This is a genomic window from Vibrio litoralis DSM 17657, assembly GCF_000426765.1.
Classification (GTDB): Bacteria; Pseudomonadota; Gammaproteobacteria; order Enterobacterales; family Vibrionaceae; genus Vibrio; species Vibrio litoralis.
In genome coordinates this window covers 1-57,671 of record NZ_AUFZ01000003.1, presented here as the reverse complement: position 1 = coordinate 57,671, position 57,671 = coordinate 1, and the positions used below count along the sequence as shown (strand labels likewise).

Annotated in this window: 42 protein-coding genes and 4 pseudogenes; 25 read left to right on the top strand and 21 right to left on the bottom strand. The window is 41.8% G+C overall.

Annotated elements, in window-relative coordinates; all coding sequences use genetic code 11:
* Window positions 1-16 precede the first annotated feature (16 nt).
* The gene (gnd, locus tag K358_RS0101425; protein ID WP_027695157.1) at window positions 17-1,465 is read left to right on the top strand and encodes a decarboxylating NADP(+)-dependent phosphogluconate dehydrogenase; all 1,449 of its coding nucleotides are present in this window, start codon (window positions 17-19) and stop codon (window positions 1,463-1,465) included.
* A gap of 183 nt (window positions 1,466-1,648) precedes the next feature.
* Here the strand turns inward: gnd and K358_RS17850 are convergent.
* Together K358_RS17850 and tnpC (K358_RS0101415) are read right to left on the bottom strand one after the other, a co-directional pair.
* Window positions 1,649-2,110: pseudogene (locus tag K358_RS17850) on the bottom strand (IS5 family transposase); the annotation flags it as partial.
* Window positions 2,111-2,143: 33 nt separating this feature from the next.
* Window positions 2,144-3,550: an IS66 family transposase gene (tnpC, locus tag K358_RS0101415; RefSeq protein WP_027695156.1), complete on the bottom strand. Its 1,407-nt coding sequence runs from the start codon at window positions 3,548-3,550 to the stop codon at window positions 2,144-2,146.
* A gap of 214 nt (window positions 3,551-3,764) precedes the next feature.
* Here tnpC (K358_RS0101415) and dhaR point away from each other — a divergent pair, with 214 nt between their 5' ends.
* Window positions 3,765-5,690 (top strand): dihydroxyacetone kinase operon transcriptional regulator DhaR, encoded by a 1,926-nt coding sequence (gene dhaR / locus K358_RS0101410; protein ID WP_027695155.1) that lies wholly within the window; start codon window positions 3,765-3,767, stop codon window positions 5,688-5,690.
* Between the two features lie 78 nt (window positions 5,691-5,768).
* Here dhaR and ptsP read toward each other — a convergent pair whose 3' ends face one another.
* From ptsP to dhaK, 3 genes are read right to left on the bottom strand one after another with little or no spacing between them, the layout of a single operon-like run.
* The gene (gene ptsP, locus K358_RS0101405; RefSeq protein WP_027695154.1) at window positions 5,769-8,168 is read right to left on the bottom strand and encodes a phosphoenolpyruvate--protein phosphotransferase; all 2,400 of its coding nucleotides are present in this window, start codon (window positions 8,166-8,168) and stop codon (window positions 5,769-5,771) included.
* A 1-nt stretch (window position 8,169) separates the two neighbouring features.
* Window positions 8,170-8,805, bottom strand: a complete 636-nt coding sequence (gene dhaL, locus K358_RS0101400) for a dihydroxyacetone kinase subunit DhaL (protein WP_005379705.1) — start codon at window positions 8,803-8,805, stop codon at window positions 8,170-8,172.
* 15 nt (window positions 8,806-8,820) lie between these two features.
* Entirely contained in the window at window positions 8,821-9,879 is a 1,059-nt protein-coding gene (gene dhaK / locus K358_RS0101395; RefSeq protein ID WP_027695153.1) for a dihydroxyacetone kinase subunit DhaK, read from the bottom strand.
* A gap of 353 nt (window positions 9,880-10,232) precedes the next feature.
* Between dhaK and K358_RS0101390 the strand changes: the two genes are divergently transcribed.
* Complete coding sequence (locus K358_RS0101390; protein WP_006742744.1) at window positions 10,233-11,315, top strand: glycerol dehydrogenase; 1,083 nt, start codon at window positions 10,233-10,235, stop codon at window positions 11,313-11,315.
* Window positions 11,316-11,365: 50 nt separating this feature from the next.
* Here the strand turns inward: K358_RS0101390 and K358_RS17845 are convergent.
* From K358_RS17845 to K358_RS17840, 3 genes and pseudogenes are all read right to left on the bottom strand, one after another.
* Window positions 11,366-12,538, bottom strand: a pseudogene (locus K358_RS17845) (heavy metal sensor histidine kinase); the annotation flags it as partial.
* Window positions 12,539-12,566: 28 nt separating this feature from the next.
* Entirely contained in the window at window positions 12,567-13,511 is a 945-nt protein-coding gene (locus K358_RS0101380) for a hypothetical protein (RefSeq protein WP_027695152.1), read from the bottom strand.
* A gap of 119 nt (window positions 13,512-13,630) precedes the next feature.
* On the bottom strand, window positions 13,631-14,245 hold the full coding sequence (locus K358_RS17840; protein WP_244875213.1) for a Tn7-like element transposition protein TnsE: 615 nt from the start codon (window positions 14,243-14,245) through the stop codon (window positions 13,631-13,633).
* A 345-nt stretch (window positions 14,246-14,590) separates the two neighbouring features.
* Between K358_RS17840 and K358_RS0101370 the strand changes: the two genes are divergently transcribed.
* The gene (locus tag K358_RS0101370; RefSeq protein ID WP_027695151.1) at window positions 14,591-15,790 is read left to right on the top strand and encodes a ParA family protein; all 1,200 of its coding nucleotides are present in this window, start codon (window positions 14,591-14,593) and stop codon (window positions 15,788-15,790) included.
* Window positions 15,790-16,869, top strand: a complete 1,080-nt coding sequence (locus tag K358_RS0101365) for a ParB family protein (RefSeq protein WP_027695150.1) — start codon at window positions 15,790-15,792, stop codon at window positions 16,867-16,869. Before K358_RS0101370 ends, K358_RS0101365 begins: the two co-directional genes overlap by 1 nt.
* A gap of 83 nt (window positions 16,870-16,952) precedes the next feature.
* Here the strand turns inward: K358_RS0101365 and K358_RS0101360 are convergent, their stop codons facing one another.
* The 3 genes and pseudogenes from K358_RS0101360 to K358_RS0101350 form a co-directional block, all read right to left on the bottom strand.
* On the bottom strand, window positions 16,953-17,435 hold the full coding sequence (locus tag K358_RS0101360; RefSeq protein ID WP_027695149.1) for a mobile mystery protein A: 483 nt from the start codon (window positions 17,433-17,435) through the stop codon (window positions 16,953-16,955).
* Window positions 17,436-18,106: 671 nt separating this feature from the next.
* Window positions 18,107-19,513, bottom strand: a pseudogene (locus tag K358_RS17835) (HipA domain-containing protein).
* A complete protein-coding gene (locus K358_RS0101350) occupies window positions 19,506-19,841 on the bottom strand; it encodes a helix-turn-helix domain-containing protein (protein WP_027695148.1) in 336 nt (111 codons plus the stop codon). The pseudogene K358_RS17835 and the gene K358_RS0101350 overlap by 8 nt, the downstream one beginning before the upstream one ends.
* A gap of 783 nt (window positions 19,842-20,624) precedes the next feature.
* Here K358_RS0101350 and K358_RS0101345 point away from each other — a divergent pair.
* Window positions 20,625-21,692, top strand: a complete 1,068-nt coding sequence (locus tag K358_RS0101345) for a replication initiation protein (protein WP_027695147.1) — start codon at window positions 20,625-20,627, stop codon at window positions 21,690-21,692.
* Window positions 21,693-22,219: 527 nt separating this feature from the next.
* Here K358_RS0101345 and K358_RS0101340 read toward each other — a convergent pair.
* Window positions 22,220-22,588 (bottom strand): hypothetical protein, encoded by a 369-nt coding sequence (locus tag K358_RS0101340; protein WP_027695146.1) that lies wholly within the window; start codon window positions 22,586-22,588, stop codon window positions 22,220-22,222.
* 158 nt (window positions 22,589-22,746) lie between these two features.
* Between K358_RS0101340 and K358_RS0101335 the strand changes: the two genes are divergently transcribed.
* The 14 genes and pseudogenes from K358_RS0101335 to K358_RS0101260 all read left to right on the top strand — a co-directional run bounded on the left by K358_RS0101335 (window position 22,747) and on the right by K358_RS0101260 (window position 41,435).
* Window positions 22,747-23,145, top strand: a complete 399-nt coding sequence (locus tag K358_RS0101335; protein ID WP_027695145.1) for a LexA family protein — start codon at window positions 22,747-22,749, stop codon at window positions 23,143-23,145.
* On the top strand, window positions 23,146-24,402 hold the full coding sequence (locus K358_RS0101330) for a Y-family DNA polymerase (RefSeq protein ID WP_027695144.1): 1,257 nt from the start codon (window positions 23,146-23,148) through the stop codon (window positions 24,400-24,402). It abuts the gene before it with no gap.
* Between the two features lie 66 nt (window positions 24,403-24,468).
* On the top strand, window positions 24,469-24,606 hold the full coding sequence (locus K358_RS19145) for a hypothetical protein (protein WP_156888664.1): 138 nt from the start codon (window positions 24,469-24,471) through the stop codon (window positions 24,604-24,606).
* 764 nt (window positions 24,607-25,370) lie between these two features.
* Window positions 25,371-26,441, top strand: a complete 1,071-nt coding sequence (locus K358_RS0101320) for a replication initiation protein (RefSeq protein ID WP_038149444.1) — start codon at window positions 25,371-25,373, stop codon at window positions 26,439-26,441.
* 1,133 nt (window positions 26,442-27,574) lie between these two features.
* A pseudogene (locus K358_RS18905) lies at window positions 27,575-27,817 on the top strand (type I restriction enzyme endonuclease domain-containing protein); the annotation flags it as partial.
* Between the two features lie 3,438 nt (window positions 27,818-31,255).
* Window positions 31,256-31,384, top strand: coding sequence for a hypothetical protein (locus K358_RS19480; RefSeq protein WP_264298504.1), 129 nt, complete (start codon window positions 31,256-31,258; stop codon window positions 31,382-31,384).
* A 294-nt stretch (window positions 31,385-31,678) separates the two neighbouring features.
* Window positions 31,679-33,445 (top strand): type I restriction-modification system subunit M, encoded by a 1,767-nt coding sequence (locus K358_RS0101290; RefSeq protein ID WP_027695139.1) that lies wholly within the window; start codon window positions 31,679-31,681, stop codon window positions 33,443-33,445.
* Complete coding sequence (locus K358_RS18745) at window positions 33,438-34,727, top strand: restriction endonuclease subunit S (RefSeq protein WP_051241121.1); 1,290 nt, start codon at window positions 33,438-33,440, stop codon at window positions 34,725-34,727. The genes K358_RS0101290 and K358_RS18745 overlap by 8 nt, the downstream gene beginning before the upstream one ends.
* Window position 34,728: 1 nt before the next feature.
* A complete protein-coding gene (locus K358_RS0101280) occupies window positions 34,729-35,784 on the top strand; it encodes a Fic family protein (protein WP_027695138.1) in 1,056 nt (351 codons plus the stop codon).
* 12 nt (window positions 35,785-35,796) lie between these two features.
* Entirely contained in the window at window positions 35,797-35,940 is a 144-nt protein-coding gene (locus tag K358_RS19140; RefSeq protein ID WP_156888662.1) for a hypothetical protein, read from the top strand.
* Between the two features lie 180 nt (window positions 35,941-36,120).
* Window positions 36,121-36,663: a hypothetical protein gene (locus tag K358_RS18740; protein ID WP_051241120.1), complete on the top strand. Its 543-nt coding sequence runs from the start codon at window positions 36,121-36,123 to the stop codon at window positions 36,661-36,663.
* Window positions 36,650-37,309 carry a hypothetical protein gene (locus K358_RS0101270; RefSeq protein WP_038149442.1) on the top strand — a complete coding sequence of 220 codons (660 nt, stop codon included), beginning with the start codon at window positions 36,650-36,652 and terminating at the stop codon, window positions 37,307-37,309. The genes K358_RS18740 and K358_RS0101270 overlap by 14 nt, the downstream gene beginning before the upstream one ends.
* 145 nt (window positions 37,310-37,454) lie before the next feature.
* The gene (locus tag K358_RS0101265; protein ID WP_027695136.1) at window positions 37,455-40,667 is read left to right on the top strand and encodes a type I restriction endonuclease subunit R; all 3,213 of its coding nucleotides are present in this window, start codon (window positions 37,455-37,457) and stop codon (window positions 40,665-40,667) included.
* 24 nt (window positions 40,668-40,691) lie between these two features.
* Window positions 40,692-41,435: a M48 family metallopeptidase gene (locus K358_RS0101260; protein ID WP_051241119.1), complete on the top strand. Its 744-nt coding sequence runs from the start codon at window positions 40,692-40,694 to the stop codon at window positions 41,433-41,435.
* Here K358_RS0101260 and K358_RS17810 read toward each other — a convergent pair.
* The gene (locus K358_RS17810) at window positions 41,432-42,007 is read right to left on the bottom strand and encodes a DUF2913 family protein (RefSeq protein ID WP_051241118.1); all 576 of its coding nucleotides are present in this window, start codon (window positions 42,005-42,007) and stop codon (window positions 41,432-41,434) included. The genes K358_RS0101260 and K358_RS17810 overlap by 4 nt on opposite strands.
* A 236-nt stretch (window positions 42,008-42,243) precedes the next feature.
* Between K358_RS17810 and K358_RS0101250 the strand changes: the two genes are divergently transcribed.
* Window positions 42,244-42,711: an Sbal_3080 family lipoprotein gene (locus tag K358_RS0101250; RefSeq protein ID WP_027695134.1), complete on the top strand. Its 468-nt coding sequence runs from the start codon at window positions 42,244-42,246 to the stop codon at window positions 42,709-42,711.
* 169 nt (window positions 42,712-42,880) lie between these two features.
* Here K358_RS0101250 and K358_RS0101245 read toward each other — a convergent pair whose 3' ends face one another.
* The 3 genes from K358_RS0101245 to K358_RS17805 form a co-directional block, all read right to left on the bottom strand.
* Complete coding sequence (locus K358_RS0101245) at window positions 42,881-43,510, bottom strand: bifunctional 4-hydroxy-2-oxoglutarate aldolase/2-dehydro-3-deoxy-phosphogluconate aldolase (protein ID WP_027695133.1); 630 nt, start codon at window positions 43,508-43,510, stop codon at window positions 42,881-42,883.
* Between the two features lie 90 nt (window positions 43,511-43,600).
* Complete coding sequence (gene edd, locus K358_RS0101240) at window positions 43,601-45,391, bottom strand: phosphogluconate dehydratase (RefSeq protein WP_027695132.1); 1,791 nt, start codon at window positions 45,389-45,391, stop codon at window positions 43,601-43,603.
* 13 nt (window positions 45,392-45,404) lie between these two features.
* Complete coding sequence (locus K358_RS17805) at window positions 45,405-45,962, bottom strand: gluconokinase (RefSeq protein WP_038149440.1); 558 nt, start codon at window positions 45,960-45,962, stop codon at window positions 45,405-45,407.
* A gap of 139 nt (window positions 45,963-46,101) precedes the next feature.
* Here K358_RS17805 and gntU point away from each other — a divergent pair, with 139 nt between their 5' ends.
* A complete protein-coding gene (gene gntU / locus K358_RS0101230) occupies window positions 46,102-47,445 on the top strand; it encodes a gluconate transporter (protein ID WP_027695131.1) in 1,344 nt (447 codons plus the stop codon).
* 89 nt (window positions 47,446-47,534) lie between these two features.
* On the opposite strand, the gene K358_RS0101225 is transcribed toward gntU, so the two are convergent.
* Window positions 47,535-48,530 (bottom strand): substrate-binding domain-containing protein, encoded by a 996-nt coding sequence (locus tag K358_RS0101225; RefSeq protein WP_027695130.1) that lies wholly within the window; start codon window positions 48,528-48,530, stop codon window positions 47,535-47,537.
* Between the two features lie 356 nt (window positions 48,531-48,886).
* Between K358_RS0101225 and tnpC (K358_RS0101220) the strand changes: the two genes are divergently transcribed.
* Both tnpC (K358_RS0101220) and K358_RS0101215 read left to right on the top strand, forming a co-directional pair.
* A complete protein-coding gene (tnpC, locus tag K358_RS0101220; protein WP_083962721.1) occupies window positions 48,887-50,332 on the top strand; it encodes an IS66 family transposase in 1,446 nt (481 codons plus the stop codon).
* 647 nt (window positions 50,333-50,979) lie between these two features.
* A complete protein-coding gene (locus K358_RS0101215) occupies window positions 50,980-51,819 on the top strand; it encodes a MurR/RpiR family transcriptional regulator (RefSeq protein ID WP_244875212.1) in 840 nt (279 codons plus the stop codon).
* An 87-nt stretch (window positions 51,820-51,906) separates the two neighbouring features.
* On the opposite strand, the gene K358_RS0101210 is transcribed toward K358_RS0101215, so the two are convergent.
* The 4 genes from K358_RS0101210 to K358_RS19135 all read right to left on the bottom strand — a co-directional run bounded on the left by K358_RS0101210 (window position 51,907) and on the right by K358_RS19135 (window position 56,966).
* On the bottom strand, window positions 51,907-53,592 hold the full coding sequence (locus K358_RS0101210) for an NAD-dependent malic enzyme (RefSeq protein WP_027695127.1): 1,686 nt from the start codon (window positions 53,590-53,592) through the stop codon (window positions 51,907-51,909).
* A complete protein-coding gene (locus K358_RS0101205) occupies window positions 53,592-54,950 on the bottom strand; it encodes a class-II fumarase/aspartase family protein (RefSeq protein ID WP_027695126.1) in 1,359 nt (452 codons plus the stop codon). Before K358_RS0101205 ends, K358_RS0101210 begins: the two co-directional genes overlap by 1 nt.
* Window positions 54,951-54,977: 27 nt before the next feature.
* The gene (gene dcuC, locus K358_RS0101200; protein ID WP_027695125.1) at window positions 54,978-56,339 is read right to left on the bottom strand and encodes a C4-dicarboxylate transporter DcuC; all 1,362 of its coding nucleotides are present in this window, start codon (window positions 56,337-56,339) and stop codon (window positions 54,978-54,980) included.
* 447 nt (window positions 56,340-56,786) lie between these two features.
* Complete coding sequence (locus K358_RS19135) at window positions 56,787-56,966, bottom strand: hypothetical protein (RefSeq protein WP_156888660.1); 180 nt, start codon at window positions 56,964-56,966, stop codon at window positions 56,787-56,789.
* Between the two features lie 435 nt (window positions 56,967-57,401).
* Here K358_RS19135 and K358_RS17800 point away from each other — a divergent pair.
* Window positions 57,402-57,671 (top strand): IS5/IS1182 family transposase (locus K358_RS17800; protein WP_038149434.1); only part of this gene is annotated, 270 nt, incomplete at its 3' end.

Genomic DNA, 57,671 nt, shown 5'->3' with positions numbered 1-57,671 from the left:
AAAAGGAGCAGTAAGAATGGAAGGTGATATCGGTGTAATCGGCCTAGCGGTTATGGGTCAAAACCTGATCCTAAACATGAACGACCACGGCTTTAAAGTTGTTGCTCACAACCGTACTGCCTCAAAAGTGGACGAATTCCTGGAAGGTCCAGCTAAAGGCACTAACATCATTGGTGCATACTCTCTGGAAGAACTAGTAGAGAAGCTGGAATCTCCACGTAAAGTAATGCTTATGGTTCGTGCTGGCGCAGTTGTTGATGCATTCATCGACCAACTTGTACCACTACTAGACAAAGGCGACATCATCATTGATGGCGGTAACACTAACTACCCAGATACTAACCGTCGCGTTGCTGCGCTACGTGAAAAGGGTATCCACTTCATTGGTACTGGTGTTTCTGGTGGTGAAGAAGGCGCACGTTTTGGTCCTTCAATCATGCCTGGTGGTGCTCCAGAAGCTTGGGAAGCGGTTAAGCCTATTTTCCAGGGTATCTCTGCAAAAACTGTCGCTGGCGAGCCATGTTGTGACTGGGTTGGTAACGATGGCGCTGGCCACTTCGTTAAGATGGTACACAACGGTATCGAATACGGCGACATGCAGTTGATCACTGAAGCTTACCAGTTCATGAAAGACGGTCTTGGTCTGTCTGCAGACGAGATGCAAGCTGTATTTGCTGATTGGGACAAGACTGAACTAAACAGCTACCTGGTAGAAATCACAGCTGACATCCTTGGCTACAAAGATGAAGATGGTGAGCCACTTATTGAGAAAATCCTGGATACTGCTGGCCAAAAAGGTACAGGTAAATGGACGGGTATCAACGCGCTAGACCTAGGCATTCCTCTAACTCTAATCTCTGAGTCTGTATTCTCTCGTTGTCTATCGGCACTAAAAGGCCAACGTGTTGAAGCTGAAAAACTGTTTGGTAAAGTGATTACTCCCGTTGAAGGCGACAAACAAGAGTGGGTTGATGCACTACGCCAAGCTCTGCTTGCTTCTAAGATCATCTCTTACGCGCAAGGCTTCATGCTGATGCGCGAAGCATCAAACGAAAATGGCTGGGATCTGAACTACGGTAACGTAGCACTGATGTGGCGTGGTGGTTGTATTATCCGATCTGCATTCCTGGGCAACATCCGTGATGCATTTGAAAATACCCCTGACCTGTCATTCCTGGGTTCTGATGAGTATTTCAAATACATCCTGCAAAGTAGCCTTCTTGCATGGCGCAAAGTGGCTTCTAAATCGTTAGAAACTGGTATCCCAATGCCATGTATGACTTCTGCTTTGACCTTCCTGGACGGCTACACTACTGCTCGTCTGCCAGCTAACCTGCTACAAGCTCAACGTGATTATTTCGGTGCTCACACTTATGAACGTACGGACCATGCACGTGGTGAGTTCTTCCACACTAACTGGACAGGTACAGGCGGCGACACAGCATCCACTACATATGATGTGTAATAAACAACTCCCGCCTATGTTGATGAAATAAAGAGAAATTATTGACCAATTGGTGGGTATATAAATGTCCAGTATGGTCATGTGTGAAATACATTATTAGATACTGAATCTGTTTTTCAACATGTCCACGGCTTTGTTGCTTAATTCGATGAGAAGACATGGTAGCCCCATGTTGTTCAGTTCTTAAACAACATACTGAGTTTCAGGCATACCTAGCCCTGTAAGCTTGTTCAGCGCTTTGATCATAGCGTAAGTCTCACCAACTTGAGCGTTGTAGTCCCTCAGGCTTAATTTCCCACCTAACAACTGTTTTACCCGATACATTGCTGTCTCTGAGAGCGAGCGCTTATGATAACCATACCGCTTTTTCCATTTCTTGTTAGAGCCGTAGAGCTTCTGGCAACCCACTGCTAAGTTGCGAGGATGTCCTCGCTCCCAGAAGGCTGCCCCTTCTCGTGGCGGAATGAGCGGAACAGCTCGCTTGAGCCGTATGGCATCATGGCAATTCCTTGTGTCATAAGCACCATCGCCTGATATCTCAATGATTTTACGACGTGTCTGCTTAAGCAAGTTGGGAAGTACTTCGGCATCGGTTACGTTAGATAAGCTCAGCTCTGCTGCGACTATTTCGTGGGTGCTAGTATCGTAACTATTCACCCACGAGCTATTGACGACGGTTTACGCTAAAAATACTGGCGCCTGATAATCAACTTTCAACATGTGATGTTCGACGATTTCACGCAGCCATTTATGAGCAGAGACCTGCTGAAGTTTGGCTGTTTCTATCAGCGAGAACATTCGTTCGCGGAACTGGTCGCCTCGATATGAGCGAGTCACGTAACAACACTTCCTCATCAGTATGTAATTACGGAGAACTCGCTCCGCTGCGTTGTTTGTTAACGGGCACTCGGAGTCGTCCATAAACCGCCAGACCATGGCATCATCAGCGATGAGGTTTCGACATCTACCTCGATATCGTTTTGAGCATTGATAACTACCCAATTTGAGCCAATGAAGCCAGCTCTTTCGTAATCGCCTGAGTCGGCGGTAATATTGGCTTTCGGTAATTTTTTCTTCGATATATCGGTGATGACACCTGAATACGCTATGAGCGATTAAAGCGAGTTTTTCTCCGATTTTTTGGTTTTCAGGACAAACGCTCTCCTCGATAGCGATGACGTTCCTTAATATGTGAGCCCAGCATAATTGGCGCTTAGATTCGTCGATATATTTGTAGGCAGAATATTGGTCAGTCACTAAAAGGTGTGAAACCGCTTCACCAAGTAGTCGTTTGGCAGCATGTTGGTTTCTTCCACTGTTAATTTGGAAAAAGGCTACGTCATTGCTGAGTGCGGCCCACATCCAGCGTTTATCATTATTGCGCTGATGCGAAGTCTCATCAGCCATAATCAGTTTAGATGCTTTGACTGTTTCATGAATTTGAGTATGAGTATCGGCTAAGTATTCAGTGACTCGTCCTTGCGCCGCTGATATTGCACCTGTTGAGAAGTTAAGCTGGAAGACGTCTTTCAACATAGATTGTATTTTACCTATGCTTTGGTGGTGCTGCGTCGCCTGGATTGCGATAAAGCTATGTAGATTTGGCCCCATTTGAACATCGGGCACAGACTCTGGAAGCTCCGCTTGGTGTTTATCACCACACCATGCGCACTCGCCTTTAAAGATTTGATGTTCAACAAGCGTGTATGAGATATCTGGCAAGTCAAAGATTTGGTGTCGTTTATAAGGTTTTCGATTTGGAATAACACACCCACCGCAGTGGCATATCTTATTCGGTAAATATTGCTCAACCGAGGCACTGTCTTCAACAGGGTGAAGCAGTCGGCGATGGCCTTTATGACCTGGTTGAGCTCCTTGCTTTTTTCCAGATTTCTTCCGATTTGGCGAAGTATTCTTAGCTTTATTATGCAGGGGTTGTTGAGATGATGGCACAGAAGAGTTTCGACTATTTTGATTTAGTCGGTCTTCAAGCTCTGCCAGCTTATTCCATAAAAAGTGGATGATGTCTTTCGCCTCTTCAGGCGAATCGAAATCTGGCGGTGGAGGTAATGTTTTCTTATTCATACCTCCAGATTGCCACCACAAAAAGATCACTCAAGTTGGATGTGGGATCAAGTTAACTCAGTCACATAAATTTGCTGTCAATAGCTCCTGGGTGAATAGTTACCTTTTCTTTACGTGTCCTTTCTGTATGACGTGCGTGAAAGCCATCACAGTCCATATTCGTATGTCCCTGTAATATCAGACCAATCTATCGCTAGTATTGAAACGGTATGGCATGCTTTTAATCGAAGACACTAAAACCAAATGGGCGTTTTTCCAGAAACACCATTGGGTATCTCCAGAATTTTCCCGCACTCCCGTACTTGAGTCGTGGGAGCGTTGCATAAAGCAATGCAGTCCTTACACCTGGTCAAAGCCACATATTGCCTCTGGATTTACCTTCTCATCTCTGATGAAACGCAACGAGCACCTCATCGAATGCGCCACGACCGTACTTGAAGACACTTACGACATGCTAGGAGACGAAGACCTGCTATTGATGGTAACTGACGGCAACGGCTGCGTTCTTTCCGTTGTGGGACATCACTCTATGCAGCAAGAGATGCAGGCGCTCGGCATTAAACAAGGCTGTTTTCTATCTGAAGGAAAAATTGGCACAAATGCGGTCAATCTCTGTATTAGTACTCATATCCCGAGTGAAGTTTTCGCAGCAGAACATTTCAATCGCCACTTACATTCTTATGCCTCTGTAGCAGCACCTGTTTTCGACCAATTTGGCAAGTTACGCGGCACAACATGCCTTCTCAAAAAAGCAGAGAGCTATAAGAAAGAAAACTTAGTCATCATCGCGTCGAGCGCGAAAGAAGTCAGTTTGCAAATCCATATTCAGTCGGAACAAGAAAACATTAACCGCCTCACTTGTGCGCACAACGCAACGTTAGAATGCATGGATGATGGCCTTCTGGCCTGGGATGAAGAAAGCCGTATTACCATGGTAAATCATCAATCAGAGCGTTTGTTAAACATTGAAGCCAGTCAGGTTTTGGATAAAGAAGTCTTTTCTGTTTTACGTTTCCCGCCGAATGTCCTCAATAGTCTTGAGTCGGGTGCAAGCATCAACCGCAAGCTCACAACGGTAGAGGTTCGTGGCGAGTTTGTTGAAGCGATCATTACCTTGCGTCCACTCAACGACGGCACGCACTTATTGTTTTTGCACCCCATCGATAAAATTCGCGAACTTGCTCAACAACAAATAGGTGGCAGTGCGCGCTATACATTCAGCACTTTGCCTGTTATTTCACGAAAAATGAAGCACGTCATTACCGTGGCAAAACGGGCCATAAAGTCCAAATCACCGATTCTAATTACAGGTGAAGAAGGTGTAGGAAAAGCCACTCTCGCCATGGCGATTCATAACGAAAGCACCTACAAAGAAGGGCCGATCATTACGCTCAACTGCCGCTCCATCAATACAGAGCAACTGGTCAAAGAAACCCTGGGATACGACGAGGGGCAAGGCATGCCCTCTAAGTTTGAACTCGCCCATGGCGGCACGCTCTTTTTGGAAAAGGTGGAATATCTGTCACCCGATTTACAAGCCGTGCTACTTAAGTTGTTAAAAACTGGGCTCGTCAGCCGCAGCGACAGTTTGCGATTGATCCCCGTAGACTTTCAACTTATTACGAGCACCGCTTCAGAGATCAGCGAGTATGTCACTCAGCGCTCATTTGGTCGGCAACTTTATTATGAAATCTCCTCGAACGAACTGCATATTCCGCCACTACGAAAGCGTAAAGAAGACATTGAATTTCTCGTCCAGCAGCTTATCAGCCATTATGAACGCCGCCACAATGTGACGATCTCGATAGAGCCAGTCGCACTGGAAGCGTTGATGAATTTTCGTTGGTCAGGCAACAACTCTGAATTAAGAAACCGAACTGAGCGAATTTTGCTGAACCGCAGTTCCAACTTAATCAAGCTGAACGATATTCCTGAAGACATTAAACTGAATTCTCGCCATACCGCAGAAAATACGCCAGTAATCACGTTAGAAGAAGCCGAGAGAAGAGCTATCGTTCAGGCTTGGAATCAGTGTGATGGCAAAATGCATGATATGGCGAAAGCATTGCAAATTGGCCGCACGACCTTATGGAGAAAAATTAATAAGTTTGGGCTGCAGGAGCAAATGAAGCTGTATTAAGCCAAGAAGTGGCGTTCCTACAAAAGTAAAACCGGCGTAAGCACGCCGGTATACATGTACTAACGATAAAGGTATCGATTAAACATCGACAGACAACTGACGAATCTGCGCTTTTAGTCCCGGTAGCATACTCGAACTGGCGCTGAATTTTCGTAACCCAACACGAAGTAATGTTTCTGTGGCATTTGGATCACCAGCCATCTCACCGCACATACTGACCGGTATGCCCGCGCGATCGCCTGCTGCACAAGTGAGTTCAATGGCTTTTAGTACCGATGGTTCAAAGTAGTTCACCAATTCAGCAACGGCAGCGTTGCCTCGATCGGCTGCCATAACATATTGAGTCAAATCATTGGTGCCAATAGAGAAAAAGTCGACTTCTTGTGCTAACGCATCTGCATTTAATACCGCGGCGGGTACCTCAATCATAATACCGACAGGCAAATGAGTCGCATCCAAGCCGAGTTGGTTTGCTTGATGTGCCAACAGCGCTTTTACTTTTCTCACTTCTTCAACCTGAGCCACCATCGGTATCATCAATTGAATATTCGGTTGCTCGTGAAAGGCTCTCAGAATGGCTCGAAGTTGGGCGGTAAACAATGACTCATGTTGAAGGCACAACCGCACCCCTCTCAGACCTAAAAATGGATTATCTTCCGCTGGCATAGGGTAAGCGACTAAAGGCTTATCACCGCCAACATCTAGACTACGAATCGTAAGTGGCTTATCACCAAGTGCGGCGGCAATATCACGATACACTTGGTATTGCGCTTCCTCAGTCGGCAACTCATCACTGTTTTGAAATAGAAACTCAGTCCGGAATAGACCAACGCCCTCAGCTCCTGATGTTAGTGCATCATCAATATCTTTCGGTCCACCAATATTGGCGAATACTGGAATATGGACACCATCACAGGTGACTGCGGCTTGCTGAGCACTCGCTAGTGCACTTTGTCGTGAGTTTTGCCACTCAATTTGCTGAGCTTCTAATTCCTGCTGTACGGCATCTGAAGGAGAGAACCATAAATGCCCTCGAAAGCCATCAATAGTCACCACTTGACCAGCACGCACAGCATCAAGGCAGCCCTGAGCTTTAACGATGGCAGGAACCCCCATCGCACGAGCAAGAATCGCACTGTGAGAGGTTTTCCCTCCCTCACTCAAACAGATACCAAGCACTTTCGATTTATCAAGCCCGGCCACATCAGAAGGCATCAGATCGCGGGCCAACAAAATACTCGGTTCCTTAATGTCGATGGCATTAGGCGTTACACCTGTCATTTCAACCATAACCTGGCGTGCGATATCATGCACATCAGCTTCGCGTTCCCGCATGTACTGGCTTTCAGCCTGGCGAAACTCGTCGGCTAACGTTTGCAGTGATTCTATCCAAGCTTGCTCGGCTATCATGCCCGTTTGAATTCGCGACTCGACCGATGCCCATAATTCTGGGTCACTGAGCATCATGCTATGAGCAGAAAATATTTCCCCTTTCGGCTGCTTCGCTTGCTCCTGCAAATGTTGAACAACCACGCCTATCGCATGCTTAACCCGTTCAATTTCATCTTGTTCACTTTGGAAATCACGTTCAGGCACAACTGGCATTTCATGAGTAAAAAGGACAACTGGAGCAGTAGCGATACCGTCATTGACTCGAAGACCAACAACAGCACCTTCAATCTGATTAGGGACCATGTCATCGAGCAAAGTATCCGTGCTCTCTTCAGATTCGATAATGCCTTGCTCAACCGCCTCTTTTTCTCCGAAGTGCTCACTAGCTAAGGCTTCAAATTCCTTGATTGCTTCACTGGATTGAGAGCCGAGTGCGCACAGCGTGATCGTCTCTTGGCTACGAACGCCAAGTTTCGCAATGCTGTTTAAGCTTTTCGCGTTTACACGGCGCTCGCCTTTTTTCAACCATAATTGGCAGTCAAAAGGCGCGAGTGCACCAACAATGGCCGCAGCGGGACGAGCATGTAATCCATTCGGATTTTGCACTACCCAATCAAATGTCCGTTCTTGCTCAAAGTTCTCTGATACTGGCGCTATCTCAGCGGATGTTAGTGGCTGATCACCAAGGTGCTCCCGTTTTACGCTTAACGCATTCTGTGCCTCTTCGACTACCGTCGATAAAGGTAGCCCGGCAGCAGCAGCCACCGACGCCGCCATGGTCCCTTCAACAATGGGGGCCGAGATAAGGGTGACATTTTCCCTCACATGATCATCAATCAGATCCAGAGCCATTTCCGTGCTAAGCAACGCGCTGCCAAGATCCATCAACACAACAACCCCTTGTTGATCATGTACCTGCTCAATCGCTTCCATCACGGCTATGGCATCGGTTCCGATCGGGTTCTCTGGATCATCAATCCCAGCCGCAATCGCAAGCTTGGCTTTGCCTTGCGTCATTTGGGTGGCAAGTTCGGCCACCCCTTCTGCAAGGCGACGACTATGAGATACAACTACAATTCCCACCATCTTAATTACCTGCTATTGCCTGCTGTAGTGCTTTAATCATTAACAAAGAAGAGGTTGCGCCGGGGTCTTGGTGACCAATACTACGTTCACCTAAATAGCTTGCTCGCCCTTTTTTCGCCAACATTTCAATCGTGGCAACCGCGTTCGTTTCTGCTAGCTCAACCATTTCATTCAATAAATGGTCAGCGCTCATGCCATTTTCTAACGACGCCTTCACGCTAACTAAAACGGGTAACCAAACATCACACATGGTTTTATCACCCAGTTCCGCTTTACCACGAGACACCACGCCATCCACACCGCTTTTTAGTGCATCAACCAACTCTTCAAACGTTAGTTGCTCTCGAGTTCCGACAGCGGCAGCCGTGCGAATAAACAGCGTGCCATACAGCGGGCCACTTGCCCCACCGACACTAGAAAGCAAGGTCATGCCCGTATTCTTGAGAATGCTGCCGATATTTTGGTCCGCAAATTGCGGCAGTTTTTCCGCGACTTTTTTAAAGCCTCGGTTCATATTGAGACCATGGTCTGCGTCACCAATATCACGATCAAGGTCGGTCAGAAAATCTTGATTCTCTTGATACGTTTTTGCACATAGCTCTAACCAGTGAACGATATGTTGTTTTTCAATTTGCATGTTTGCTCCCCCCTGTTACCACTTGATCGCGGCCGTATCGACAGGAGCATCAAACAGCTCCAACATCTCTTTATCTGCTTTCAGCAACGTAATTGAAACGCCTTCCATATCGAGTGACGTACAGAAGTTACCAACCATATTACGCACGATACGGAACCCCGCTTGCTCGCAGTTATGAGCAAGACGGCGGTACACCCCGTAAAGCTCTGAAGTTGGCGTACCACCCATACCATTCACCATCACAATGTAGTCGTGTTCAGCAGCAAAAGGCTCAATGCTGGATTCCACTTCACCCCATTCACCTTCGTCACGATTCCAAATACGCAAAGTGCGCTGATAAGGTGTGTTTTCAGCAACTTCAGTAAACATTTCATCCACTAACGTATCGACATCGGTGTATTTCACTCGCTTGATACCTGGTTCACCATGGATACCAACACCAAACTCCACTTCATCATCTTCCAGAACAAAAGATGGTTTACCCGCCGCTGGCACAACACAAGCATTAAGCGCCACGCCAAATGAGCGACAGTGATTATTAACGCGACGAGCCAGAGCTTCACATTGCTCCAACGAATAACCTTTGTTCGCGGCAGCCCCAACTAACTTCTCAACCAATACCGTTCCAGCAACGCCACGGCGACCAGCGGTATACAAGCTGTCTTTGACCGCAACATCGTCATCCACCAACACCGACCCAACTTTGATGCCATCGGTATGAAGCAGCTCCACGGCCGTTTCAAAATTCAATACGTCGCCGGTGTAGTTTTTAATGATAAATAGCACGCCTTCTCCAGTATTCACTTGGTTGCCACATTCGTACATTTGATCAGGCGTAGGTGAAGTAAATACCTCACCAGGGCAGGCGCCTGTCAGCATGCCTTTACCAATAAAACCTGCGTGCAAAGGTTCATGACCACAGCCACCACCAGAAACCAATGCCACTTGCCCCGGCGTTTCCTCATGCCACATGTAACGAGGCTCGTAGTTGGCTTTTAGCTCAGGGCGGGACAATGCCAGGCCTTCCATTTGCTGCAATACAACATCATCGACTTGGTTAATTAACTTTTTCATCGTTCTATCTCATTCCATTTATATTTTTATGTAGGGTATGAATTCATCTTAAACAGAGAAAAAACGTGCTCAACAAAAATCAATCCGTTTCATATTGAAACAACGACTTCGGTATTTTCGTTTCAATATGAAACGAAAAACGACGAATTCGCTTGAATAGTGATCGGCGCCATAAAGCATACTAATGCTTATTACTTCTGACAGTCGGTTTGACACCGAGGTCATAAAAGCATGGAACAAAACCAGAGATATCCTTCACCACTTACCTCACCAAACCTAATATAAACCTTATCGCTACAATGGATTTTCATTGCAGTCCAAAACACACATAAAAAAGGTTAAAGGTTTGAATTATGGACAAAATTATTATCAGCCCAAGCAAATACGTCCAAGGTGAACAAGTACTTACATCTATCGCTCACTATGTGAAAACATTAGGTGAACGTCCGTTAGTCATTGCCGATGAGTTCGTGACTAACCTGGTTGGTGATGACGTCAAACAAAGCTTTGCTGACGAAAAGCTTCCACTCACTATGAACATTTTTGGTGGCGAATGTTCACGCGTTGAGATTGAACGCATCACGGACATTTGTGCCACTCAAAAACACGATGTCATTGTCGGTATTGGTGGCGGTAAAACCTTAGATACAGCTAAGGCCGTTGCGTTTTACACCAAAATTCCTGTCGTGGTGGTTCCTACGATTGCCTCGACTGATGCGCCAACCTCTGCTCTTGCGGTGATATACACACCTGAAGGTGAGTTTGCAGAATATTTGATGATCCCTAAAAATCCAGACATGGTCATCATGGATACATCAGTCATCGCCAAAGCCCCTGTTCGCCTACTGGTATCGGGGATGGGCGATGCGCTCTCCACCTACTTTGAAGCTCGTGCCAACATGACCTCTGGTAAGGCAACAATGGCAGGTGGTTTAGCGACGCGTTCAGCGCAAGCTCTTGCGAAGCTCTGTTATGAAACCTTGCTTGAAGATGGTGTAAAAGCAAAAGCTGCGGTAGAAAATGGTGTGAGCACCAAAGCGGTAGAAAATATTATTGAAGCCAATACATACCTAAGCGGTATAGGTTTTGAAAGCAGTGGCCTAGCAGGCGCTCACGCTATTCATAACGGCCTAACCAAGCTCGAAGAGTGTCACCATCTCTATCATGGTGAGAAAGTCGCGTTCGGCACACTTGTTCAACTGGTGCTAGAAAACGCAGCGATGGAAGAGATTAATACGGTTCTCGCCTTCTGCCGATCGGTAGGTCTACCAACCAACTTATTTGATATGGGCGTTAAAGAGCTTAATCACGATAAATTGCGCGAGGTCGCCGAAGCTTCAACGGCCGAGGGAGAAACCATCCACAATATGCCATTCCCAGTGACGGCAGAAAATGTCTACTCTGCAATTCTAACCGCTCATCAACTGGGCCAATAACCCAAATAAAAACGAGTTTGAGTCTCAAAAGGCAAGCCAAGGTTTGCCTTTTATGCTTCAACGGACTTATCACTTCCATTGACACCTGCCGATGGCAACATCAAAACAAACCGCGTCCTGTCTTTATCTGATGTTACTTTTATCTGTCCTTCATACGCTTGCACGATAGATTGGGTAATCGACAAACCTAGCCCTGCACCGACGCTACCTACATGTTGGCGAGATTTATCTGCGCGATAAAATCGGTCGAAAAGGTACGGTAAGTTTTGCTCGGCAATGGAGTCACCTTGGTTGCTGACCGATATCGTAACCCATTCATCAACCTCTTGAACGTCAATCACAATGGTTGAATCAGCATACGCATGGCGAATCGCGTTGGAGAGCAAGTTGCCCACCGCACGCTCAAACATGTTTTTGTCCATATAGAGCTGACCGTCGCCTGAGTTCACGATTCGAACCTCGGCATCTTCGGCCAATATTTCAAAATACGCGACCAAGCGGTCGATTTCCTCCCGCACCGCAAACACTTCGTCATGGCGATGAATGAGCTTGTTTTCAGCCTTGGCAATGTAGAGCAAATCGTTGATGGTTTTCGTGATGCGGTTGAGTTCTTCTAACGTTGAGGCAATCGCATCCTGATATTCCTCAGGCGTTCGACATGCACCTAAAATGACCTGATTTTGCGTAGTAATGTTGGTGAGTGGCGTTTTTAACTCATGTGCTATATCAGAAGAAAACTCGCTCAAGCGGCGAAAACCAGTTTGCAACCTATCGAGCATCGCGTTGTGTTTGTTGGCTAACTCGCGCAGTTCTATTGGCAACGAATCGGGGTCGAGACGAATGCCCATTTGCTCTGGGGATATCTGTTGAATGTGCTGATTCAACCCCACAATCGGCTTCAACCCACGTTTTACAATCCAACCGCTCAACGCGGAAGAAATCACAAACGCCAAACCGAGCGCCCAAAACAAAATCCAGTCGAGTTTATCCAAAAACAAAATATGGTGGTTGATACTCATGCCGAGCACCACCTGATACTCCCCAGCTTGAAACGCAAACGCGCGGATATTCAGCGAGTCCTCACTCCATTCGATGGCGCGCTCGTGATTTAAAACCTGAGGTGAGCTAATGCTATAGGCTCGGTTCTGAGGAATCGTCAGGCTCGAATTCTGATACACGTTCTGCTTGCCTTCAAACACCCACATGTAGAGCGTGCTGTTATTGGGCTTCAGACCCCTTGAAAGGAATGAATTACTGTTCGCCAGCTTTCAAATACCCCAAATCAATTAATTGTTTTCTCATTTTTTCGCTGTGCATCATTCTAAATCCAGCTGCATAGTATTTCTTGCTCGAAACTGAAGCTGGACTTAAGCGCGTTGTTACGCGAGCTGATTGATTGAAGATGGCCAAAGCATTTTCACCCAAACTACGTCTAGCAGAAATTGTGTGATCATGATTATCGCCAAGTATAGCGTCTGATTTAGCGATAATTTTCATAACCTTATCAAATGGCCTTCCCTCGACATACCCTCTTTCTTCACGTTGAAATCGGCAAAACGGCAATGCTAAATATTCACGTATTGTTTTTGGAGTGATAAGGATCTCTCCAAATCCTAACTGGACACGTAATCGCTTCTCTAATGAAAATGCGCTTATAGCATTATTATAATCAAACTTATTTGATTCATTAATGTAAGGCTGTGCCCATGAATGATCTGTACCAGTGGTAAAATTGCAGCCAAATAAATATGCCGCACTGGAAAGAGCCAACCCGAATGAAGTGTGCTCTTCACTTGGTAATGAATCTATATCTAAATCAATACCGGTCAGTAGCTTCAAAGATAAATCCTGTGAAACTTCAACGGCCATCTGGTGACGAATAACAGAGGTTTCGATCTCAAAACCAAACGCATTTACTCCGTTTTCATCAAGGATTTGAGTTACAGCAAGTACCTCACCAACAAACGCTGCAATCTTTTCTGATTGAATAGCATCAGACGAAATTTCCACAATTAAAGACCCAACGCCTCTTTTCAGCTTGTTTGGATCAACTGCATAATTTTTATGAAGAACATCTAAACTTGGAAGCAGTTCGTCTTTGAAATCAATAGTCCAAGCGACCGTGACGTGATACTTGTTTTTATATTTTTCGACTAAAGACTCATCGGTATAGGTACGAAGTAAGTGTGTGTTCATGTTAACTCCTAGGTATCAAGTGATTGTTATTCTTCAACTCCAACTAATTTGAAGCTCAAGAATAACCAAGGCCGAAGCCTTGATTATTTGTTACAGCCTCAACCACATAGCTAAAAACACTAGAGTTTCTCAGCAACCCTCCCAGCCCAGTCTAAGATAGATTCAGTTGGAATACCTGTCGAGTGCCCCTCTACTGACTTAGGGTGAGATATACCAATATGCTTTTTGAAGCCAAACATGGCATCCATTTCTTGTGTTGGCCATCCAAGAGACTTTGTTACCACGCCTTTTTTAATTCGAGAAAACTGCTCTTTCCAGTTACGAGTATCAATCTGTCGCAAGCATTTGGTAGAAATCCATTTATTCAGCCCTGTGACATCAATTTCAAGCAAGTAATTCACATGCCCATTTAACTCCACGACAACGCAACGGATCGTTCTCTTTGCACCAGACTCAATCAAGTGACATTTGCTGCGCCCGACCTGATCTAGTTCATGAGTGTAAGAGTCGATGATTGTGCAGGCGTATTTTTCCTCTAGCATTTGTACCATTATGTTAAAAGCAGTAAAACGCGAGGCATACTCCTCTGATTGATCAGTACAATCTTGTATACCTCCACCCATATCTGCACAAGATATTTCACCATTACTACTAGGTTCATTGGTACTGACCGAATCACTAGCTTTCTTGGAGGTATCTTTACTACTATCTGATCTATGACTCCTTTTCGGCATTGTTGCTTTCGACGTTGAAAACCGATTTTTAAACCTTACTGAGCAGGTATTTTCTCCCAGAAAGAATGCTTGGTTCGCATCGGAAGCTTCCCTTGTATCTTGAAGTTTTGGATGATTAGCTATCCTCCAAATACGCTATTTCCTATATATTGACACATCAAAATACGCTACTTCCTATATATTAGGATCACAATTTACGCTATTTCCTATAAAAGCTATGCATTATTACCACCACTCTTCGTTTAGTTTAAGCATCACAAAAAAAACCAATCAATACCTCAATAATCACTGGAGACATCAAAAAACAAGGTATATACTGTTTCCAATTCCACTATGGAGGCGGAAATGGATACTAATCACACCACACAAGATTTTCAGCAACTTAAAGAAGGTGCTGACCAATACATAAAGCGTCGTAACTTGCGCTTGTTGGCGAACCATCGCAAAGAGTTGCGTAACTTCACACGAGCCGAAGCATCAACCTATTTAGGTATTGATGCTAAAACACTCGATAAGTATGTCGCCAGTACTGAAATTGATCCTCGACGTCATGAAGATTCTCAATGGTCGATTGATATTGAAGAAATGTATCAAGTTCGCGCCCTGCTTCCTGAATCTTTACGTAAAGAAATTAAATTCGAACGTAGTAGTAAGCAAACGGCACAAGTGATTGTTATTCAGAACCAAAAAGGTGGTGTGGGTAAAACCGTATCTGCCGCAACTATTGCATCAGGTTTAGCGACGGAATTTCATCAAGAGTACCGTGTAGGTTTAATTGATATGGATGGACAAGCCACCCTATCGATGTATTACGCACCAGAAGCGGCCCAGGAAGGCTGTTTATCCGTTGGTGATTTAATGATGCGTAACTTTGATTTAGATGAAGGTGAAACCTACGAACAGGCTGTATCGGAGGCTTTTCTACCTACCACTATACCGAACCTACGAATTTTGCCGGCATCTCAAACGGATAGAGCTATCGAAGGCTGGTTCCATGAACAAGTATTCAGTCAACAACTACCCTCCCCTTACTCTATTTTAAGCACGATCATTGATACGGTTAAAGATGAGTTCGATATCATCATCATCGATACGCCACCATCACTTGGCTATGCTACTTACAATGCCTACTATGCCGCTACCAGTGTTGTCTTTCCGCTCTCCATTACAGAAAATGACATCGATGCAACCTGTTCATACTTTAGCTACATTCCACAGGTCTGGGCATTACTGAAAAATGCCGACCATGCCGGTTATGATTTTATGAAAATATTGCTAACCAATCATAAAGACAGCTCAACCACGACCGAGCTGATGAACAGCCTTTATGATCACTTTGCACCCTATTTGTACTCAAAAGAGTTCAAAAACAGTGAAGCGATCAGACAATCATCCTCACTACTCTCAACCGTGTTTGATATGTCAAAAAGTGAGTACCCGAAAAGCAAATCTACTTTTCAAACAGCACAACAAAATAGTTACGAGGTCACAAGTCAAATTCAGCGTGACATTCTCAGCGTATGGCGTGAACAGGAGCAAGCATAATGGCGAAGAAGCGCGGAGCGATCAGCCCACTAGGAAACACAGTCGGCTCTCAAGAAGCACAGCAAGGTGCCACTCAAGTGAATATAGACTCACTATCTCGCCAGCTTTCTACTGAGATTGAAAAAAGTGGTCAATCGGTAGAAGCATTTCTCGCTAAGCAGTTTGGTATTGAAGCGGTTGGCAAAAGTGTTGACTGGGAATTAGCATCAGGCCAGAAAGCAACCTTCCATGAACTCACACTGAGTTATGAGCAAGTAAAGAACAATACCTTTGTCACCTTTGATGTAAATGGCCGTGATCAGTCATTACTCACCAAAGAATCATTACAAGATCTCGATTCTATTCAGTTCCAACAGTTCTACCCTGCCGTAGGTTATGAAGTTGATGGAAAAATCGATGTACTGGATGGCTCTCGTCGTCGCGCACGTTTCCTACTTGAAGATGGTAAGCTAAACCAGTTTAAAATCTTGGTTACAAAAGATGCCCTATCAACCAGTGACGCAAAAGCGTTGGCCAAACAGTTACAAACGGCCAAAGAACACAACTTGCGTGAAATTGGTATGCAGTGCCTTGCGCTAAAAAAAGCTAACGTTGATATTACTCAAGCTGAACTTGCCCAAGAACTAGGGTTAAGCCAAGCTGGCGTCAGTAAGGCAATGAAAGCTGCAAATATCGATTCAAAATTAGTGGCATTATTCCCTGTCACTAATGCCCTATCTCATCAGGATTATTCTATTCTTGATAAAGTCATAAAAGCCTTTAGTGATAAGGCTTCTTTAACATCATTTATCAAAACCATTGACAAAAAACTTGTCAATATTCAGGTTGAATATTCAGTAGAAGAGCAAAAAGACGCCCTACTTTCAGCGATCAAAGCTGAGCTAAAAATAGCCGAAGCTAAGCAAGAAAGAGACAAAGCTGAAGTCACCCCATTAGCAGAGTTCGAGACCAAAGGCGTGTTTGCACGTAAGCGCGTGAAAGGCCGTAACTTCTCGTATGAGTTTGGAAGATTGCCGAAGAAGGTTCAAGATGAGTTGGATCAGGCAATAACTAAAATAATAAGTAATCACAATAATTAAGTTTAGATAATAAACTGAGACTTCATTAAAAAAGCCTCAGTTTTATTTCAATGCTCTCTCTATACTAATAATCATTACTTTTATTAAGACTTCCACAGCGCCCGACCACCTGATTGTTTTATTTCATCAGCCAATAACCTAATCATTTCATTTTGTTTTTCAGGACTTAGTTGCTGCATTTCCAAAAACATATGTTGATTAGTAATATCAACTAAATTTTTCGCCAAATCATAAGCTCGTTCTTCTATGGTTTGTTCCACTGTTTGTTTCGGTACAATGGCATAGAGCAACTCAGAATCTACGCCTGATGCTAACTGCTTTAATTGATTTATTGTTATGCTGCCGTCTGCTTCTTTTCGTTCAAGAATCGAAATTTTATTACGAGATATACCTAACCTAGCCCCTAGTTGAGCTCCTGACATATCTAGTGCTTCACGAATAGTGCGAACCCAACCTTGTTTGGGCATTGTCGGCAACCTTAAGCCAATTAAACTATTCACTTTTTCCTTTAACTGCTTAATTGCAATGGATTTTACGAAATACTGAGAATGTAGATGTTTAGCCATAATTAATATCTAATCTAGAGGAACACAGTAACATCGTATCACTTTACTGATACACTTTCTTATTTAAGTATCGATTTTTGGATACTTTACGTTTAACTCTTGTCAATATTCAGCCTGAATAATGATAAATATTCACTCTCTTTTAGAATGAGAGATAAACATAGCTTTATGTGTCTAGCCCCCTACTTCAAGTAGAAGCTGACCTTGTTCTCGGTGCTACGTGGAAAACCATGAGTATTGAGGAAGGAATATGTGGTGAAATAGGAAAACCAACCTGTTCCAACTATGTTAATCGACGAAGAAAAATTCTACTTTAATACCATTAAGAAAAATCAAACCGTCAATTTGGGGTATCAACAAACTCATGTGTCTGTTGTAAGTTGCTCTTCTCAACAGCTCAATCATTTGTCATGTCTTTTTCATTTTGGGAATCTATTTTTTGTACCCGCTCAAGAATAAACTAATTTATGTGAATGAATCGAATTTCTCCCCTACCATCCACTATTTCAGCCTAATATCCAGATTTTCACAACAATACATAACTATCATAGCCAAATTAAAGCATTAGTTGTGTCATGAACAATAACAAAATGATGCATCTTCATGTCACTTTCCTTGTCAATATTCAGCCTGAATAATGACAAATAATCTAGGTTTCGTTGAAGTTACCATTAAAGAAGTTCGCTCATTTCTGGCACACTGCCGGCTTGCGCTAGCAAGTATTCACATTCTGTTTGGATGAGTGATACACATAGTTCTATGTGTTCACGCTCTCTATCATCAATTCCTTGAGCTTCGGTAAGTCCAATTGTTTCTTTCAGGGCATTCTTTATAGCACTAACGGTTTCTACCATTATGGAAGCCATTTTTGTGCCTGAGTAGCCCAGCAGAGCGCCGAACTCAGCTAAATCATAGCTGGTTATAGGGGATTGAAAGTTACCTTTCGGCGGATTTTGAAAGTCTTCACTATCCCAATCACCAATCGACATGGCAAAATATTGAGGAATACTGGCGGCACGCCCATCATGACTAGACAATTTACCGCTTCGTGAGTTGTGCTTTGCTCCCTCTTGAGCGATAGCTTCTATGTTTACTAAATCATAAAAAGGGGCCAGTTCAAGACCTTTAGGGATCACGAAAAAGCTAATATTTTTACCATGAGCATCGTAGTTTAGCGTTGCTAGATTAAAGAGCATCCATTGGGTAAGCTTTAGGTTAGTGATTACCGTGTCTATGGTTTTGACGTTAAGTAGACGTGGGAAAGAAACGCCATCACGCATATATACGCCATCGCCTTCATCCCCATTCTGACGCTCGTATTTGTAACCAGGAGGTAAGTCAGTCGCCTGATAACCATCAATCACATGTTTTCGTTGAACGACATCACGATCTTCGATATAGGAACGATCGAACCTCTCTATTATCAGTGTCCTAGTCATCCCTATACGAGTTAACTCAACATTAGCGGCATCCAAACCAGCTAGCTTGGCTAATGTCATACAGAAGAACTCATTAACAGCAATGCACGGTGCTTTACCGCTTTCAAACTTCAGAATGTAGTCTGAAGTTAATTTGCCTTCACCAAACCCCCACTCATTACCGCGCTAAAGTAGGTTTAACTTGTTTTGAACTCCAGCAACCGAAAGGCGAACCTTGCCGTCCCAATATACTAGTTGCGCTAGATTTCGCTCTAGTTGTTCTATTAGCTCATCATCAGGTACAGGTCTAAAGCTGGTATCCTGAGGCTCTGAGCCTGGAGCTCGAAAAGATAATACGCCTGATGTTTCCGCACCAAGCTTACGAATCAGTCCGAACGTATTGCTTTTGGAGATAGTAGTGTTTTGTATCATCTCCTCAAAAGCTTCACCTTCAGGAAGGAGATTTCTGAGATAGTTTTCGATACTACGTGGTGAAGCCTGATCATCGAAAGGGATATGTGGAGAAATCGGGAAACCAATGTGTTTCCATTCATTTTCATAGATGGATGAGAACTCTGCTTCTGTTCCGACAGGAAGAATCAAACGACCAATCTTGGTATTCGTACCGATAAACACGTCTAACTGTTGTAACTTACTCATACCAACCGTCCTCATTGCTTCGCACACTGTTTTCATCTTGGGAGATTATTTGGCTCTGTGGACGAATAAATAGGTTCAAGTCGACAAGGCGTAACGACAGCCCTAAGATATCCATGAGGACGAGTATATTGGCAAAGGTGACACTGGTATCGCCTTTTTCTACCTTCATGACAGTTCTACGAGATAAATTGGCTTTTAAAGCGAGATCATCAATACGCCAACCTTTATCGGTGCGCTTTGAGCGAATGGCGCTCCCCAGCGCTTCCATACTGAACTCGGTATTCAAATCAGGCATAGGTTGTGCCTTTACCATCTTACCTTTTTTCATAAGTGCCTTTTAATGTACTTTTATAACTGTTAGGTTCCTCTTTTATTATAAGTTCACTATAATTCACTTTTATGATGACTATCTAAAAAATTAACTATAAGTGCAATATAAGTTACTTATAGTTGGTTTACTAGCTCAATAGTCAGATCAGTTTGAGGATCAACGACGCCGTTATATGACTATCCGTTATCATCTGACAGGCATACCTAGTCTATGACTTTTTTATAGCATTATCATTCCCCATGATTTCGCACGCATGAGTGTTGTAATACCTCAGGCTGAATTTGCCGCTTGTTAGTCCTTTATATTTGGACGTTGCTGTCTCGAATATTGAACGATAGTGATAACAAGATTGGACGCTTCACTAAGCAACTTATCAATACCTTTAATTATTTATCAATTAATAAAGCTACTGACTCAATTCTGTCAAAACCTAATTTGGTTCACTATGATTCTTTATACCTCTCAGGCAGTTGCTTCAAAGCTATTCAACGTTACTACTACCGGGTTCACAAATAATCATCGAATTAAAAATAGTATACAAATTTACTTAAGGAGTAGGGTAGGGACGATAGATTCCAATGAGTCTCCTTCTTCCTTTAAAACAGTAGCTAACCAAACACACACCACTTTAAAGGTTAACTCCTGTTTACATCGAATATTTTTGTCAATATTCAGCCTGAATAATCCAGGTGATAGAGATACCAACTAGATAACAAAATCTAGGTGTCACTACCTAAATTCTGTTATTATCACCTAAATTCTGTCATTTGGATTATTAGAATGGAAGATCACTCTTTATATTACCCAGTCGTAAGCGACAAGCTACCAAAACACATAAAGAAAGGGCATCAGCTTGTATTTAGCAGACAGGACTTGTCTGCACGAGAAGCTGACCTTTTTGCTCTCATGATTGCTAACATGAAAGTTACCGACTGGGATAAAAACACCCCTCATTATGAGTTCACATCACATCAACTTTCTGAATGGCTCGGTATCAATTCTAAACACATAGGCAGTAACTTAAGCCCAGTGGCCAACCGACTTGCCAGCCATAAAGTTGGGATAAAAATAGAGACGAGTAGGGGAGAGGTAGAATTTGATTACCGCCCTTTATTCAAAAATATAAAATACAAAAACGGCGTGTTAACGATGGTGCCGAACGATATGCTTAAAGCCGAGTACATTGAGTATAATCAAGGGTTTGCGCTTATCAATACACATAACTTTCTTGATCTTAATAAAGAATACTCAAAGCGACTCTATGAATTATTAAGCCGCTTTAAAGACCAAGGTTTTGAAATGCACCCTCAAAAACTGAATGATTTGAAAGGTGTTTTTGGTTTACTTGATGAGGCTGGAAAACTTAAAAAAGATAAAAGTTCTTTTAAAAACAACAGTGTGTTCATGAAACGTTGTATTCGTAACAGTATTGAAGAACTTTCTAAGCACCCAACAATCAAAAAAGAACTCTTATTTTTAGAAAGTAGCAATGGCGATAAAGGCTTTGAACTTATCAAGAAGGGGAATCGTATCGTAGAGATAAAATTCTTATTCCGTTGGCTTAAACAAGGTAACGTTGAAGAGCTCAATCTACACGATGTTAAAAACACGATTCAAGTACTTGAACTAAAGCGCTTACAGCATAAAGAACGCCTATCTGATGAAGAACTTATCAAGCTGTCAATGGCATACCGATACTTAGGCAAAGATGAGTATGCAGATAAAGTGGACCAAAGCTTAGCAAAACGCCAAGCAATCATAGAGCCACAGCAAGAAGAAGTGGAAGTGGACTCCGTTTTAGAAAAAATTAATACTCTCATTGAGATAAACGACAACCCAGATTACTGAGACCTAGGTTACACTTTTTAGGTGTATATACCTAAATTATGTTATCTACTCACTAAAAAAGTTGCATTCATAACACTTTTTAGGTCAAAGGTAGCAAAAAAATGGTTTTGTCATCAGCAAAACCATTAATTACCTAAATTGTGTCATCTAAACACCTAATAAATGATCACAAACACCTAAAAAGTGTTATCAACATACCTAAATTAAGATCAAAGAAGCCTACTATGTGATCATCAAGACCTAAAATATGTGATCAACCCACCTAAAATGTGATCACAAAACCCATTTAAGTTAATTTAAAACAACAACTTACAATAGCTATAGTTTTTATAGCTCACATAGATATTATAGTTTTAATAGTATTAAATAGATCTTATAGTTGATGTGGATAAGTGGACAATCTTCGATTGACACACTTCACCACATCATTTCAAATTTTCTTATCTTTCCTTTATTTAAGACAGGATGCTCGACTTTCTCTGAGGAGGGAACTATTCATAGATGAAGTTAACCACACTCCCACTCAATTAAGGAGAACGGTAATCATAGTTCTTGTTTTTCTCTCTCGGTATTTCTACCGATAGCAATTGATGTGATTTTTTATCTACTTTTAATAATAAATCTGTAGGGCAGCAATGCGGATCATCTGGAAAATAGGTCTGTCCTGGTAAGTAAATAAAATTATCATCTTCAGTAGCTTTCCAATGATAAAAATTAATTTGACTTGTTACTGGGAAAAAGCGTTTAAAAAAGGAATCCTCATGGTAACTATTGAGTGTTTCTGCTGAAATCTCCATGATTGATTTTTTTGTGTCACTGATTCCAAATGTTATTGGCTCTGATGAGTAGGCAAAAAAGGTAACTAAGTATATTAGAGGAGTGACCGTACGTACCATATAGCTTCCTTACCCTGTTAATTTTATTAGTAAGTGTAGATCAAATAACAATCAAACTTCACTCCTTGTAATGAGAAATTAGTTTCTCCTTGCGTTTTCGAACAATATCCTTAAAAATAACACTGTGTATTTATACAGTATTATTTTTAGGTGTTTCCATGAAAGTCACTCCAATTTCTGTCAGTGCCGGTATAACCGGTTTTGAATCTCCAGCCTCGGAATACTCTCAACTAGGGTTAGATCTTGATGCACTTTTGATTAAGCACCCCCATGCAACATTTTTTAGTCGCGTCTCTGGAGAATCTATGCGTGATGATGGCATTTTTGATGATGATATTTTAATCGTCGATAGGGCAGTGAATGTGGTTAATAACAGCATTATTGTAGCTAACTTTAATGGCGAGTTCGTGTGCAAGCGAATCAACACTCAACGAGGGTTACTGTTGTCATCCAATGATGATTATGCGCCTATTTCGATTCATGATTTAGATTCGTTTTCTGTTGAGGGGGTCGTTATTTGCTCTCTACGCTGTCACATACCTGTATCCTGGTGCTAAATGTTCGCTTTAGTCGATGCCAATGCGTTTTATTGTAGTGCGGAACAAGTATTCCGGCCTGATTTGCGAGGCAAGCCTATCGTTGTTCTATCGAATAACGATGGTTGTATCGTCGCGGCTAACCGCCAGGCAAAAGAGCTCGGCATCCCCAAGTTTAAGCCCTTTTTTGAAGTGCAAAGATTATGTGAACGTAAGGGCGTCGTGGCTTTATCGTCCAATTATGAGTTATATGCCGACTTATCAGCCAAAATGATGACCGTGATTGGGCGCTTTGCACCTGAGCAGCATATCTACAGCATCGATGAATCATTCTTATCTTTGAGACACTGCCAACAAGCGATCCCAGATTTACGTGCGCATGGCGTATTGATCCGTAAATCCGTATGGAAAGAATGTCGTTTACCGGTGTGTGTAGGAATGGGGGCGACACTGACCTTAGCAAAACTTGCCAATCATGAAGCAAAAAAAATACAGGGCTATCAAGGTGTTTGTGTGCTGGATTCAGACGCTGAACGTATCCATATTTTAAAGCATGTTCCTGTCTCTGAAGTGTGGGGGATTGGGCGACGATTAACGACAAAGCTCAATGTTATGGGCATTAAAAGCGCTTATGATTTAGCGTGCTATGACCCCATGAAAGCACAGCGATTCTTTAATGTAGAGTTGGAACGCACGGTTCGAGAATTAAATGGCCAAGCTTGTAAACAGTGGGATGCGATACGTGCGGATAAGAAACAGATTTTTTCAACGCGCAGTGTCGGCACTCGTATCACGGATTTAGATACCTTACAGCAAGCCTTAAGTAAGCATGTTGGCATTGCCTCCGCTAAAGTCAGAAAGCAACAATCCTTATGTAAAGTAATTATGTGTTTTGCATCAAGTTCACCTTTTGATGCAATCCCAGTCAGCAGTAAGGCAGTACATCATTTTCCTTATCCTACCTCAGATACAACCGTCATTACCCAGGCGGTGAGACAGCTTGCAGAGCAGATATTTAAGCCAGATGTGCGATATTACAAAGTCGGTGTTGGACTGGTTGATTTAATTGATGGCAAACATGCGCAAATTGATTGGCTGAATCCCAACCCTGACGACCCAAGATTGATGAAAGTATTAGATGGCTTGAACCAACGTTATGGTAGGGATTCGTTGTTTGTGGCAGCACAAGGTACGGTTGAAAAGTGGGCAATGAGACGAGAAAGGTTAACGCCTCAGTACACGACAAAGTGGGGGGATATACCGGTGGTGAGGTGTTAGTGTTTTTCAAATTTGAAAGGTATAGTATCACTACTTATTGTGTCTTGATGGCGAAAGGTTATAACTATGAGCGTTATCTTTATTTTTTGGGGTATTTCATTGGTCATTGGCTTACTGACTTTATTCGCCTCTCCTTTAGAGAAGAAACTGGATAAGTTAGAAAAATGCTTGTTGGATTATGCAAATTCAAATAATGAAAAGTAATGAAATATCGTGTTAATAATCCGATGATGTAGCTATTCCTGCTTTATTTCGCGAACCTCTTCGCTCGTTCCTCCCTCAATCGGTGGCTCAACCAAGCCACCAATATTCACAAACAACGTTCATTCTGTCGTTTGATTATCTACATGAAGCGAAACTTGGAACCTAAAATAGGATCTATAGTAGTTAACAAAAAAGTTTGCTTTTATTGTTATAAGCAAACTTTTTTGTAAGTTTAGAGCCTGTTTTACATGTTTGTTTGCTTTTCTTATTTTCAGCAAACAATTTTGTCGATTTAAACATTGTATGAAGGTTTGTTGGTTGAGGTTGCAGCATTTATTCACTTATCCACACACACTATAAAGATCTATTAATAACTAACAAATCTAAAGATCTAACTAGACTAAAAGACTAAGAGATCTATAGCAGTTTTATCTTGTTGATTTTAAATGCTTTTATCTTAATTAAACGACAGGTTTGTTTGCTTTTAGATCAAAAAGGTTTGCAGTAAGATCATATTCGTTTGCTTTTGGATCAGATTTATTTGCTTTACCACCTAAATAGTTTGCTTTGATGCCATGAAAATTTGCTTATTGATCATTTACTTGTCTTAAAGTGTACAAGAAAGTTTGCTTTTTCATATTGAAGACAACTTTTAGGCTTTGATAGCCTTATTGAGCAAATAATTCTGTGATTTAACTTCATAATTTACACGTTTGTTTGCTTTACGTTTCATGTGTGAGTATATTTTGAGCATAAGTACAAGAATGTTTGCTTGTAGCAAACAAACGTGTGAGTTAACGATGAATTCTAAAAATCTACCAACCCATATAAAGAAAGGGCATCAGCTCGTATTCTCACAACAAGATTTGACGGCTAGGGAAGCAAACTTGTTTGGTTTAATGATAGCTAACATGCGCCCTGAAGACTGGGAAGGTAATACTCCCGAGTATACTTTCACTGCAGCGCAGCTTTCTGATTGGCTTGGTTTGAATAATCGAGCGATTGGTTCACAACTTAATGATGTGGTTAGCCGCCTATCCTCTAGAAAAATTGGGATCATCCAAGAATCAAAAGGGGATACAGAATTTGAGTTCACCCCTCTATTTAAAAAAGCCAAATACAAAGATCGTGTTTTGACGCTAGTGCCTAACGATGCTCTAGCGAAGGAGTACGTGGAATACAACAAAGGCTTTTCACTGATTAATACCAAAAGCTACTTAGGATTGAAGCGAGAGTACACCAAACGCCTCTATGAGATACTTTCTCGCTTTAAAGGCGATAAGAAGCTCAACCTAATGGAAGTTGAAGCGCTAAAGGCTTATATGGGCATTCTGGACGAGAAAGGGGATATTAAAAAGAATAAGAGCTCATTCTCAAACAATGGCGTGTTTATTACTCGCTGCATTCGAGAAAGCATCATCGAGCTTAGTAACGATCCTAAAACTCAAAAAGAGATCATGTTTCATGAATCTCCTGATGGCCTGGGTATCAAGCTGCATAAACATGGCCGTAATGTACACTCTGTTGAGTTTCTTTATACGTGGATAAACGTTAAAAACCCTGTTGAAGTTCTGAATTTTGAAGATGCTAAAAAAATTATTACTAAGCTTGAAACAAAGCGTCTAACTGGGGATGAGCCTTTAACAATCAATGAGCTTAAATCATTGGCTGCTGCATATCGCGTTTTTGAAGAAGATGAACAAGCAGAGAAAGTTGAAAGAGCGATTATTAAGCGTCAATCAGCAGGGGAAGGTGATGAAAGTGAGGTGGCTGATAAGGCATTTTTAGACAAAATTAAAGAGCTCCAACAAATGAATAATGATGTTGAGTATTAATCAGTTGTTTGTACCTTCTTAACAAAGGAAGGCCATATTGTAAAAATTGAAATTGCAGAATCTCTTTTGCGTTCCTGGTTAATACATGTCCGTGGTTGTGAATTTGCAGAGTTAAATTGGAAACCATCTCCCGAATGGTTGCCTAAATGTGATGATATAGAGAACCTTTTTGATTCAGGGAATCCTTCGGTAAAAATAGCTATGGGACAATTGTCGAAGTTGATTTCGGGGTCGAACCAAAAGTATGTAGATACTAAAATGGCTGCGATCACAGTTGATACGCTGCCATTCCTAAATCGAAAATGTAGAGTAGACGACATCTGTTACCAAGTGTCGTCGCTTTAAGAACCCAGCGTGCAACTTTCACGGCACTAGGCTCAAGCCTTCACTAAGTCACCGATTGGCATCCAGTAACTTATAATGTTGATAACGCACGTAACTGTGATGAGATTTATTTATGCCATTAGCTGTTGGCCAATTGTGAAACTACTTGTTTCGTGAATTATCTCAGCCACATTTAGTGGTGTAATATACTCATCATACTGCTCTGCACCACACATGAACATTGATACAAGGAGAAACCAAATTAAATTAATGAGTTACACAGATACTGATGCTGAAATACTGTTGTCTGAGCTGGTATCGATCGGGCAGCGAGCTTCGGATATGTTTGATCAAATAAAAGAGATAAATAATGAGCCGTCTGCTCAAAGGGTCTACAAACAAATTGGTTTAGCACAGCACCCACTGTTAGACCTCTACACACATGCACGAACAGATACATCCGTGTTGCTGAGGCGCTTAATTACTGTACTCACATTGGCGAATTAGTAACCTTTCTAGAGGAGAAGCTAATAGATCCTGACGAAGAAGTATTTCATTCTGCTTTCGCTTACATTGAGCAGAGTGGTGATGGGGGGAGTTTTCGAGATATGCTACACCTTTTTGGTGATGTAATTAAAATGTATCGTACTACGCACAGGTTGTTGAAGGAATTACCAGCTACTGTGGCAGCAAAAATGGAGTTGATCCCTTAACTAAAATTAACTACAAATCCATCTGAATCAAAAATGCCTCGAAGTGTGTTACTCAATAACCCTACAAGTGCCACAATGATTATCTTTTTCCATATATTTTATCGTGCCTTGGTAGAAAACGAGTCATCCGTTCGTGAATTAGGTAATGAAAATTTGCGTCAACTCGTCATTGAATGGGCTCAACAATTACGTAAATCTGCGACGGTAGATTGGCAGAAACGGGAAAGCGTTTGAGCTCGTATGCGTAACCTTGAACGCTGATTATTACGCAAATGGAAATACCCACCAGATGCTGCTGAAGAAGCGATTAAGCTTGTGTTAGAGGAAGCAGAAGTGTTGGTTGGTATGCGGCTTAAATTATTTGTAGAAAAACACAAAGGCAAGGTGAATTCACCTTGCTTTTTTTGTTGGTACGTTGTGCTTAATCTCCCCCCTTCTTTGTCGCAAAATAAAACGGTGAATACAATTATTTTTAAGTCGATGAAAGTAACAATAGTTTCAAAATTTAGCTCTGTATGGCTGAAATTTAAGGGAGAGTGTAAACAGTTTTTTTAGTCTTCGACCTCTTAACGTTTTCAACATTCTTGAGCGAAAGTTGATGTGTAAACTTTCGCTATTATCACGAGGATTTATGTACTTGACAAAGGAGTGTTTTCTAAAAAGTTGTTGAGAGTATTCATGTTCTAAGTGGTGGTCGTTGATGCCTACTTTTATGGTAAAGAATGCTCAGAAATATTTTGAAGGCATTAGATGGATTCTGTCGAGGAAATGCAAGTTTGTCATCTTTGTTGGACGATGAGTTTGGAGTGTTTGTACGAAAAAATGACGTGATAGTGTTTAAAATAATATAGAAAAACATCTTCTTTTATGGCTTCTACTTTTGTAAATGGTGAGAGGATATTATGGTATTTCTTCCTACTATTCACATGAGAAAAAATTGTATGCTTCGAACGAATTAAGGCAAGCAACGACGTGCATTTCTGCATTTATTGTTTGCGATTCTATGAAAATATCATGACGAAAAATCATTCAAATTATGAATGTTTTCTTGTGATTATACGGTGATGTTTTTTGCAAAAAAAAACGGAATAAAGTTATCCAATATGATGTGTTCATTGGCTATGAAATTGTGAAAAAATAATGGATTTAAGTCATGTTTATCTATGATGTAACCGCAAAATTTAGTCCTTGCCGATCTTGTTTTATCGTATAGTTAGTTCTGTTTTATAGACGAATATCGTACTTGGTTAATTTGGTTATATCTTTTTAGTAGGTCGTTAGTGGTGTTTTTTTGAGCGTCGATTGGTTGTCAAAATGTCAAAGTAACTGTCAAAATGTTCAAATCTGCTATCAAAACACATTGCAACGAGTGTCAAATTGCTCAAATCAACTATCAAAATGTTCAAATCGTCAGTATCAAATTGCTCAAATCAATTATCAAATAGCTATCAAATTAAAATTTTCTCGTGTGTCAAATTGCTCAAATCAACTGTCAAAATGCTCAAATCAAAGTGTCAAATTGCTCAAGTCGACTGTCAAAATGCTCAAATCAAAGTGTCAAATTGCTCAAATCAAAGTGTCAAATTGTTCAAATCGACCCTATTTAAATTTAATTATTTAAATAAAAGTTAAATAGGCATGCATCGATATGCTCTGTTTAGAAAGATTTTTGCGATAAAAAGGGAATGAGAAAACAAAAGAAAATTTTTAAGCATTATTCTACAAGAGAAAGTGGTAATCGAATTGATGTGATTTACAACATGTCCCATGCGTCTATAAAATCATCAGAACAGTTCCTGTCAATTAGCAGTCAGATATAAAAAATGAACACGAAGCATATTAATATTTTGAACGTGTTTAGTAGTAACACTTCGGTGAAGTAATGTGGTTTGAGTTTTATTGCAAAATTAAGATAGCTTCCGTTAGATTTTCTCAATCTTGATGCTTCATTTTTTATGCATGGTTCAGTGCATTTAATTTTTGTGATGATGGATAGAGTTTATCAATTCCCATGTTCAATTTTATTGCTTGGTGATTGCAAAATAGAATGTGCTCTTTAGGTGTTTGAAGTTATCCCTGAATTTAAATCTGGATAAGAGCGAATGGCTAGGTGAAAACAACGAAAGTTAAGCATTTTTTTCTTCCATCCCATTTTGAAAAACGTTAGCTCAACAATCTGTAATTTAATTTGCAATGGTTCAAAGTAGATCCGTAACGCCAAAGGTTTTTTGATGCATGTGTATGCAGACTAAGTGAAGAAGATGTGAGTGAAATTGTTTTTGTTATAAGCAAATACATATCATGCAACCAAGGCATTAGTTTGCGTTTCAATAATCATTTTTCTTTTAAAAAATCAAAAGTAGATTCATTGCAAAGTTCCTTATCTAGTTATTGCGCGAATAAGTTAATGAAACATGTACGGGGATTAGTGGTGATTCATAACTGCACCAGTTAATGGTTTTGGTTATGTGTTTGTCATTTTTAAGTTGATACTTTTAACCTAATTGTTCGTGTGACATGAGCATCGATGTTTTGGTTTTTTTTGATTGTGAAAATTTAACTTGAGAATGGAGATTGCCTCCTGGTTTTTTGTTCTAGTTTCGATACTTTTTATGCAGCTAAGAGAGATATTAGAGTGTTTTGGTATTGGATATGGATTGACTACGTCAAGATAAAACTCATTTGATCTAAACGGTGAATTTTAACTGGGCTTAAAGGGAGTGAATGTTTTGTCATTGGTAGAGTGGTGTGAATTGTGACTACAGTGATCTGAAATTTAAAATACTAGGATGTATTCAATAGTTAAATTTCTGTGGGTGGAGCAAGAATGCAATTTACATAGTTACGGACATTAATTTGATTTATCGAATTGCTTTCACCATCCCTCGTTGAATCTATTGAAATGTTTATTCCAGAACTATGAATGGTTATCACAAACAACGTCGTGCACATTTTTAAGCAAATCAAAAATAGAGCCACGCAATGAACAAGGATTAATTCACTGTTTACGGAACGTAAAGAACTTACTTGGTTAGTGTTGGTCATGAGAAGTCATGTTCAAGTTAAGTCATCGCAATTGAAAACTAAGACTCGAACATACCAAGGACATGTAGCTGAGTTAAAACTGAAAACCACGGAAGTAATGGATTGCGATTGTAAGAAACAGAAAATCAAATACGACGTTGATGGGGAAGTGAGCAATTCGCTTGTTTTGTTAGTTTGTCATTTTCAATTTTGCACTAGTGATGGATTCAGAAAAACCAGACTGAATTTTTTATTGGGATGAGCAAAAATAGGGTTGCAGATTGATGCTTTGTATTCTTTCGTCATGGTGAGAAATCTCACAAAGTGCTCGACGCTAGAAAAGCACTTCAGACCGCGAGTTATTTAGGGAATAGAACAAAATACTTAAACCACACCGTATTAATGCCATTTTAACACCCCAAAATGGCCAACTGAGAGTGTTTAATTGAAATGTTGAGGTGTTACAGCTGTGAAGGTGAGTAGCGTGCTTACATGGCCATTTAGAGCGAAAATAAAAGAAAGTAAGTTGATGTTAAACGAACTCTGGAAACTGAGGGGAATTAAATGACTAAACTTGGTCGCTTATCCTAAACGTTGATCGCGTTTTATTTTTGTCGAACATTGTGAATAAATCCGCTATTTTTAAACGTAAACACAGTCATATCCTAATCAGACTTTAAGTGACAGTGTAGCGTTGGTTGCGTGGCTTTTCCTGACGTACCACAGCAAAATGATTATCTTTCGGAGGAATGTATGATTACGATAAACCTAGCCAATGGATTTGTACCACTTCTCATTGCTTTAGGTGGGCTCATGATAGGAGCCGCTTTGATGCTTTACTATGCTTACAAATGGGATCAGCGTCATTCTGATGATGATTAATAAACTATTGAAAATAAGTTATTTACTTCAAATGGTTATTGGCTTTTAAATGGCCATGCTTAAAGCCAATCGAACACTTATCATTTCGATAAATTGATATAACCATTTGTTTCATCATATCTCTATTGTCACCCTTCTAGCATCACCGTAGAATCTCTAACAATTAAAAGGTTTTACTGCGACGCCAACAGTCGCACGCCACCCTAATATCGATGTTATACCTAAACAAAAGGGTATAGATGTTTATTTTGGCTTTTTATCACCAAGCCTTTCAGCTTTGAAATGGACAACCACATGACCAATAGCGCGAAAATCACCCTGCAACAGCTTGAATCTTTCCTTTGGCAAACCGCCGATATTCTTCGTGGCAATATGGATGCCTCTGAATATAAAGATTACATCTTTGGCATGTTATTCCTAAAACGCCTGTCTGATGCTTTTGAAGAATCCCAGCAAGGCGTGGTGCAATATTATCTAGACAAAGGCAAAACCCAAGAACAAGCAGAAGAGTTGGCCAATGACGAAGATGAATACGACACCACCTTTTATGTGCCAGAAAACGCCCGTTGGTCAGCGCTGAAAGATTTAAAACACAACATTGGTGAAACCCTCAACAAAGCCACCGAAGCCATCGAAGAATTTAACCCGTCATTAGAAGGCGTGTTAGTCACCATCGACTTCAACATCAAGAACAAACTGTCGGATGCCAAGTTACGCGATTTGTTATCCCACTTTAGCCAATATCGCCTCCGCAATGAAGATTTCGAACGCCCAGATATGTTAGGCGCGGCTTATGAATACTTGATCAAAATGTTCGCCGACAGCGCAGGGAAAAAAGGCGGAGAATTCTATACGCCATCGGAAGTGGTAAAACTATTAGTTACCTTATTAAAACCTCGTGCCGGAATGCGTATTTACGATCCAACCATAGGTTCGGGCGGTATGTTAATCCAAACCCGTGGCTATCTTGAATCGCAAGGTGACAATGTTGCTAACCTGTCTTTATACGGTCAGGAGATGAACCTAAATACTTGGGCAATTTGTAAGATGAACATGTTCTTGCATGGGGTACAAAGTGCCGATATTCGTAAGGGCGATACCTTGCGCGAGCCTAAGCATACCCAAGGCGGCGAGTTAATGACCTTTGACCGCGTGATCGCCAATCCGCCGTTCTCACTAAAAAAGTGGGGCAAGGAAGAATGCGATAGCGATGGTTTTGCGCGTTTCCCTTATGGTACACCGCCGAAAGATGCCGGTGATTTAGCCTTTGTGCAACACATGATCGCCAGTACCAACGCAGAAGGCATGGTCGGCGTGGTGATGCCACATGGGGTGTTGTTCCGTGGCTCAAGTGAAAAAGCGATCCGTCAGGGCATTTTACAAGACGATTTATTAGAAGCCGTGATTGGTTTGCCGTCGGGCTTGTTCTATGGCACTGGCATTCCGGCTTGTTTGCTTGTCATCAATAAGAACAAATCTGCTGAGCGTAAAGGAAAGGTGTTGTTTATTAATGCTGAGTTGGATTATCAAGAAGGCAAAAACCAAAACGTTCTGCGCCAGCAAGATTTAGACAAAATTGTCGCCGCTTTTGATGGCTATCAAGACATTAAACGTTACGCCAAAGTGGTGGAACTGGCGGAAATCGAAGCCAATGATTTTAACTTAAACATTCGTCGTTATGCCGATACCTCACCACCGGCAGAAATCTTTGATGTGCGCGCGATTTTACACGGCGGCGTGCCAGTGCGTGAAGTGGAAGAAGATTATGTCCGCGAAGAGATCTTAGGGGATTTTGATGTGTCTTTGGTCTTTGATACACAGGACATGCCTAACACTGACGAGCGCTATTACGCCTTTAAACCGCAAATTGAATCAAAAGAAGCGCTTCGTGAGTTTATCTTACAACATGCCCCAGCCGACACCGAAGTGGATAGCAAGGTGATCACTCAACTGGAACGCTGGTGGGATAAATACCAAGTATCACTACATGAGTTAGACCAACAAGTGCAAGATGCCGAGCAAGTGATGCAAGGTTACTTGAAGGAGTTGGGTTATGAGTAATGTAGTGCCAGAGGGGTGGGCTATAGAAACTATTGGTGATATTGCCTTCGTTAAAGGAGGGAAGAGGCTACCCAAAGGAGAAACATTTTCAGAAAATAAGACAGAGTATCCGTACATCAGGGTTACTGATTTTAAGAATGGTGGTATTGATCAACGTGATTTACGCTTTGTCGATGAATCGATAAGAAATAAAATAAAAAGATATGTTATCTCTTCAAATGATTTATATATTTCCATTGCTGGAACATTAGGTTTAGTTGGTGAGGTTCCGAACAACTTAGATGGTGCTTTACTTACAGAAAATGCTGCTAAAATTGTTTTTAAACAACAATGCCAAAGCAATAAAAGTTACTTTAAATATTATTTGAATAGTGATGAGCCGCAACATTCGTTTAATCAAGCTAAAGGTACCGGTGGTGGAGTGCCAAAATTAGCATTATTTCGTATTGAAGAAACCCAAACCTTACTCCCCCCACTCCCCGAACAAAAGAAAATCGCAGCAATCCTCACTTCCGTTGATGAAGTGATTGAAAAAACACAAGCGCAAATCGATAAGCTTAAAGATCTCAAAACCGCCATGATGCAAGAACTGCTGACTTGCGGTGTCGGCGTAGATGGCAAGCCTCATACCGAGTTTAAAGATTCCCCTGTGGGTAGGATTCCGAAAGGGTGGGAGGTTGTTGAGTTAGATACGTTACTGAATGTCATGGAATCTGGGTGGAGTCCGCAATGTGAAACAGAAAAAGCTGATTCTGGGGATTGGTGTATTTTAAAAACAACCGCAGTATCTTGGGATGGTTTTAACTACCTAGCTAATAAGAAATTACCTGCTTCATTAGAACCAAGACCGGAAATTCAAGTGAAAAGTAATAATATTTTGATTACTAGGGCTGGTCCTGCGGACAGAGTTGGAGTGGTTTCTTATGTTGAGTCAGTTCCTGAAAAAGTGATGTTATCAGATAAGATTATTCGTTTAACGACTAAAGAAACAATACACGAAAGCTTTTTATCTTTTTGGTTGGCAGGTACTTTTGCGCAACGTTTTATGGCAAATCGTATTTCAGGGTTGGCATCGTCACAAACAAATATATCTCAAGCAATATTAAAATCTATACCATGTGTAGTCCCTTCTCTTACGGAGCAAGAAATCATAGTTAACAGTATTACTAGCGTGAATAATCACCTTCGAGTTTCTATTGAACGTTTATCATCTCAGCAAATACTTAAAAAAGCCTTAATGCAAGATCTCCTCACCGGTAAAGTCCGAGTTAAGGTGGATTAACATGCACTACGTACCGCCTTTCTCGCTTAATAACCAAATCCTGTCGCGGGTGGCCAACATCAGCGAACAACTTGGGCGATTGACCGCCACGCAAGATATGGCGCAATCGTTATTGCTCCGAAAGGTCAACCGAGTGCGTACCATCCAGGGATCACTGGCGATTGAAGGTAATCAACTCACCGAAGACCAAATTACCGCCATTCTAGAAGGCAAGCGAGTGATTGCCCCTGCGCGTGAGGTGCAAGAGGCCAGCAATGCCCTCAATGTGTACGAGCAACTCGACCGCTTTGCATACCAAAAAGAATCAAGCTTATTGCAAGCGCATAAAACCTTAATGTTGGGCTTGATTGATAGCGCAGGGCAATACCGCAACACTGGCGTGGGCGTAATTAAAAATCAGCAAGTCATTCACATGGCACCACCAGCGGATCGCGTATCCAAATTAATGGGTGAATTGTTTACCTGGCTCGCTAACAGTGATGATCATCCGCTGATCAAAAGCTGCGTATTTCACTATGAGTTTGAGTTCATTCATCCGTTCGCCGATGGTAATGGCCGCATGGGGCGCTTGTGGCAAACGCTGATCTTAAAGCAATACCATGAGGTGTTTACCTACTTGCCAGTCGAGAGCTTAATTGCCGCCCATCAAACCGAGTATTATCAAGCCATTGCCGATAGCACTAAGGCCGCCGACAGCGCACCTTTTATCGCTTTTATGTTGTCGATGATAGAGCAGGCTCTACAGCAGTTGCATCATACTTCTGAGAGTGTCGAAACCGGTGTTAGCCCCCAAGTCACCCCTCAAGTCAGCCCCCAAGTCAAAATGCTAATCAAAGTGATGAAAGTGGCCGGCGAAACCGAGCAAGCACAAACCAGCTTTAACCGAACGTATTTACAGAAATTGCTTGGGTTAAAAGACAAAAAATCCTTCAATCAACGTTATTTACAGCCTGCATTAAACAATGGATTGATTGAAATGACGATTCCAGACAAACCCACCAGTCGCTTACAACAATATCGACTGACGGCGTTAGGCAAATCAATGCAGGTTGGATAGGGAAGGTTAGTCATGTTAAAAGCCATTCTAAACGGCAAAGCAGGTCGAATAGACAACCAACAAGGTGAATCCGTGAGTTGGTCGAGCGTATTCAAAGCCCGTGAAGACTTATTGACGTCCACAGTATTTGAACGCTTTGCTTATCTGTCTGATTAGATTCAAGCCTATTTAATTACGCAATGGTTTGTTCATTGTAGTGGACATGCCCCTAACAACATTGGTGAACTGGTAGATATCAGCTATTGGCCTAGATTTAGCCATGAACACAATAACGGTAGCAACCAAGTTGAACCTGATTTAATTCTGCATTTTGAACATGCCAATATTCTAGTGGAAGTGAAACCTCCCGAGGGTGGTGATCAATACAAATGGCAATGGCAAAAGGAAATCGAATCCTTCTTGCAAAACTCAGAAGATGAATGTGATAAACCACTGTATTTTTTGGCCATCGGACGGATTGAGCAAGTTGATGCTATGCGCTGGGCTAAATCACTACTCGAACAGAATGAACAACTGAATGGCCTTGGCGCTTTGAAATGGCAAGTAGTGACCGATCAGTTGATTGAATTAGTGAGTGATAAAGGCGCGAATATTTTAGTCTCTAAACAAGATAAACGCATCATCGACGATATTTTAGAAGGCTTAAGTTTATACGGCTTGAAGATATCGCCGTTTAAGTGGAGCCAATTCTTTGATACTCGTCTTCCTACGCTATCACTTACCCATTCACAACTAAATAAAGGTATGCCGGCCTCTACTAGCAAATCACCAAAGCTTTTAGCGGATAGTGGTATCACGCAATTGAATCAGCATAATTTTCCTAGGCTGGATCTCGAAGTATTTTCTAATTTATTAAGGCCTCATCATGCAAACTCATGACACTGACCAATTGTTTTTACAGATACGCACTGCTCATCGACTGTTAGCCGCTTATTATCAACGTTTGTTGCCAACCATTGAGCAAATAGCTAAAGGATTAGAGTTGGATTATTGTCTATGGCAACCAAAGGACTTTGCGAGACCAGGTCATCGTTCAACAAATCAATTTGACCGTTGGCATTGGGATTTACTACCGGCTTTATCTACTTATTACGTTTTCGGTCACTTTGAGCATTCTAACAAGGTAATCGTTGGTGAATATCTGGTAGATTTTTTAGTGAACTCAGATACGGGTGTAACGAAAACAAATAGTCATGGAGAGCCCGATGCTTTGAGTTTAGTGACCAGTGTAGAAAATGCTGAAAGTACTCTTACTATCAACGTGTATGCACCTTATCAAGCTATGACTGGCAATTGGGCTAATGGTGTCTGGGATGGTTGTGCAAAAGCCAATATAAGCGAATCTCCAAATCCACAATTAGACTCTAAGAAAGCAGTAGTATCGAATGGTTTTACTATTCCCCTGACCGACCTATTTAATGACAATGCGGTGGAGTGTCTGATTGAACGTACTCAAACCTTTATTGGAGCTGCGGTAGATAAAGCCAAATCTTTAGCTGAAGAAAATCGACAAGAGAATAGTTAGGAATTGGTATTGAATATAGAGTTGGTTTATTTTTTCATGCTTTTTAACACCTAGGGTATGAAAACCTCTTAAATTTTAAACCAAAGTGTCGATTAACCAGTAATCAAGCCAGCAATAATATGACGTATAGATAAGGCCGTTTAGGATGAACAACGAATTCGATAAGGTAGAAGCTCCCGCCATTGCACAGTTGGTATCACAAGGCTGGCAATATGTGAGAGGTCAAGATCTCGCGCCAGATCACCTGGATACCGATGGTAAGGCCGAACGTGCCTACTACCGTGATGTGGTGTTGGTGAAGCGTTTGGAGTCGGCCATTAAGCGCTTAAACCCTTGGATTAGCGACGAGAACTTGCGCAAAGTGAGCCGTGAAGTGACTCACCCACATCATGCAGGCTTGATGGAATATAACCACGCCTTTTATCAAACCATGGTGCAATATCTGTCTGTTGAGCAAGATCTAGGTAAAGGTCGCAAAGGGCAGACGGTCAAACTGATCGATTTCGATAATCCTGACAATAACGAATTTCTATGCTGTAACCAGTTTAAAGTCGAAGGGCTGAATCAAAACATCATTCCCGATATTGTGTGTTTTGTGAATGGTATTCCTTTGGCTGTGATTGAGTGTAAATCGCCATACATTGCCAGCCCGATGAGTGAAGGGGTGAATCAGCTGAGGCGTTATGCCAATCTTCGTCAACCGGAAGTCGATGAAGGGGCGGAAAAACTGTTTTGGTATAACCAATTGATGATCTCGACTTGTCGCGATAAAGCCAAAGTGGGTACCATCAGCTCAAGTAGCCAGCATTATGGTGATTGGAAAGATGCTTATCCTTATACCGCAGAGCATATCACTCAACAAACGCTCAGCAATAAACTGGATAATCTCCAAGCCAAGCTAGAAATCGAACTTCCGGAACACGCGTTATTAGTGGATACAACGCCTCAAACCGAATTATTGCAAGCGGCAGAAGCGCCAGCCTTATACGAAGTTAACGCACAGAACATTACTGAGCCTAGCGATCATGATGTGACGGCTCAACAGCGTTTGCTTGCCGGTATGTTCAATAAAACTAGCTTCTTAGATATTCTGCAGAACTTCGTTTTGTTTGAGACCGACGATGGCAAGGTGATTAAGAAAGTCGCCCGTTATCAGCAATATCGTGCGGTGAATAAAGTTATTGAGCGATTGAAGGGTGGTAAAGACCGAAAAGCCCTCTCTCGTAAAGACAGAAGCGGAGTAGTTTGGCATACCCAGGGCAGTGGTAAATCCCTGACTATGGTGATGCTGGCGGTGAAGATGCGCCGTGATCCGATTTTAAAACAATACAAGCTGGTGTTTATTACCGACCGAACTCAGCTGGACGAACAACTTTCTAATACCTTCCGTGATGCACAGGGCGAAACCGTTTATAACGCAGGCTCGGTGGCTCAGCTCAAAGAATTGCTGAAAAAAGACAGCTCAGATTTGGTGACGGCCATGGTGCAAAAGTTCTCCGATCTTGAGAAAGAGCAAGCCAATAGTGAATTCGTCGATTTAAACCCAAGCGATAAAATCATTGTACTGGCCGATGAAGCGCACAGGACTCAATTTGGTGGTCTGGCGTTAACCATTAATGCTGCGTTGCCGAATGCGCCTAAGATTGGTTTTACGGGTACGCCTTTGCTTAAAACACAAAAGATGGGGCAAGCGTTTGGTGGTTATATCGATGAATACAAGATTAACCAAGCGGTAGAAGATGGCGCGACGGTTAAGCTGTTGTATGAGGGCCGTGAAGTGAAGTCCGAAGTGGCAGGGGATTCCCTCGATGCTTTGTTTGAAGAATATTTTGGCGATTACAGCAAAGAAGAACAGCAAGAAATCAAACAAAAGTACGGCGTGGAAAAAGCGGTACGTGAAGCGCCAGCTCGCATTCGTTGGGTTTGCCTAGACATTATTAAGCATTATAAAGAACATATTCGCCCGGATGGATTCAAAGCCATGATCGTGGTGGGCAGTCGTCATGCCGCAGCCTTGTATAAGCAAACTTTGGATGAATTGAATGGGCCGTTATCGGAAGTGATTATTTCAGGCAATCATAACGATGAAGCTTACCTTGCCAAGTACACAGATAAAGCGCATCAAAAGCAGGTGATTGCTAATTTCAAAAAGCCTTTTGGAACCGATGCAAAAGACACCAAAGAAGCGGATAAGAAGTTTGATAACACGTCATTTTTGATTGTGAAAGACATGCTTTTAACCGGCTTTGATGCCCCGATTGCGCAAGTGATGTATATCGACCGTTTATTGCAAGATCATACCTTGATGCAGGCGATTGCACGGGTGAATCGTAGCTATAAGGGCAAAGAGTGCGGTTATGTGGTGGATTATTACGGTCTCGCTACTCAGCTAACGCAAGCTTTGGAATTGTTTAGCAGTGAAGATGTGGAAGGCACTTACCAAAGCCTGAAAGATGAAATACCTAAGCTAAAAGCTAAACACACTCGCGCGATGTCTTTCTTTAAAGGCATGACTTGCGACGATGTGGATGATTATGTGGTGTTACTAAAAGATGAAGCCAAACGCGCTCAGTTTGATATGGCGTTTAAGCAATTTGCCAAACAACTCAATGTGATTTTACCGGATACCGCCGCGGTGCCGTTTATGGCGGATGCACGCTTTTTAGGTAAGGTGCATCATGCCGCAAAAAATAAATACCGCGATGAAGGGTTAGATATGAATGACATTGGCGCTAAGGTTCGGGCACTGGTGGATGAGCATATTTTAAGTACTGGCGTTGATCCAAAAATTCCGCCGATTGATTTATTGGCAGTGGATTTTAAAGAAAGCATTCAAGCCACTAAATCCGATGAATCGAAAGCTTCTGAAATTGAAAGTGCGATTAAGCATCACATTAATATCAACCTGGACGAAGACCCGGAATATTACCGTTCGTTAAGCTTGCGATTGCGTGACATTATTGAAAAAACTGCCGGACGTTGGAGTGAGCAATTAGAATTGTTGCTTGAGTTTACTGGCGATATTGAACAAGGTCATCAACAAGCAGCGCAGGATTTAGGACTTAGCGAAGTGGAGTTTGCTTTCTATGGCATCTTAATGACGGAAGTGACCAATGTGAGCGATGGTGATGTGGTGGATGCCAGTATTCACGAGTCAATCAAAGACACGACTCAAGAGTTAGTGAAAACCTTAGAAGAAGCCACTCAGATCGTTGATTTCTTTAATAAGCAAGATGAAATCAAACGCATGAAAAAGATCATAAAGCGTATCGTGTTAGAACAGCCATTTGGTGACAAAGCGTTGGTGAATATTTTGCAAGAACGCTTTATGGAACTGGCGAAGACCAAATTTGGTTAATTTGAGGATTGATTAAGTACTGACATGAATAAGCCTTTAATTAATGAAAAAACCGCCAATGCCGAACAAGCAGATTTGATTGAAGGGCAAGGTTATCAAGTTCATATCGTAAGAACTTCACGCCGTAAAACGGCTTCGGTGAAAGTTGAAGACGGCGTGGTGAGTATTGTTGTGCCAAAATCTTTAGCCCATGAACGGATTCAATCGCTGGTGGAAGCAAAGCATCAATGGATAGTCGAAAAGCTCGCGATTTATCAAGCCAGCCAACCGGCCAGTGAAAAGCATTATGTATCGGGTGAAGCCTTTCCTTATCTTGGGCGTAACTATCGCTTAAAGGTGCTGCAAGGGGAGTTAAAAGGGGCAAAACTGCTCAATGGCCGCATGACGGTGACAGTGCCAGAACCTGAAACACAACGTCATTATGTGCGTAAGTCATTAGAAAATTGGTACTTACGCCAAGCGCAAAAGAAAATCCGTGAGAAGGTGGAACGCTACCGTACTGTCATAGGTGTCGAAACCGGCGTGATCCGCATTAAAGAGTTTAAAAGCCGCTGGGGCAGTTGCACTTCTTATGGAGATTTAGAATTCAACTGGCTCATTGTGATGGCGCCAAACCGTATCGTGGATTATGTTGTGATCCACGAGCTATGCCATCTCATCCATCACGACCATTCCCCAAGCTTTTGGAAAGAAGTCGAGCGCGTGATGCCCGATTATCGTGAACATAAAGCGTGGCTGAAAGAGCACGGGCACAGGTTGGTTTTTTAAGTATTGAGTGGACTCAAAGTAAACTCATACATTGATGTTTTCTCAGGGGTCGTTGATGCTGATATTGAAAAGAAACCCAGGACACTTAATTCACGCTCTATAACATCTGGATGTTCCGTTTTTATAAAAAGCGTTAACGGCTTAAGCATAAGGCCATCCGCGTCGAATGATTCTGCAATTTGAGCTTCCGATACCATAAGGATATCTTGATCATCCATGTCATCACTTTCGGTCAGCATGCTATAGATACCACCTTTTTCCATATGGGTGAGAACGCGAAATAGCTTTTCTGAATCATTAGGATTAACAACGGATTGATAGCTATCGACGATCTGAATAAGTCTCTTCTCAATCGATTCACCGGCAGGCTTCATTAAAGCGATGGTTTTCAGTTTTTTCTTCACTAGAGCGTAGCGGCGATCTTTAACTAATGGTTTGATATACCTAATAATGATCTGGTTTCGTGCTTGTGTTGTGAAGAACTTTTGTGATTTCGTTACTTCCAGATATAGGTGCAGTAGAGCGTTTGTGAGTACATCAGATAATTGCTTATGAAAGGTTGAATCTGTCATCTGTGTTAAGTTTCTTGTTAGTGCTATGTTTGTCGATGAGCTTATCACAATGTAGCAATAACGGTAGTAAGGGAGTGTAAATTGATCTGTTGTTTCTAACGCCTAATATTCACTGAACGCTACTGGCCATCGATAGTCGATTCAAGGTGACTCGGTTAGCATAGAGGTTAAAGAACAGTTTGGGATCACAGTTTACTGAGGTGAACTAATAATGGAAATTAAAACAAGGAAAAGTAATGTTTAAAAAAGCCGTAGTATTAAGCGCTAGTCTCTTTTTAGCAGCATGTTCAGCGCCGAAGTACACAGTTAACCCAATCCAAGAAAACGAACAGAGAAAAGAAATAACCATCGTTAAAGACGATGCTACAAGGGCAATATTCCTAGATACCATGCAAGAGTGGTGTTTGGATAATGCTAAAAGGTGCACCCTGGTGCCAGATGGCTCTCATCCGAATCCATCCGAGTTGACTCTGATCTACGTCTCTAGATGGAGTTGGGATTTAAGCACATATATTTCCGATTCCCGAATTAATGCTTACAAAGATGAACGAAAGGTTGGGGAGGTTGAGTTTAAAGCGCCCGACACTATTAATACTGATAAATGGGGCGATGACCGAAAACGCATCTTGATGATGCTAGACCTTTTATTTGGTAAGCAAACTACTACAGAAGCACATTCTAAAATTGGGTCTGGTGAGATTTAATGTGAGAGAGTAATTTCGGTCTAGAAAAGCGATTAAATATCTTCAATTTAGACAAGATCTAAAGGGCAAAGATGGACTTTGAGGCTGGAATGAAATCATGCCCAAATCATTCTGAAAGAGAGTTCTCGACAAACGCTCAGATTAGTATTCGGGCATTTAGTTTATTACGCTATATTGCGAGTGCTTCTTTTACTAGTTCAGTGATGCCTTGCCAATCCTTTGCCTTGATCTTATCTGCAGGTAGCATCCACGATCCCCCTACAGTCATGACGTTTGATATTGCACGATAATCACGAACATTTTTCGGGTTGATGCCGCCAGTTGGACAGAACTTTACTTGAGTGAGAGGGGCACAAATCGCTTTAAGAGCAGGTGCACCACCGTTGGCTTCGGCAGGAAAAAACTTCAAATGGTCATAACCATGCTCTAAAGCCGTCATCACTTCACTTGGTGTAGCAACTCCTGGAATAAGTGCTACTTTGTGCTGTTTGGCATGTTTTAATAGCGACTCACTGTATCCTGGAGAAATAGTAAATTGTGCGCCCGCATTTACGGCTGCGTCGTATTGCTCTGAATTCAGTACAGTGCCAGCACCCACAAGTGCATCTGGCATTGCCGTGCTAATGAGGCTAATGGCTTCTAATGCGACAGGGGTTCGTAAGGTGATTTCAAAGATAGAAATACCACCATCTGCTAGAGCTTTCGCCATAGGCAGTGCATCGTCTAAGTCATCTATAACCATGACAGGGACAATAGGAGAGCTTTGAAATACGCTTGCAGGTGAAATAGTCCAATTCATTTTTGTATTCTCTGATTGTTGAAAGGTATCTATATCAGGTTGGGTCAATGCGTGTGATTTTCCAACCTGATAAAATCGATCTGATAGGTATTAGAGGATGCTCGCTCCAGCTTCTGCACTAGAGACGTGTTGTCTAAAGATAGTAAATAACTCACGACCGGCACCAAGATGCTCATTGATATTGACGGTGACATTGCTGTCACGAGCCTCTAAATTCGACTCACACATGATGGTACCTTGCTGCGCATCAAGCACTATAACGTCACCATCTTGTAAACGAGACAGTGGTCCCCCCTTAGCCGATTCAGGTGTCATGTGTATTGCCGCTGGAACTTTACCGGAAGCACCGGATAAACGTCCATCGGTCACCAGTGCGGTTTTAAAACCAGCTTTCATGACATTGCCCAGAATGGGCATCAACTTATGTAATTCAGGCATACCGTTTGCTGCCGGACCATTATGGCGAACCACTATAATAATATCTTGGTTAAGCTCTCCGGCTTGGTAAGCTTTCTCTACATCATGTTGAGATTCAAACACTCGCGCAGGCGCTTTGATATAACGATCTTGTTCCGCTACGGCACTGATTTTGATCATGCCTCGACCTAGGTTACCGTCGAGTAACTTTAAGCCACCTTGCTGACTAAACACGTGACCGTTGACGGCGATAACATCGGGGTCAGAGCTGTCTTGTGCTGGTTGATACACAACTTTACCGTCAATTAATCGAGGAGAAGTTAAATAATCACTCATTTGGCCGTAAATTGGGGTGGCATCCATATGAATTAAATCTAGCTCTGCCAGGCGTTTCATTAAGGTTGGAACGCCGCCAGCAGCTTGGAATGCATTAATATCAGCTGGGCCATTCGGGTACATTTTCGTTAACTGTGGCACGACATCAGATAGGTGATCAAAGTCATCCCAAGTAAGAATAAGTCCTGCCGCTTTCGCAATCGCTATCATATGAATGGTATGGTTTGTACTACCACCAGAAGCAAGCAATGCGACTAGTCCATTAACTAGAGCCTTTTCATCAACCACTTGACCTATTGGGCGGAAATCGGCGGAACCATGCGCCACTTTGACCATTTGTAGTGATGCCATTTTGGTCAGTTCATCACGTAGGGGATCGGTCGGTGAAACAAATGCAGAGCCTGGCAGCATGAGCCCCATCGCTTCAAATACAAGTTGGTTGGTATTGGCGGTGCCGTAGAAAGTACAAGTGCCTGGTGAGTGGTAAGCGTTACATTCCATATTTTGCAGTGCAGCCACACCAACATTTCCTGCCGCATACTCTTGTCTTACTTGGACTTTTTCACTGTTGGATATTCCGGTTGCCATTGGTCCTGAAGGGATAAAGGCGGCGGGTACATGGCCAAAAGAGAGAGCACCGATAATTTGACCCGGTGCAATTTTATCACATACGCCTAGTAGTAAGGTTGCATCAAATGCATTGTGGCTCAAGCCTATTGCTGTTGCTTGTGCAATTAAATCTCGAGAGAACAAAGATAAATCCATACCTGGTTGACCTTGAGTCACACCATCACACATCGCCGGAACACCACCTGCTACTTGAGCACTGTGGCCAGCATTAGCAAGCGCCTCTTTGATTTTATCTGGATAAGTGAGGTAGGGCTGGTGAGCACTTAGCATATCGTTGTAAGCGGTAATAATACCGACGTTCAACGTTGTAAAATCTAAAATGGAGCTTTTTGAGCCACCACAAGCCGCAACCGTATGAGCCAAGTTACCACAGGATAAGCTTTTCCGAGATTTACCTTGATTTGCTAGTTCTGCAATATGTTTAAGGTAAGCCTCACGAGTTGCTTTGCTTCGTTCAGCAATATTGTTAGTGACTCTTAAAATTGTGTTATTCATTATTTATCACCTCTTATTAGGCTGTAGTAGCAGTAGCGAGAGCATCTTTCTGCTTAATTTGGTCAATTTGTTGAAGGCAGCGCGTGATGACAGTATTAAAGTCACCCTCTATATCCACTTGGAAGACGTTGTGCTCGTCGCTAGCTGGCATTTCGAGGGTATCAAACTGGCTTTGCAATAGTTCAATTGGCATGAAGTGCCCCTTTCGTGCCAGCATACGTTGTTTGACTAATTCGAAGTCACCATGTAAATGCAGGAAGTTAACGCTTTTGTTACCCTCACATATTTGATCACGATACTGACGCTTTAGTGCAGAGCACACAATGACACCCAATTCATTTTTCGTTTCGATACTAAATGCAGCATCACGAATACGCTCTAACCAAGGTTTTCGGTCGTCATCATTGAGTGGATGACCAGAAACCATTTTCAAAATATTCGATTTTGGATGTAAATCATCCCCATCAATAAACTTTGCACCTAGCTGTTTGGCGAGTGATTCACCAATGCTCGATTTACCTGTACTAGAGACACCCATGATCAGAAATACTTTACCAAGACCTTTGTTACTCATTTTTTTGACCTCTATCTAACTTTTCAATATTCCCATAAATTTATGGTGTCTACTCTAACAAGTTACGGGTAACATGTTACCCGTAACTATGAATAATGTGAAGTTAACCAAAAAAAATAATTAATGGAGTAACACGAGAATGTCCGATTTATCTTTAATCATTACAGCATTAGGCTCGATAGTCCTTCTGCTATTTTTAGTAATGAAAGTACGCCTGCATGCTGTGGTTGCGTTGATACTCGTTTCAATGATTGCTGGTTTATTTTCAGGAATGAATCCTGCTGATATTGCAGCCACCATTCAAAAGGGAATGGGCGGAACACTTGGCTTTGTTGCCGTTGTTGTTGCATTGGGTGCTATGTTCGGAAAAGTCATGGAAGAGACGGGGGCACTCGATCAAATCGCTCATACATTGTTGCATCGCTTTGGTGAAAAAAATGCCAATTGGGCTATGACCTTTACTGGCTTTATCTGTGCTTTACCTTTGTTCTTTGATGTGGCGGTCGTTCTACTTATTGGTATTGCTTTTGCTGTCGTGCGTAAAGGGGGCGGTAGTGTAATTAAAATTGGTATTGCACTTTTAGCGGGTATCGCGACCTGTCAAGCCTTCTTAATCCCAGCTCCTGGACCTATCTTAGTTGCATCACAGCTAAATGCTGATTTTGGTTATATGATCCTATTTGGTTTACTTGCTTCTATACCAGCCATGATTTTAGGCGGGCCTATTTGGGGTAGCTTTATTGCTCAACATGTACATGTTGAACTGCCTGAGCATGCACAATTTGATGGTACCGATCGTGAAGGGCAAGGTATTCCGAGCTTTAAAATTGCGATTGCCCTTATTGGCTTACCTTTATTTATGATTGGACTTAAGACTATCGCAGCGCGATTTGTTGGCGAAGAAACCGCTTTGCATGATTGGTTAGAATTTATAGGGCATCCTTTTACGGCCATTATGGTGGCTTGCTTAGTGTCATTTTATGTATTAGGTGTGCGTCGTGGAGTATCAAATGAAAAAATCATGGCCATTTGTAGCAGTGCATTACAACCCGCCGGTATCATCATTTTAGTAACGGGTGCAGGTGGTGTATTTAAGCAAGTACTTATTGATTCTGGAGTGGGTGAGGCATTAGGTAATTATCTAGCAGGCTCTGGGTTACCAGTAGTAGTGCTGGCCTTTATTTTGGCAGCAGCGGTGCGTGTTATCCAAGGATCAGCAACCGTTGCTATGTTAACTGCCTGTGGCTTGATTATTCCTATGCTCGATCCATTGGGTTTATCTGGAGCTCAACTGGCTGCCGTTACGATTGCAATCGGTGGTGGTTCTATTGTGCTGTCTCATGTAAATGATTCAGGATTTTGGCTTGCTAACCGTTTCTTTGGTTTAACAGAAATTCAAACATTAAAAACATGGACTGTGATGGAAACCATTATCGGTACTACAGGTGCGGTAGTTGCAATGATAATTTCTATCTTTTTATAAGTTAATCAAAAGTTTCATATCTATAAAATTAAAGGTGGCCTTCAATTGGATTATTGAGGGCCACTTTTTTGTGCTTTAGTTTTTAACGTTTAAATAGTTTGTCCCTTGACCACTTCAAAGCCGAGATCAAAACACGATTGTTGGCTTTCTATACCATTTAGCCTGTCAATTAATTGTTGGGCAGCAAACTCACCAATAGCTAACCTAGGGGTTTTTACACTGGCTAGTTGAGGTTGCATAGCTTGTCCAACATCATGTCCGTGAAAACCAGCAACGGCGAGTTGCTCAGGAATGGAAATGTCCAAACGTTGGCACTCAAAAACAATACCTACGGCTAAATCATCGTTAGTACAAAAAACGCCATCTACATCAGGATATTGTTTTAGCGTTTCATGTAATAGTTTTGAGCCTAAGGAGTAAGATGAGGCTTCATCAGTTAGAATTTTACGTGGTTCTAGTTTTGACTCACGCATTGCTTGTGTGTAACCAGCTAATTTTTGTTGGGTTCGAATATCTAATCGCGCACCTATATAAACAATATTCAAATGGCCTTGTTGAATCATTAAACGGGTTATTTCATAGCCTGCTTTATGATTATCAAAACCAACACATTGATGAATGGGGGAAGGTTGTAAATCCATTATTTCAACAACTGGAATACCCGCGGTTTGAAGCATTCGATAGGTTCGTTCACTGTGTTGGCTTTCTGATAGCACAAGCCCATCCACATGATAGGAGAGTAGGTGTGAGATTCTATCTTCTTCAATTTCTTGGCTGTAGCCGTAGTGAGCTAGCATGGTTTGGTAGCCAGCCTGCTCAGTTATGGATTCAATGCCACGGATAACATCAGCAAATACTTGGTTGGTTAAAGAGGGCACTAACACTCCAATCGCATGACTTTTTGCGTGAGAGAGTAAATCAGGTGCTTTATTTGGGATGTAACCTAACTTATCAATAGCCGCCATTATTTTTTGGTAAGTAACGGGAGAAACTTTGGATGAATCACGTAAGCAGCGACTCACGGTCATTTTTGTAATACCGACTTCGTCTGCAATATCTTGTAAGCTAGGGCGTTTATTTTTCATATTGCTTAAATTATTAATTGTATGTTACTTGTAACATACAATTAAATATTAAAAATGACTACTTTTTATTGGTTATTGACATTGCTGCCTTGGGCTGTAGTCGTTAGTGGTTATCGGTTTTTTTACCCGAGCTAGTATTGTGATGTGTTGTCTGAATCTGCTCATAGGGCAAACCAACATATTGCTGGGCATATTAAGTGTTGTTTGGTTTACTCAAACTGTACGCGTTAAGTTTTCCGTGAACTTAAATCAAAGTAACCGTTCACCAGCAGCGTATTGACACAAAAAACGTGACCATTCGCACTGGATCCCACTTTGCCTATTGAGTGATCATTCCTAGCGTTCATGCTGACTGCATGACTAAGAAAAAATCCAAATTCTCATCAACACCACCCATTGCATCGGACATCAACGAAGCTAATGCGTTAATATCCGAGCTATGGGAGCAATTACGCCACTATGAAGATAGGCTAAAAGCCAGCAGCGCTAATTCTTCGAAATCCCCATCTTCCGATGGGCCAAAAACGAAAAAAGCTCAAAGCCCTAGTGGTCGCAATCCGAGAGGAGCTAAACAGGGTCACGAAGGGCATAAACGACAACTCTCAGAACTAAAAGAATCCGATACAGTTGTTGATTGTTACCCTGAAAGCACATGCTCTTGCTGTGGTGACACCGACCTCGAAATGAGTGACAAGCCGTTTTATCGCCATCAAGTTCATGAAATCCCACCGCCACGCATAGATATTACCGAATATCGGCTCTACTCGGGCAAATGCTCGCAGTGTGGAGAGGCAGTAAAAGCACAAAAGCCAAGCGACACTCCTCAAGGGGTTATGGGACCCAACCTAATGAGTCATATCGCTATACTGGCTGGTCAATATCACCTTAGTGTTCGAAAAATACGCTCATTACTGCAAGATCAGTTTGGTACGACCTTCTCAGTGGGTGCCATAAGTGAAGCGCAAAGCCGTATTGCTTCCATGCTGACGCCACTTCATCAAGCTATCAAAACCAACATACAATCTGCGCCTCTAGTGCATGTTGATGAAACGTCACACTCGAGAAATGACGAAGAGCGCCTACGTTGGTGCTGGTTAGTGTCGAGTGATGACTTAGTGTATGAGAAAATCCTCTACTCTCGTTCAACGCACTCAGCAAAAACGGTTCTCGACTCAGACTACAGTGGAATCGTGGTTAGTGATCAATATAGCGGTTACAACTGGCTTTCATCAGACCGACATCAGCTGTGCTGGTCGCATGTTATTCGAAATCTACAACAAATTGCCGATTATGCAGGTAGAGGTCATGCTGCAAATATTGGTCAACGACTGTTACTTCTAAGCAAATTAGTTTTTCGCACTCGTCACCGTTGGGAGTCTGACCATATTGATGAAGCACTCTACCTCGACCGACTGAATCGCATACGATGTCGCTTTAATCATTGGCTTGATAAGGGCGCAAGCCAAATCCCAATTCAGCGTTATCAAGGGCGATGTCGAAAACTCAAAGAGCACAGCGAAAGCTTATGGCTGTTCTTAACCACCCCCAAAATACCTCTTACTAATAACGAAGCAGAACGACGATTACGCGGGTTCGTTATTCAAAGAAAAATCAGCTACGGTACAACCTCAGATGCAGGCGATAAGTTCCGAGATAGGTTGCACGCGCTCATAGAAACCTGCAAGAAGAGGCAGATATCTTCGCTCGAGACTCTAACTCGTATTGTAACTGCTGTGATCTCACAGCAACCGTACCCCAATGTCTTCGGCCTCAGCGAAACCAGTTTTTACGCAAACGCTTAGTCAATAACTTGCTGGTGAACGCTTACAAATCAAAAGCATGAAGGAAAGCCGAGGTATTTTTGCAAACACGGTGGTGACTTTATACAAAACGTTATAATCAAGAATAAATTAAATCATTTAAATCAATAGCATAAATCCGATTTAGAATCGGCATGCCTTCATTTTTCCAGAAAATTAGAGGCGAGGTATTTTTGCAATCACATCAAATATCATATAAATAACAATTGGTTAGTTTAGTGTATGTTTCTGTCAATACACTCTTGATTTAGAGCAACACGACCAAATTAAACTATAAAGCAGATCCAGTGGTCCACTAGGTGAGAAACTGGGGTTAATGGCCTGCATTATCAATGTTCTAGATCGAGTGGTTGCGACAAAATTTGAATGTATCAGTTTTACGTTCTACTGCCTAAATAGTATCCCCCGGAGTCTGGTTATGACTAATATCTTTTTTAATATACAGCCGTATAAGGGTTTATGAATACAATTTAACCCTGATGAACATTCTGATTAATTTTTAACGCGCAATATGATGTCTCACAAAGTATGAAAGCCTTATATGAGCTAAAATGTGATCCCTTTTAGTTTGTACTTGAACTGCGATTATGACTTCTAATATTCAGTTAACCTATCACGGTTATTGCCAATTGGTTTCACGTATTGAGCAATTGACCGATTCTGAAAAATCTTTACACACATATATTGCAGAGCATTTTGGTGAGTTACCCTATCACGGTATTGTGGACCTTGCGACGAATGCAGACGTGAGTAAAGCAACAATAGGGCGCTTTTTAAATAAATTGGGCTTTACTGGGTATGCGGCATTTAAATCTGCCTTGAAAGATGGATTAAAAGATAATCAGATGTCTGCTCCGATTGATATTTATCATGAAGAGCGAGAGAGGAAACCTCAAGACACGCCACCTTTAGTTCATGAATTCTCTAGTCAGATTCAACAACTCATTAATAAATTTACCAATAGCATCAATATTGATTGCCTTGATAAGGCTATTGATTTGTTTATGGATACAGAGCGGAAAATTTATGTGGTTGGGCCATCATCTTCTGCAGCTATGGCGATGCACTTTTCAACGCTAATCAAATATATGCGCGGTGATGTGGCATTGCTGAATTTAGATATTGGTGAATTACCCAAAAGGCTTATCGATGTTAAAAAAGACGATGTATTAGTGGTTTTCTCTTATTATCGATTTAATAGTGTGGCTCATGATATTGCTCGGTGGTTTAAGAAAAAACATGCATCGGTTGTACTTATTACCAATGCTAGTTCAAACCCTTATGGTAAATATAGTGATTTACAGTTTGTATTACCGAGTGAAACACAAACGATATTCCAAAGTCGAATGGCTGGGTTTATGTTTGTGGAGTTAATTTTGCATCTGTCTTATGAGAAAAGTGCAGGGGAGGGCAATTTTGCCATTCTGGAAGAGCTTTTTCAGTTTTTTGGTACCTTCTCCGCTGATTAATCTTTTTGATAAAGTTTATATTTTCGATAAACCAGAGTATTCAACTTGAATTCTCTGGTTTATTTTTATCCAACTATGTTGGGGATATCAAGATGCAATACGTCGATATTCTGCATACTTAGCCTGCCAAAATAACTCATCGAGTTTACTGCTAAGTCGTGCTTCTGAACGAGGTGCTGCTACTTTTTGTTCAATAGCTTTTTTGGCAACCGCTAAAGCTATATGTTTTGATACTTCTTGGATGTCTTGTAATGGTGGCAACAACCTGTTGCTACCGTTTGCCATAGGAGATAGTTCGGCTAATGCTTCACTGGCAACTTGTAACATGTCATTGGTAATACGAGTTGCTTCGCTAACTAAGACGCCCAAACCGACTCCAGGGAAAATATAACTGTTGTTACATTGAGCGATTGGATAGGTTTGACCTTGGTAATGCACATCTGGAAATGGGCTACCTGTTGCTACGATCGCTTTTCCTTGAGACCAGGTAATAATGTCTTGCGGTGTTGCCTCTACTCGATTAGTTGGGTTAGAGAGTGGTAGCACCATAGGGTGTTCACAGCCTGCGCATAATGCACTGATAATTTGCTGATTAAATAAACCAGCGACACCAGTCACTCCAATTAGCACATCTGGTTTAGCATGAGTAATAACATCTAATAAACTGATATCCTGATTGGCTTTTATTTTCCATTGTTTACGAATGGACTGTGGTTGAGTAAGTTTTTGTTGGAATGACAGTAAGTTACTCATTCCTTGTTCTAGCATACCCCAGCGATCGATCATGAAAACTTGTTGTCTAGCCTGTTGTTCACTAATGCCTTCTTTTACCATTTGAGCGATGATAGCTTCTGCAATGCCACACCCTGCAGATCCTGCTCCAGCGAAAGCAATCTTTTGTTGACTTAGAGGTTTACCGCTAGCATTGGCAGCGGAAAGCAAAGTTCCGACAGTGACAGAAGCAGTACCTTGAATATCATCATTAAAGCAGCACAGTTTGTCTTTGTATCGCTGCAAAATAGGCATAGCATTTGCCTGAGCAAAATCTTCAAATTGAATCAATGCTTTGGGCCAGCGTTTATGTAATGCTTTTAGACAATCATCAATAAAGTGATCATATTGAGCGGTAGATAATCGCGGGTGACGCCAGCCCATGTAAAGCGGGTCAGATAATAATTTAGAGTTATTGGTGCCGACATCAATCACTATCGGTAAGGTATATTCAGGATTGATTCCGCCACATGCGGTATAAAGGGCGAGTTTCCCTATGGGAATGCCCATGCCACCAATTCCCTGATCTCCTAGGCCAAGGATACGCTCACCATCGGTGATAACAATCACACGTACATCGGAGTTTGGAGCGTTGTTAATCATTTCTTCAAGTTGATCTTTATCTTCATAACATAAAAATAACCCGCGATTTCGACGATAAATTTGTGAGAAGTTCTGACACGCTTCACCAACTGTCGGGGTGTAGATAATCGGCATCATCTCTTCAATGTGATTATTAAGCAGTTTGTAATATAAGGTTTCGTTAGTATCTTGAATATTACGAAGGTAGATATGTTGATCCATACCACTGGCCATTGATGAAAATTGTTCATAAGCACGATCGGCTTGTTCTTCAATACTCTCAATATTGTGTGGCAATAAACCTGTTAAGTTAAAATTTCTACGTTCAGTTAGCGTAAAGGCGCTGCCCTTATTGAGCAGTGGAGTGTTAAGCAAAGTATTACCTGCTTGACGGATAAATAGTCGGTTTTGAGTACTCATTATGGTGCCACTTGTTCAAATTGTTGAATCGCTTCTTGGATTAATTCTTGATTGCAGCCAAGATAGTTCTGTGGATTACACGCTTCAGCGATTTCTTGGTCGGTCAAGATATCCGAGATAGAAGACGTAGCTCTTAGGGCTTGTTCGAGTGAGTCGGTTGTTGCAGCTTGAGCCACCGCATCTTTTAGTGCTAAATAGCTGTTATTACGACCGACTTTTTTCGCTAATGTCATCATGACCGCTTCAGACATGATGAAGTTGCGCGAGGCAGCAAAATTATCTTTCATCGTTTGTTCGTTGACGATTAAGTGCTTGATAAGACGTATTGCTCGTTCGAGACTGGTAGAAACGGTTAATGCAGATTCAGGTACTAAGCTCCAATTGAGCATGCGCATTGAGGCGGCACGTAAATCCTGTTGATCCATCATATTGGGAGCACTGCTGGCATACATCCATCCCATACGAGAAAGCGTTTGGATTATATTGCTTGCTCTTGGGTTTGCTTTATGAGGCATGGTGCTTGAGCCACCACCACCTTCACCTTCGCGCAGCTCTGCAATCGAAGCACGACCCATAGTTTCAACATCATTTGCTATACGGCAAAGCGAACCATGGATTAAAGCAAAAAATTGCACGACTTCCACAATGTTATCTAGACTTCCATTATTAAGGCCTTGCGGTTGAGTTAATTCCAACTCTATAAACAAAGCTTTTCGAACCGATAACCCTTGAGAACCAATAGAAGAAAGGTTACCAACCGCACCACCATACATGCCAGTGGTTGCGCGACTATGCAAGGCATCAAGACGAACAATATGACGGCTGATTTCTTGCAGATAGGAGCTAACTTGTAGCCCCCAAGTCGTTGGTAATGCATCCATCGAGTTAGTGCGAGCGACACAAACGGTGTCTTTATGCTCTATAGCCATAGACTTTAAATGTTCACCTAACTCATGTAACTGCCTACGAATAATGGTTAAGCTTTGCTTTAATCGCATGGCTAAACTGGTATCAAGTAAATCTTGAGTAGTGCATCCCCAGTGCAAATATTGTTTAACCTGGTCATCGCCATGCTCACACACTTGGTCGATCAGGGGCTTGATTGCCATTCCTACCGATTCGGTGTCGGCAGACAAGCGTTGCCAGTCAATCTCGATAGTTTCACAAGCCTGCTTAATTGCTTCGGCTGCCTCAGATGGGATGATGCCTAACTGAGCTTGCACCTTGGCAATAGCGGTTTCAAAGCGTAGCCAGCAATGGATGAGATTGGTATCCGACCAAACTTGCTTCATTTCTTTTTGAGTAAATAAAGGAGAATAAAGGTCGGAATCAAAAACCGATGTATTTTGTCCTAGCATAGTATTTTCTCTTTTCATCATAACGGCTTAAGCACCAAGGAACGTCACTAGAATAACGGTTAACAACCCACCAACCATAGGGATAAAAGTACGTTTTACTAGCTCTGTTGGCGGAATGTTTGCAACCCCTGCACAGGCAATGACAACTCCTGAAACCGGTGAGAATGAGCGGAAGATACCCGCAGATAATTGCATTGGTAGGGCAAGTGCGGCAGTTGATACGCCAACTTGTGCTGCAACATCAGGAGCTAAGTTAGAAAAACTATAAAATGCTGCGTTACCAGAGCCTGATAAGAAAGAAGTAATACCAATAATGGCAATCATCAGTAATACCATCATCATATAACCAAAACCAAGGTGCGATGATAAGTGTAATAATCCATCGATAAAGCCAATTGCTGTTAAGCCAACCACGAAGGTTTGTGCTGCAATAATTAAAGAGACAACACTAGAAAAAACATCACCCATTCCTTTTAAATACACTTTAAGTGAATCCGCAACTTTGCGGCCATCACGAGAGTATATAAAGTCACATAACATCGCGATGGCCAATGAAATAAACATAGCGGTTACGACATCAATTTTGACTGAGGTAATAGCGAATTTACTGAAAGCCAAAAGCATGAATAGAGGCAAAATAGGTAAGAAAGCAAACCATGTAGGAGCATCGCGCACCTCAATTTCTTTGGCTTGCAGTTCATATTCAACGCCTTTTTCTGCATCTTTCTTATCGAAATATTTTTGTGATACGAAGTGTAGTGCAGCGATCACTAGTGCGGTAATTACGCCAATAAATAGTTGATGTTCAATAAAGTAACTTGCAGCATCAATACCAATGACTTCTGCCGCTTTGTTGGCGGTGCCAGATGCAGGACCTAAATCAAGACAAGCTGTTGTTGCTAGCACAGCAGCAACCGAGGCGGGAGTACAACCTATGCCTACTAAAACTGGGTAAAGCGCAACCAATAGCAACATGGCAAGGCCAACAGCACTTGGTATAAATACGTTTAAACTTTGGCCTAATAAATAGCTTAATGCCAAAATGATGTAAGGATTTTTAATCATGGATAGTGGCTTGGTGGCAATCGATACCAAAGCATTAGCCGCGCCAATATGGCCCATGTATTTTGAAAAACCCCCGACAGCCATAATGATAAGGCCAAGTTTCGCTAATGTGCCGGAACTTATGGCTTTAATTGCTAAGAAGAAATCGACAAACACAGAGCCAGAGCTAGCTGTCCCTTTAGGCACAAAATCAACGTGGCCTGAAAAAGCACCAATTAACATCATTAATAGCCCAGTACCAAATAGCACCGCTTGAGTATTATATTTTTTTGTAATCAGGAGACCCGCACCAAATACAATAGGTAACGCAAGTAAAGCAACCATAAATTATCTCTCTATTGTTTTGTCACTTTATGCCCCATTCTTATGCCGCGTCTGTTCAGGGACAAACCAGCAGAAACAAAATATAGAGCACATTAGATAGAGAGAGTGTTAACAATGCTGAACGATAAAACTATGAGAATTTTTGTTTCCCACCCAACCTGACATTAGCGTTTATATTTATGTGAACTAGATCAGATTAGTAGTTTGCTTAAGGCTCTAGTGGTGCTTATAGCCCTGCATAAATCTACTCCGTGAGTCACGTTTCATAAATCGTGTTAATTGATAAAACTGCAATTCATGAATGAAACAATTTATACAGAAATGAGAATTTTCTCATAACGTGAGTATTTGCCTTACATTGTATTGATAATAATTCTCAATTAATTAATTGATTGCGGGGGGAAATTGTATCTTAAGGTAGGCCATTAGCTTACTAATGATCTGATGTTAGAAATACATCGATGAGGCATCCATTATCTGTAATATACTGAAGTGCGAGTTACGATTCACATCACTGACCAGACCTTCAATATCTATAGCGTAATGTTGCGCCATCCTAGTACCGATAAAGCTTAATGAAAGAGCGATTTCTGAATTCACGAATGGTGGGTTCGTCAAAAGGCGCATTACGACTCACACAAGTGGCGTGATCACTCAAAGGGCGCGTTACGACTCAAGGAAGAGGTCATATACAAGATTCAAACGAGGGCATAGTGCTAAGTGGTTGTAAACAAAACTAAAATGCAAGATACAGATCTAACATTTAAGGAATATGCACTGAACCCGTATTAGATATGCACAAAGTGCGCGTTACGACTCACGAAAGTGGTGTGATCACTCAAAGGGCGCGTTACGAGTCAAGGAAGAGGCCATATACAAGATTCAATCGAGGGTATAGTGCTAAGTGGTTGTAAACTGGCCCTAAAATGCAAGATACAGATCTAACATTTAAGGAATATGCCACTGAACCCGTACTAGATATGGGCTTTGTTGCTTAAATCGATGGAACTAAATCAAGAAGCTACGATCTGATCGGCTACACCCATTAATCGTCGTAGCCTCATGCCTAAACCTCGTTACAAAACAACTAACTGGACGCAGTACAACAAAGCCTTAATAAACCGTGGTTCTCTGACCTTTTGGATTGATGAGGAAGCGATAGCCGAGTGGAAGCAAAACAAGCAAGGCAAGCGCGGCAGACCTCGCCAATTCAGCGACTTAGCCATTACTACTGCACTGATGGTGAAACGCATATTCTCTATGCCGTTGAGAGCACTGCAAGGATTTCTAGACTCGGTATTTAAGCTGGCTAACATCCCGCTAGTTTGTCCC

Excerpts from the sequence above, each read along its gene's own strand:
- gnd (WP_027695157.1), top strand. The coding sequence starts at position 17 with ATGGAAGGTGATATCGGTGTAATCGGCCTAGCGGTTATGGGTCAAAAC.
- tnpC (WP_027695156.1), bottom strand. The coding sequence starts at position 3,550 with ATGAATAAGAAAACATTACCTCCACCGCCAGATTTCGATTCGCCTGAA.
- dhaR (WP_027695155.1), top strand. The coding sequence starts at position 3,765 with ATGCTTTTAATCGAAGACACTAAAACCAAATGGGCGTTTTTCCAGAAA.
- ptsP (WP_027695154.1), bottom strand. The coding sequence starts at position 8,168 with ATGGTGGGAATTGTAGTTGTATCTCATAGTCGTCGCCTTGCAGAAGGG.
- dhaL (WP_005379705.1), bottom strand. The coding sequence starts at position 8,805 with ATGCAAATTGAAAAACAACATATCGTTCACTGGTTAGAGCTATGTGCA.
- dhaK (WP_027695153.1), bottom strand. The coding sequence starts at position 9,879 with ATGAAAAAGTTAATTAACCAAGTCGATGATGTTGTATTGCAGCAAATG.
- K358_RS0101390 (WP_006742744.1), top strand. The coding sequence starts at position 10,233 with ATGGACAAAATTATTATCAGCCCAAGCAAATACGTCCAAGGTGAACAA.
- K358_RS0101380 (WP_027695152.1), bottom strand. The coding sequence starts at position 13,511 with ATGAACACACACTTACTTCGTACCTATACCGATGAGTCTTTAGTCGAA.
- K358_RS17840 (WP_244875213.1), bottom strand. The coding sequence starts at position 14,245 with ATGCCGAAAAGGAGTCATAGATCAGATAGTAGTAAAGATACCTCCAAG.
- K358_RS0101370 (WP_027695151.1), top strand. The coding sequence starts at position 14,591 with ATGGATACTAATCACACCACACAAGATTTTCAGCAACTTAAAGAAGGT.
- K358_RS0101365 (WP_027695150.1), top strand. The coding sequence starts at position 15,790 with ATGGCGAAGAAGCGCGGAGCGATCAGCCCACTAGGAAACACAGTCGGC.
- K358_RS0101360 (WP_027695149.1), bottom strand. The coding sequence starts at position 17,435 with ATGGCTAAACATCTACATTCTCAGTATTTCGTAAAATCCATTGCAATT.
- K358_RS0101350 (WP_027695148.1), bottom strand. The coding sequence starts at position 19,841 with ATGAAAAAAGGTAAGATGGTAAAGGCACAACCTATGCCTGATTTGAAT.
- K358_RS0101345 (WP_027695147.1), top strand. The coding sequence starts at position 20,625 with ATGGAAGATCACTCTTTATATTACCCAGTCGTAAGCGACAAGCTACCA.
- K358_RS0101340 (WP_027695146.1), bottom strand. The coding sequence starts at position 22,588 with ATGGTACGTACGGTCACTCCTCTAATATACTTAGTTACCTTTTTTGCC.
- K358_RS0101335 (WP_027695145.1), top strand. The coding sequence starts at position 22,747 with ATGAAAGTCACTCCAATTTCTGTCAGTGCCGGTATAACCGGTTTTGAA.
- K358_RS0101330 (WP_027695144.1), top strand. The coding sequence starts at position 23,146 with ATGTTCGCTTTAGTCGATGCCAATGCGTTTTATTGTAGTGCGGAACAA.
- K358_RS19145 (WP_156888664.1), top strand. The coding sequence starts at position 24,469 with ATGAGCGTTATCTTTATTTTTTGGGGTATTTCATTGGTCATTGGCTTA.
- K358_RS0101320 (WP_038149444.1), top strand. The coding sequence starts at position 25,371 with ATGTTTGCTTGTAGCAAACAAACGTGTGAGTTAACGATGAATTCTAAA.
- K358_RS19480 (WP_264298504.1), top strand. The coding sequence starts at position 31,256 with ATGATTACGATAAACCTAGCCAATGGATTTGTACCACTTCTCATTGCT.
- K358_RS0101290 (WP_027695139.1), top strand. The coding sequence starts at position 31,679 with ATGACCAATAGCGCGAAAATCACCCTGCAACAGCTTGAATCTTTCCTT.
- K358_RS18745 (WP_051241121.1), top strand. The coding sequence starts at position 33,438 with ATGAGTAATGTAGTGCCAGAGGGGTGGGCTATAGAAACTATTGGTGAT.
- K358_RS0101280 (WP_027695138.1), top strand. The coding sequence starts at position 34,729 with ATGCACTACGTACCGCCTTTCTCGCTTAATAACCAAATCCTGTCGCGG.
- K358_RS19140 (WP_156888662.1), top strand. The coding sequence starts at position 35,797 with ATGTTAAAAGCCATTCTAAACGGCAAAGCAGGTCGAATAGACAACCAA.
- K358_RS0101270 (WP_038149442.1), top strand. The coding sequence starts at position 36,650 with ATGCAAACTCATGACACTGACCAATTGTTTTTACAGATACGCACTGCT.
- K358_RS0101265 (WP_027695136.1), top strand. The coding sequence starts at position 37,455 with ATGAACAACGAATTCGATAAGGTAGAAGCTCCCGCCATTGCACAGTTG.
- K358_RS0101260 (WP_051241119.1), top strand. The coding sequence starts at position 40,692 with ATGAATAAGCCTTTAATTAATGAAAAAACCGCCAATGCCGAACAAGCA.
- K358_RS17810 (WP_051241118.1), bottom strand. The coding sequence starts at position 42,007 with ATGACAGATTCAACCTTTCATAAGCAATTATCTGATGTACTCACAAAC.
- K358_RS0101250 (WP_027695134.1), top strand. The coding sequence starts at position 42,244 with ATGTTTAAAAAAGCCGTAGTATTAAGCGCTAGTCTCTTTTTAGCAGCA.
- K358_RS0101245 (WP_027695133.1), bottom strand. The coding sequence starts at position 43,510 with ATGAATTGGACTATTTCACCTGCAAGCGTATTTCAAAGCTCTCCTATT.
- K358_RS17805 (WP_038149440.1), bottom strand. The coding sequence starts at position 45,962 with ATGAGTAACAAAGGTCTTGGTAAAGTATTTCTGATCATGGGTGTCTCT.
- gntU (WP_027695131.1), top strand. The coding sequence starts at position 46,102 with ATGTCCGATTTATCTTTAATCATTACAGCATTAGGCTCGATAGTCCTT.
- K358_RS0101225 (WP_027695130.1), bottom strand. The coding sequence starts at position 48,530 with ATGAAAAATAAACGCCCTAGCTTACAAGATATTGCAGACGAAGTCGGT.
- tnpC (WP_083962721.1), top strand. The coding sequence starts at position 48,887 with ATGACTAAGAAAAAATCCAAATTCTCATCAACACCACCCATTGCATCG.
- K358_RS0101210 (WP_027695127.1), bottom strand. The coding sequence starts at position 53,592 with ATGAGTACTCAAAACCGACTATTTATCCGTCAAGCAGGTAATACTTTG.
- K358_RS0101205 (WP_027695126.1), bottom strand. The coding sequence starts at position 54,950 with ATGCTAGGACAAAATACATCGGTTTTTGATTCCGACCTTTATTCTCCT.
- dcuC (WP_027695125.1), bottom strand. The coding sequence starts at position 56,339 with ATGGTTGCTTTACTTGCGTTACCTATTGTATTTGGTGCGGGTCTCCTG.
- K358_RS19135 (WP_156888660.1), bottom strand. The coding sequence starts at position 56,966 with ATGCGCCTTTTGACGAACCCACCATTCGTGAATTCAGAAATCGCTCTT.